The organism is Streptomyces sp. NPDC104367 (assembly GCF_055583825.1).
The window spans coordinates 316,408-372,775 of sequence record NZ_JBVJND010000004.1 but is presented as its reverse complement, the minus strand read 5'-3'; the positions used below and the strand labels follow the sequence as shown (position 1 = coordinate 372,775).

The window sequence follows — 56,368 nt, the reverse complement described above, 5'->3', positions numbered from 1 at the left end:
GGTCGACGGGCCGCCCGGTGAACCAGTAGGTGGCCATGAGCGGCTTCTTCATCCAGATCTGCGTGTAGTACGAGTCCGCGGCGGCCGTCTTCACCCTGATCCGGATGCCGGCCCGCTTGGCGGAGTCCTGGTAGGCGAGCGCCATCGGCGTGAACAGGGGGTCGTACGACGAGGTGTAGAGGTCGACGCTCAGTCCCTCGTGCCCGGCCTGCTTGAGGAGGTGGCGGGCCTGGTCGGGATCGTGCGCGGGGTGGGCGGAGATGCGGGCGGGGTCGCTCGGCGGTACCGGGTTGTCCCAGCCGGCGGTGCCCGCGCCCTGGAGCGCCACCTTCACGACGTGCTCGGGGTCGTAGGCGAGCTTCATGGCCTGCCGGACGCGGACGTCGGTGAAGGGCTTCTCGGTGGTGAGCATCGGCAGCACGTACCACTGCGCGTCCTTCACCCGGGCGACGGTGGCGCGGTCGGAGGCGGCGACCACCCGGGCGGTGGCGAAGTCGAGGTTGGTCTGGGAGAGCAGGTCCACCTGGCCGGCGAGCAGGGCGTTGGACCGGGCGGACATGTCGGCGACCGAGTAGAAGGCGACGGCGTCCAGGACCGGGCGGCCGGCCCAGTGGTCCTTGTTCGCGGTGACCCGGCCGGGGCCCGCCGGGGCGAAGGACTCCAGCCGGAAGGGGCCGGTGCCGATGCCGGTGCGGCCGATGCCCTTCGCGCTGCCGTCGGGGATGACGTAGCAGTTGTAGTGCGTCAGCAGGCTCGGGAACTCGGCGTTCGGGGTCTTGAGCGGGACGACGAGGGTGTGGGCGTCCGGGGTCCGCAGGGTGCCCGGGTCGACGAGCGGGGCGAGGACGGCGGCCTGGGGTGAGGCGGTGGCCTTGTCGAGGATGTGCCGCAGGGTGTAGGCGGCGTCGGCGGCGGTGAAGGCGCGTCCGTCGTGGAAGGTGACGCCCTTGCGGAGCCGGAAGGTCCAGGTGCGGGCCTTGGCGTCGGACTCCCAGGACTCGGCGAGGTCGGGCGCGAGTTCGCCGTCCGTGCCGACGCGGACCAGCCGGTTGTAGAGGGCGCCGAGGTACTCGTAGGCCGACAGGGAGCTCGCCGGGTCGAGGGTCTCGGCGTCGGAGGCCGGGGGCCGGGCGATGCGCAGGGTGCCGCCGGGGTCGGGCTCCCCCTTGAGGGCGGCTGCGGTCAGGTCGGGGGCGGCGGCTGCCCCCGTACAGCCGGTGAGCAGCCAGGACGCGCCGAGGGAGGCCGCGCCGGCCGCGCCCAGGGCGAGCACCGAGCGGCGCCCTGGGAGGTGGATGTCGGGCATGGACCGACCGTCTCTCTCGCTATTCGTTCAGCGGAACGATTGAGTGAAGTGCGTGAACGATAACCAGGGGACGACTTCCCGCCAACCCTTCGGACGCGGAAATTAACCTCGCGAAACGGATCGGTAACGGCATGCGGCCCGTCGGCGCGCGGCACGCCGGGGCACGCCGGGGCACGGCAGCACGACGGCCGGGCGCCCGTTCCCGGGCGCCCGGCCGTTGCTCGTCGGTGTTCAGGCCGCGCGGCGCGCGGTCTCACTGCCGCGCGGCGGCCTCCTGGCAGCCCGAGCACAGGCCCCACCAGGTGATCTCGGCCTCGTCGACGGCGAAGCCCCTGTCCTCGCCGGGGGTGAGGCACGGCGCCGCGCCGACGCTGCAGTCGACGTCCTCGATGAGGCCGCAGCGGCGGCAGACGAGGTGGTGGTGGTTGTCGCCGACCCGCAGTTCGTAGCGGGCGGGGGAACCGGCGGGCTCGATGCAGCGGACGAGACCCGCCTCGGCCAGGTCGTCCAGCACGTTGTAGAGGCCCTGCCGGGAGAGTCCGCCCGCCGTGGCCCCGCCCGCGCCGATGCGCGTCTCGAGATCCGCCGCGGTGGAGTGCGGGTGGCCCTGGAGGGCGGCCAGTACCGCCCGGCGCTGGGCCGTGCTGCGCAGACCCTTGCGCTTGAGCAGGTCGCCCGTGAACTGCTCGGTGGTCATGTCGTTCTCCTACGGAACACGGACTGCCCGCTCCCGGTCACGATACAACCCGGAGTCGACCGAGTCGGTCTAGGAGGCCTCCGCCGTGGTGCAGGAGCCGCAGACCAGCCGCCGCGCCGGCACGGGACTGGTCATGGGGATCACACCGATCGGCCGCTGGACGGCCGCCCGGACGATCCGCGAGTGATCCGCGCAGGTGAAGAGGCCGCAGCGCGTGCAGGCGCCGATCCCGGTGGTGTCGGTCCGCCCGTCCTGGGCGCAGTCGTAACAGTGCATGGCGCTTCCTGGTGAGTACGTGTGCCGACGGGGACCTTCCCCTCGGCGCACCTCGAACATAACCTCCCAGTTTTGACAGAGTCAACTCTAGGAGGCGGGCTCCAGCGCCTCGACGGCGGCCGCGGCCGCGGAGGAGTCCTGGCCGTAGAAGATGTCGATGTCGACCTCCTCGCCGCCCATCGTCAGGGTGTCCCAGGCGCCGCTGAGGACGAGCATCCGCAGGGTGGCGGGCTCCAGCGTGCCGAGCCGCTCCAGGATCGCCCCGTCGTCCGGCATGCCGGGCAGCCGGCGGGCGAGGCGGGCACGGATGGCCCCCATGCGCTCCAGCAGGGTGCGGGTGTCCGCCGCGCGGTCGGGCTCCTCGGGGATGCCGTCGATGCCGTGGCCGATGATGTCCTTGATGGCCCAGGTGACGCCCCGGTCGTCGGTGGTGACCATCGCCTTCCACGCCCGGCTCTTGTGCCGGTACTGGAGCATCGACATGGCCGCCTCGTGCCGCAGGAAGTCCGCGTCACGGAACGGCCTGCCGTTCCAGACGCTGTTGAGCGAGCGGGCCAGCGAGATCGCGGACGCCAGACCGCTGTTGAGACCGCGGCCCGGCCAGAAGTGGATCGCGTTGGCGGCGTCGCCGAGCAGGAAGCCGTAGGTGCCCGGCGAGTTCGCGGTGGGCGGCAGCAACTCGGCTGAGAAACGGGGCCGTTGCACCATGTCGAGGCGGAAACTGGTCACCGCCGTCAGGTCGTCGGACTCGACGCCGAACAGGAGCAGCCCCTCGCGCACCCGCCGCCACAGCGGCGACCCCTTCACCAGCGCGGGCAGGAAGAGCGTGCCGTGCGTCGAGCACTGGAAGTCGCCGTACTGGTCGCGGTCCATCAGGCACGGCCGGGAGGCGATGCACTCCTCGAAGACGCGGCGGACCGGGTCGAGGCCGATGACCTCGGCGGCCTCCGCGTCGGTCAGCCGCATGTTGAGGAACCCCTCGCCGCGCAGCGAGTTGAGGAGGAAGCGGTTCTGGGCGACCGTCAGCAGCACCGCCATGGGGTCGCTCAGGCCGGACTTCACCCGCAGGCCGAGGACGACGTCCTGGAGATGGCGGCCGTCCAGGGAGTAGATCGACTCGTCGGCCTTGCCGAACCGGGCGGCGAAGTGCTCCCGGGTGCGCGAGCGGCCGCCGTCGCAGATCGCCAGTACGTGCCGGCCGGCGAGCCCGTCCTGCTGCTGCGCCGCGTCGAACCTGGCCGGTACGAGCCGGATGCGGTCCCGCTTCTCGTTGGCGAGTTCCAGGAGCCGGTCCTCGATGTAGGCGATGCGCATGTTGCGCGGGTGGTGGTCGCCGACCGAGTCCGGACCGGAGGGCCACATCTCCGTGAAGTGCTCCGGGTCGAAGAGGCGGGCCCGGACCTCCTCCGGCCAGGCGAGGTACTGGCGGCTCTGCACGGTCACCACCTGCTGGCGCCGTACGTTGCCCTCGGCCTGGCTCTTCCACACGACGGTGCGGCCCTGCTTGCGCCACCTGCCGTCGTAGACGGCGATCTGCGCCTGGCGGCCGAGGAAGTGCTCCAGCAGCAGGGCGAGGGACAGTCCGACCGGGCCGCCGCCGGCGACGGTGACCCGCAGGACGGGCCCCTGTTCGCCCTCGTCCGGGCCGTGGGTCACGGACCGGGGCAGGGAGAGCGCCATCAGCGTCTCCATGGCGTCCGCCACCTCGAAGCGGAACAGCTGGTCGCCGAGGGTGAGCGCGTCACCGGGCCGCAGCAGCCGGGACTCCACCTCCTCGCCGTTGACCAGCGTGCCGTTGCTGCTGTCCAGGTCCCGCAGCACATAGCCCTTGTCCTCGTCGAAGACGATCTCCGCGTGGAAGCGGGAGACGCTCAGGCTGGAGATGACGACCGTGTTCTCCGAGTTGCGTCCGAAGGTGACGCGGGTGTCCAGGACCGGAATGCGCTCCCCCGCCAGCAGACCTTCGAGCCCGACCAGCACCGGTGCCACGGCACTTCCTTCCAGGAGTGGATGACATCGCACAGCCCCCGAGCGGGAGCATCAAGTCGCTCAGCCAAGTATCCCCGGAAGGCGGGCCGGTGCAATCCCGCGTGAACCGGCGGAACTTGACCGGCATCCGGCACCCGGCACCCGCCCGCCGGCCACCACCGCCCGACCCGTGACCGGCCGCCGGTGTGCCGGATCAGGCGGTGCCAGGATCAGGCGGTAAGCCGGATCAGGCGGTGCGGCCGTCGGAGCGCTGGCGGTGCAGGGTGAAGTTCTCGAAGACCGTCAGTTCGCCGTGCGGCTTGTTCACGTTGTAGTACGTCACGTGCATCCGCGTGGTGTCACCGGCGTGCCGGCCCGGGTCCACGGTGAACGCGGCGAAGCCGTAAGGGTGTTCCACGTCCCGGACGCCCGTCCACACCGCCTGCTCCTTCACGTAGGTGGAGGTGCGCTTGCCGTTCGGGCCGGCGGTCGCCGACACGGCGGTGATCACCTTGGCCGTGCCGTCGGTGAAGAACTTCTGGTTCGTGGTGCCCGAGACGCCCCCGCCGCCGAGGACCATGTGCACGGTGCCGAGGCCGCTGTCGATGTCGTCGGTGACCGGTGAGGCCGGGTTCGGCGTCAGCGTCTCGCTGCTCGCCACGACCCCGCGCACGGCCAGCGAGCGTTCGTAGTTGTGCTCGTGGCCGCACAGCACCAGGTCGACGCCGTAGCGGTCGAAGAGGGGGCCGTACTTCTCGCGCAGGCCCAGGTCCGCGCCGTTGGCGTCCGAGGAGCTGATCATGACCTGGTGCATGGCGACCACCACCCAGTCGATGTCGCGCGAGGACCGCGCCGCTTTCAGCTCCCTCTCCAGGAAGGCGAGTTGCCGGCCGCCCGAGTAGCCGCTGATGTAGACGTCACCGCCGTCCTGGAGGCAGTTGTCGTCGTTCTGGAGCACGATCACCCGGACCGACCCGGCCGTGAACGCGTACCAGAGACCGGCGAGTTCGGCGTCCGTCTCGGTGGAGGGAAGGGCGAAGTAGGCCTGGTAGGCGCCGAGGCCGAGCGGGCCGTTGGCCTTCTCGATCTCGTGGTTGCCGGCCGCCGGCATCCAGGGGCGGAAGCGCGCGGAACGGGTGTTGTTGGTGAAGAAGTTGTTCCAGGTGCGCACCCGGTCGACGTCCAGGTTGGCGTAGCAGAGGTCGCCGTTGAGCAGGTGGAAGAGCGGGGCGACCTGCTCGATGCCGGTGACGATGTCCTTCGTCGCGGGCGTGGAGTTCGCGTCCAGGGCGACCGTGCCGTCGGCCGCCCAGGTGACCTGGGGTGCCGACTGGTCGCCGAAGCTGGTGAAGGTGAGGGGCGTCCGGCCGCGCGGGGCGGTGCGGAAGGTGCCGCTGTCCGGGGTCGCGCCCTCGTGGGCGGCGAGGTAGAGGTACTCGGTGCCCGGGGTGAGCCGGTTCAGCCGGGCGTGGTGGACGTGGACGGTGCGGTTCGAGGTGCCGTCGACGTAGGTGACGGTCCGCGCGGCCGCGCTGGAGCCGAGGCCGTGCTCCAGGGTGCCGTAGCGCACGACGGGCTTGGCGACGGGACCGTCGGTGATCCACGAGACCGTCATCTGGGTCCGCGGGTCCGCGCCGAAGGTGAGGTGCAGGCCCTGGACGGGGGGTGCCCCTGAGGAGTCCGCGGTGAGGTGGAAGGCCGGTGCGGACAGCGGCGCGGCCTGCGCCGTCCCCGCCCCCAGCAGTCCGGTGGCGGCCGCGCCCGCCCCCGCGGTCCCCAGCAGACCCAGCGCGTGCCGACGGCTGAGCCCCTGCGGGTCCCCCGCCGATCCGTCCTGTGATGACTCTGCCTGTGTGGTCATGACGTCCTTTCGACGAGCGGCTGAGCTGACAACGACCGCACCCTGGCCCAGCCCAACTGCGGTCACATGAACACCACATGGCCACCCGGCCAGCACCCGCCGGGCAGCGGCCCGCCATGACCGCCCCTTGCCCGCGCCTTTGCCCTCACCCGTCCTGCGCTTGACCGGCCCGGGAGCCGCGGGGCCCACCGGCGTGCGCACGCCGTGGCGTGTCGGCATGACCTTCTACGAGTGGCGCACGCTCCTGCGCGTCCAGCACGCGCTCCTGCTCCTCGCCGACGGCCACGACACCACCCACACCGCCCACGCCTGCGGCTGGTCCGACCCCAGCGGCTTCATCGCAGCCTTCACCCAGATCCTCGGAACCACCCCGGGCCGCTACGGGACCGGCCACCGATCCGGCCCCCGAACCGGCTGACCCGGCACCGCCCGGCCGCCGCAGGACATGGGCGGTTCCCCGGTTAGGACGCGCTCGCCAGGATCGTGGTGACGCACAGGACCATGGCGACGGTGATGAGGGTCATCGCGATCAGTGTGCCGCGCAGCCAGCGGCCGAAGCGGGCGTGATGGCGTTGTTCCACCACGCTGACGCGGGCGGCGATGTGCTCGGTCACCATGCGGGCCACGTAGGTCTGCTCGTCCAGGTACCAGCGCTCGATGTCCGTCCGCTGCTGCGGGGTCAGGCCCGGCGCCCGTGCGGTGAAGTCGGCGACACGCCGCCGCGCCGCCCTCAGGTGGGCCTGCTGGTAGAGGAAGTCCTGGATGTCGGTCAGGCCGCGGGCGGCCTCCTCGCTCGTGTCCATGGTGTGCTCCACAGGTGAGGCGGCGGCTGTCCGGCCGGTGCTGTGGTGCGTGGACGCGGCGTACGCGCCTCAGCGCCGAGAGGGAGAGCAGCGCGCACGAACGTATCGAGCCGGGGCTGATCGGGCCGGCGATCTCACGAACGCCGCGCAGTGGGCTGAGGCGGACGGTCGGACAGACAAGCGTGACAAGTTCCGCGGAAGGCCGCAAGAGCAGCGGCAGCGTTCCGTCGCGCAGCCGGCCGACCGCTGCATCGCGCAGTGGACGGCCGCGGACGCCGTCGAACGCCTTACGGCCATCGAGGGGTTGTGGGCCGAGGACGGCACGCACATGCTCCAGCCGCCCGTGGAGATCCGGGAGGCCGCCGTGGAACTCGGCTTCGCACACGCGACGTTGGAGGCCCAGGGGTACGACGCGTCAGAACGCCGGGGGCGCGGAGCCACGAACGCTTCGTCGGGAAGCAGGCGATCACCTTCCGGGCCCGCCCCGGCGCTGTGCGGCTGAACGGTGTGGTGAAGTCCGCCTGGGACGCGGTGTCCGCGCGCAGGGCCGGGTCGAGCCGGCTCAGGCGCAGGCGGCGCTGCGTTCGCGCAGGATGCGGGGGAGGTCCACGGGGCTGCTAGCGGGCCTGCCACAGGTCACGGAGGAGGGCTGTCTCGGCCATGTGGTGGATGAATTCGAGGTTGGTGCCCCACAGCACGTCGACGAAGGGTTCGTCGGGGTCGGAGCCGTACGGGTACCGGGAGAAGCCGACGGTGTCGAGCTGTTCGTCGGTGACGGTGGCGACGCTGTCGCGCCAGCGGTCCACCTCCGTCCAGAACCGGTCGAGGGCCAGGGCTGCGCTGGGGGTGAAGTCCACCAGTTGCTTCGGATCCCGGCTCCGCGGCCCGAAGGTCCACTCCCAGCGGCCCGCGAAACCCGAGTGCAGATGCCCCAGCCGCCACGCGACGGTGGTCACCGCGGTCCGGTCGGGCTCCGGCGGGCCGGTGCGGTGGAGGATCTCCTCGACCCGTTCGACGCCGACGCTCCAGTCCTCGGCGATCCTGGCGACGGGCATGCCTGCGGCGGCCTGCCGGGCGACCTCCGCGTACTCGCCGGCCGGGATGTCCGGGGCGCCCAGGTCCAGCACCCAGTCTCCGGGACCGTAGGCCCGGGGTGTCCTCGCCTCGGCCCGGCGGCGGAGCGACCAGCAGCCCGGTACCGGTTCCCACAGGTACTCCTCGTCGCCGAGGCCCGTCAGCCGCGCCTGCGCCCGTTCCCTGGCGCAGTCGAACTGGTCGAGCAGCAGTCCCAGTCGGCCGGTCCCCATGTCTGGCTCCCCTCGCGGTCACCCGTCCCGCCTCGCTCAGGCGGAGGGTAACGACTCCCCCGCGGGACGCGCGACGGAATTCCGGGGCCACGGCGGCGGGGACGGGCCGTCAGCTGTCGTAGTCGACGGTCAGTTTCTCGGAGACCGGGTAGGACTGGCAGGTCAGAACGTAGCCGGCCGCCACCTCGGCGGGTTCCAGCGCGTAGTTGCGGCGCATGTCGGCCTCGCCGTCGACGACGCGCGCGCGGCACGTGCCGCACACCCCTCCCTTGCAGGCGAAGGGGAGGTCCGGGCGGATGCGGGCGGCGGAGTCGAGGAGGGTGGCGCCGCGCGGGAGGCGCGCGGTGGTGGAGCGGCCGTCGAGGGTGACGGTGACCTCGCTGGCGGGGCCGGCCGCCGGGGCCTCCTCGTGGCGGACGGGTTCGACCGGCTCGCCGCCCTCGTCGGCGTAGAAGAGTTCCTGGTGGACCCGGTGGCCGGGGACGCCCAGCCCGGCGAGGACCTGCCGCGCGTCGCGGACCATGCCGTGCGGGCCGCAGAGCCACCAGTGGTCGGCGGACGGGACGTCGACCAGTCCTCCGACGAGGGCGGCGAGCCGGTCGGCGTCGATGCGGCCGGAGAGCAGTTCGGCCTCGCGGGGTTCGCGCGACAGGACGTGGGCGAGCTGGAAGCGGGTGCGGTACTCGTCCTTCAGGTCGGCGAGTTCGTCGGCGAACATCACGGTGTCGGTGCGGCGGTTGCCGTAGAACAGCGTGACCTCGGAGCGGTCGTCGGCGGCCAGGACGGACTCGGCGATGGACATCATGGGGGTGATGCCGGAGCCGGCCGCGATCAGCACATGCCGGCCGGGCTCGGTGAGGTCGGGGGTGAAGGCGCCGGTGGGGGCCATCACCTCGACGGTGTCGCCCGGCCGGACCTCGTGGACCAGCCAGGCGGAGAAGAGTCCGCCGGGCACCTCGCGGACACCGATGCGGGGCGGCCGGCCGGCCGGTGAGCAGATCGAGTAGGAGCGCCGTTCGTCGCACCCGCCGGTCTCCCGGCGCAGGGTGAGGGCCTGGCCGGGGGCGAAGGCGTACTCCTCGGCCAGCGCGGCGGGGACGTCGAAGGTGACCGCCACGGCGTCCTCGCACAGCCGCTGGACCGCCGCGACGCGCAGCAGGTGGAAGGCGGGCCGGCGCCGGCGCGCTGTCGTCGCGGGGGCACCTGCGGCCGGTGCCGTCAGCTCTGCCATCAGATCTCCTTGACGTACTCGAACGGCTCGCGGCAGGCGAGGCACCGCCACAGGGCCTTGCAGGAGGTGGCCGCGAACCGGGAGGTCTCCTCGGTGTCGGCGGATCCGCAGCGCGGACACGCCACGCGGCGCCGGGTCGGCGACAGGTCCAGCGGGACGGGGCCCGCGGCGGGCGCCGGCGCGGTCAGGGGCGGTGCGATGCCGTGCGCGGCGAGTTTGCGGCGGCCCTCGGGGGTGATCCAGTCGCTGGTCCACGGCGGGTCGAGGACGGTGCGGATCTCGACGCGGTCGAAGCCGGCGTCCCGCAGGCGGACGGCGACCCCGGCGCGCATCTCGGCCATGGCGGGGCAGCCCGAGTAGGTCGGGGTGAGGCTCGCGACCACCGTGCCGTCGGCGGTGACCGTCACCTCGCGGAGCACCCCGAGGTCGGCCAGGGTGAGCATGGGCAGTTCGGGGTCGGGCACCTGTCCGGCGAGGTGCCGGGCCCGCCGCAGGCCGGACAGGGCGGTCACCATGTCGCCTCCGGGTGGGCGCGGGCCACGCTCTGGAGTTCCGCCAGCAGCGGGGCCAGGTGCTCGGTGTGGTCGCCGTCCCGGCCGTGCCCGGGTGCGGGCGCGGTGCCCGGCAGCGGGAGGCCGGCGGCGTCGAGGACCTGCCGGAGATCGGCGAGCACCGCGCCGCGCGCGTCGTGGGCGGCGAACAGCTCCTCCCAGTACGGGGACTGCGTCTCCAGGGCCGTCCGCATGCGCGCGTGGGACTCCTCGGTGCCGTCGCCCAGGCGTACGACCCACTCGGCGGCGTACTGGCGGTGGTAGGTGAGTTCCTTGACGCCCTTGGCGGCGACGGCCGCGAGCACCGGGTCGGCCGCGGACGCCAGTTCCGTGAAGTGGGCGAGGCGCCAGCTGGCGAACACCAGCAGCCGCAGGACGGAGAAGGCGAAGTCGCCGTTGGGCAGTTCGGCCAGGCGCACGTTGCGGAAGGCGTCGGCGTCGCGGAAGTAGGCGTAGGCGTCCTCGGTCCGGCCGGTGCCGTCCGCCTGGCCGCAGCGGGCGTACAGCAGGCGGGCCTGGCCGAGGAGGTCGAGCCCGATGTTGGCGAGCGCCACCTCCTCCTCCAGCTCGGGGGCGCGGGTGATCCACTCGGCGAACCGCTGGGCCAGGACCAGCGCGTCGTCGCCGAGCGCGAGGCAGCAGGCCGCGAGCCCGGCGGCGTCGACGGTGCCGGGTACGGCGGTGTCGACGCCGTGCAGGGGATCCTCGAAGCCGGTGCCGAACGCCCAGCGGGCGTCGCCCTCGTCGTGGCCCTCGGCCAGGCTCAGGTAGACGTGGTCGTCGCTCATCACCGGCTCCTAGATGTGCGGGACGTCGTCGGGGATGTCGTAGAAGGTGGGGTGCCGGTAGACCTTGTCGGCGCTGGGGGCGAAGAAGGGGTCCTTCTCGTCCCGGGTGGAGGCGGCGATGTGCTCAGAGCGGACGACCCAGATGCTGACACCCTCGTTGCGCCGGGTGTACAGGTCACGGGCGTGGGTGAGAGCCATCCGGTCGTCGGCGGCGTGCAGCGAGCCGACGTGCACGTGGTTGAGGCCGCGCTTGCCGCGCACGAACACCTCGTACAGGGGCCAGTTGCCGGTGTCGCTCATGCCACGTCCTCCGCTCGTGTCCGGGCGGCCTGCTTGGCGGCGTGGGCGCCGGCGGCCGCCCGCACCCACGCGCCCTCCTCGTGGGCGGTGCGCCTGCGCTCCAGCCGCTGGGCGTTGCAGGGGCCGTTGCCGCTGATGACCTCCCTGAGCTCGGCGAAGTCGGGGGTGCCGAAGTCGTGGTGGCCGCGCTCCTCGTTCCAGCGCAGTTCGGGGTCGGGGAGGGTGACGCCGAGCCGGGCGGCCTGGGGCACGGTCATGTCGACGAAGCGCCGGCGCAGTTCGTCGTTGCTGTGCCGCTTGATCTTCCAGGCCATCGACTGCGCGGAGTTGGGCGAGTCGTCGTCGGGCGGGCCGAACATCATCAGGGACGGCCACCACCAGCGGTCGACCGCGTCCTGCACCATCTCCCGCTGGGCCTCGGTGCCGCGCATCATCGTGAGCAGCAGTTCGTAGCCCTGCCGCTGGTGGAAGGACTCCTCCTTGCAGATCCGGACCATGGCGCGCGCGTAGGGGCCGTACGAGCTGCGGCACAGGGGCACCTGGTTGCAGATGGCCGCGCCGTCCACGAACCAGCCGATGACGCCGACGTCGGCGAAGCTGAGCGTCGGGTAGTTGAAGATCGAGGAGTACTTCTGGCGGCCTTCGAGGAGGCGCTGGTTGAGGTCGGCCCGGTCGGTGCCGAGGGTCTCGGCGGCCGAGTACAGGTACAGGCCGTGGCCGGCCTCGTCCTGGACCTTGGCGAACAGGATCGCCTTGCGGCGCAGCGACGGCGCCCTGGTGATCCACTCGCCCTCCGGCTGCATGCCGATGATCTCCGAGTGCGCGTGCTGGGCGATCTGCCGGACCAGCGTCCTGCGGTAGCCCTCCGGCATCCAGTCGCGCGGCTCGATCCGCCGGTCGTGCGCGATCGTCGCCTCGAAGTGGGACTCCAGGTCGTGCTCGGCGTCCCTGCCGGGCCCTTCGGTCATCTCCACCACTCCCTACCGACCATTCGTTCGGTTCATCATAGGCCGCCACCGCCCCGGTCTGGCAAGAGGCGGGCCGCCGCGCGCCCCGTCCCCACCCGCGGCCACTGCCTTGACATGCGGGGAACCGGCTGGATTACTTGACCTGGCCGCATGCTAACCGAATGTTCGGTCGGTCCACGAGGTGGTGGAGATGACGATCCAGGTACCGGGCACCACGCCTGGCCCCGTCGAGACGATGTTCGCCGCGGACGAGGCGTCCCGAGCACTGGGCATCGAGCTGCTCGAGCACGGCGAAGGGACCGCCGTGCTCCGGATGACCGTGACGTCCTCGCAGGTCAACGGGCATCGGATCGCCCACGGCGGCCATCTGTTCCTCCTCGCCGACTCGGCGTTCGCCTGCGCCTGCAACAGCCACGGCCCCGTGACCGTCGCCGCCGGCGCCGACATCGACTTCGTCGCGCCCGCCTACGAGGGCGACGTCCTGGTGGCCACCGCCCGGGAGCGCGTCCGGTTCGGCCGCAGCGGCGTCTACGACGTGAGCGTCGTACGCGGCGACGAGGTGATCGCGGAGTTCCGCGGCCGCAGCCGCACTCTCCGCACAGCGACCGAGGAGCCGCGATGAGCAGCGAAACGACCACGTCCCGGCCCGGTGCCGTCCGCCGGGGAGAACCGCTCCCCGAAGCCCTCCTGGACGACGCCGAGCGGCTGTCCCGCGAGGAACTGGAGGCGCTCCAGCTCACCAGGCTCCGCACCACCCTGCGGCACGCCTACGACAACGTCGAGCTGTACCGCCGGAAGTTCGACGCGGCCGACGTGACCCCCGACGACTGCCGCACCCTGGCGGACCTCGCCCGCTTCCCCTTCACCACCAAGGCCGACCTGCGCGACACCTACCCCTTCGGCATGTTCGCCGTGGCGATGTCCGAGGTACGGCGCGTGCACGCGTCGAGCGGCACCACCGGCCGCCCCACCGTGGTCGGCTACACCGACGCCGACCTGTCCATGTGGGCGGACGTCGTGGCCCGCTCGATCCGGGCCGCGGGCGGCCGCCCCGGGCACAAGGTGCACATCTCCTACGGCTACGGCCTGTTCACCGGCGGCCTGGGCGCCCACTACGGCGCCGAACGCGCCGGCTGCACGGTGATCCCCGCCTCCGGCGGCATGACCGCGCGCCAGGTGCAGATCATCCAGGACTTCCGCCCCGAGATCATCATGGTCACGCCCTCCTACATGCTGACCCTGCTCGACGAGTTCGAGCGGCAGGGCGTCGATCCGCGCTCCACCTCCCTGCGGGTCGGCATCTTCGGCGCCGAGCCCTGGACGGAGGAGATGCGCCGCGAGATCGAGGAGCGGCTCGACATCCACGCGGTCGACATATACGGCCTGTCCGAGGTCATCGGCCCCGGTGTCGCACAGGAGTGCGTGGAGACCAAGGACGGGCTCCACGTCTGGGAGGACCACTTCTGCCCGGAGGTCGTGGACCCGCTCACCGACGAGGTGGCGGCCGAGGGCGGGAGCGGCGAACTGGTCCTCACCACGCTCACGAAGGAGGCGCTGCCCGTCGTCCGGTACCGCACCAGAGACCTGACCCGGCTGCTGCCCGGCACCGCGCGCCCCGCGTTCCGCCGTATCGAGAAAATCACCGGGCGCTGCGACGACATGATCATCCTGCGCGGGGTCAACGTCTTCCCGAGCCAGGTCGAGGAGATCGTGCTGCGGACGCCCGGGGTGGCACCGCACTTCCAGATCCGGATCAGCCGGCGCGGGCGGATGGACCACATGACCGTGCACGTGGAGGCCCGGCCCGACAGCGGGCCCGCCGACCGGGAGGCCGCCACGAGGGCGATCGCCCAGGGCGTCAAGGACGGCATCGGGATCACCGTGGAGGTCGCCGTCGTCGACCCGGAGACCCTGGAGCGCTCGGTCGGCAAGCTCCGCCGGGTCAAGGACCTGCGCGAGTCCTGATCGGCCGACGGACGCGGGGCCGGGTGCGTAGTGTCCTGTCCATGCCCGAACTGGAGTTGCTGCGCCCCGACCACGCGCCCGCGCTGCTCGCCTTCGAGCGGGAGAACCGCGCCTACTTCGCGGCGTCCATCCCCGACCGCGGGGACGACTACTTCGCCCGCTTCGACGAGCGGCACCGCGCACTGCTCGCCGAACAGGAGGCCGGCGTCTGCCGCTTCCACGTGATCGTCGACGCCGGGGGCGAGGTGCTGGGGCGGGTCAACCTGGTGGACATCGCGGGCGGCCGGGCCGACCTGGGGTACCGGATCGCGCGGCGGGCGGCGGGGCGGGGGCTGGCGACCTCGGCCGTGCTGAAGGTCTTCGAACTCGCCGCCGGACGGTACGGACTGACCGCCCTGAGCGCCGCCACCACCCTCGACAACGCGGCGTCCCGGGCCGTGCTGGCCCGGGTGGGATTCGTCGTCACCGGCGAGACCCTCCTCTCCGGCCGCCCCGGGCTGACGTTCCTGCGCGACCTGACGGACGTCACCACGCCCCCCGGACCGGACGGACCGTAGCCCCGGGCGGCCGCGGTGCCCGTCGGCGCCGCGGCCGCCCCGGCCCGGTCAGCCCGCCACGGGCCTGCCGCGGCCCCAGGCCCAGGCGAGCCGGTCGGCGCCGGACTGGTTGGTGGTGGCAAGCCACGGCCGGGCCGCGTCGCCGATCAGCTTCTGGATCGAGTAGGTGTCGTCGGTACGCAGGCCGGGCCAGTAGACCGAGCCCATGCCGAGCTTGCGGAAGGTGTCGGTGTCGGCCTGGATGAAGTTGACCGAGTTGTCGTCGGGAGCGGGCCGGTTGTAGTCGAGGCCGGTGGTCATCGGCGCGCCGAACTCGTCGGCGACGGTACGGCCCGCGCAGTCGCCGAGACGCTCCTTCAGGTCGGCGGCCCACTGGTCGTAGGTCGCGTAGCTCTTCCAGAAGCCGTAGTGGTGCAGGGAGAGGTAGGTGCCCTTCAGGCGCGGGTCGGCGCAGACCGTGGTGACGTGGTCGTTGTAGCCGGCGCCGCTGACGAACACCCGGTCGTGCGGGACGGAGGGGTAGGTGGCCAGCCACTTGGCGGCGAGGTCGGCCCACTCGGCGTCGGTGTAGCCGTGCGGCTCGTTCATCGGCTCGAAGTAGACGTGCGGGTCGTGCCGGTAGGCCTTGACCACGGTGTCCCACATGGGCCAGTAGGTGGCCTCGTCGTCGATGAAGCCGTCCTTGCGGTCTCCGGTGCCCTCCCAGTAGGAGATGATCACCTTGAAGCCCTGGGCGGAGGCCGCGTCGACGACAGCGCGGTACGACTTCCAGTACGAGCCGTTGACGGTGTACGGGTTGATGGGCAGCCGTACGGTGTTGGCGCCGAGGTTGGCGCGGAAGGCCGCGATGACCCGGGTGGCCTTGGCGTAGGTCTGGGCGTAGGTGTCGGAGAGCGACAGGCCGGACAGGACCACGGGGTCGTCGGCGAAGTTGTCGCGCGGGTCGGCCCAGTTGACGCCCTTGAACTGGCTGGTGCCGTGGCCCGGTTCGGCGGCGGAGGCCGGACTGCCGGTGAGGGTCGTGGCGCCCACCGCGGCGATCGCGACCGCCGCGAGGGCGGCCCGGGTGCGGGGGGTGACGCGGGTTCTGGTGGGGGTCTTGCGCATCGACGTGCCCTTTCGGAAGACGGCGGCTCGGCGCGGCGGGGCCCGGGACCCAGGCCGCGTGTTCACGTGAACATCGTCCGGACATGTTCACGTGAACATCATCTGCGCGACGATCGGACGGGATCTCCGTCCGGGCTGGTCACGCGGCGATGTTTACGTAAACTCGAAAGCGACGGAATCGTGACATCCGCTCCAGCGGCCGTCAAGGTTTCCCGCTCCGTAGGATCCGTAGTGCGAAGGGGACTTGAGGGGTGAGGCGATGGACCTGAACGGCTCCGGGCAGGGGGGCGCGGCGGGCGCGGGCGGTGCGCGGCGGGGTGGTTCCGGGGTGCCCGGCGGGCGCCGCAAGCAGCGGGTCTCGATGGCGGACGTGGCCCGGCTCGCCGGTGTCTCGTCGCAGACGGTCTCACGGGTCTCCAACGGCCGTCCCGGGGTGATCGGTTCCACCCGGGAACAGGTGCTGGCCGCGATGCGCGAACTCGGCTACCGGCCCAACAGCGCGGCGCGGGCGCTGCGTTACGGCCGGTTCAACACCATCGGCGTGATCCTGTTCAGCCTCTCCTCCACGGGCAACAGCCGCACCGTGGAGGCGATCGCCACGCACGCGGCGGCCGAGGGCTTCGCGATCACCCTCATCCCCCTGGACGCGGCCACGCAGGACAACGTGCTGGGCGCCTTCACGCGGATGGGCGAGCTGGCGGTGGACGCGGTCATCGTCATCATGGAGGTGCATCTGCTCGACACCGGCACGGTGCAACTGCCGCCCGGTGTCCATGTCGTGGTCGTCGACTCGGACGCCGGGGACCGCTACAGCGTGGTCGACACCGACCAGGCCGACGGCGCGCGCAGGGCCGTACGGCATCTGCTGGAGCTGGGGCACCGGACCGTGTGGCACGTCACCGGTCCGCAGTCCTCGTACGCCGGTCAGCGCCGTACCCAGGCCTGGCGGGCCGTGCTGGCGGAGGCCGGGCGGGCGGTGCCGGAGCCGCTGCGGGGCGACTGGTCGGCCGAGTCGGGGTACGCGGCCGGGCTCGCGCTCGCCGGACAGCCGGACTGCACGGCCGTGTTCGCCGCGAACGACCAGATGGCCCTGGGCCTGCTGCGGGCCTTCCACGAACGGGGGCTGTCCGTCCCGGCGGACATCAGCGTGGTCGGCTTCGACGACACCCCCGACGCGGCCTTCTTCATCCCGCCCCTCACCACCGTCCACCAGGACTTCGCCGAGGTCGGCCGCCGTTGCGTGCGGGGTGTCCTGCGCCAGATCCGCACGGGCGACGAGTCCCGTCCCGGCACCGAACTCGTCCCGACCCGCCTGGTGATCAGATCCAGCACGGCCCCGCCACGCGGCTGACCGGGCCGGGAAGCAGTGGACGGCCAGTGCCTCCGCCGCGTTGCCCGTGCCCAGTACCCCGATGCGCATCGCACGCTCCCTCGTCCGCGGCCGCCTCGGCCTTTCGGACCGACGCTACGGAGCCGGTGGGGCACCATCCGGTAAGTGACGACCGACGCCTTCCTCGCCGGCTGCCGTGCCCGGCCGGCCTTCGACCTGCTCTCGAACACCGGGAACGCCGTGGTGCTGTGGGCGCTGCGGGACGGGCCGAGGCGTCCCGTCCAGCTGCGGGAGCACATCGGCGGCATCAGCGCCAAGGTGCTCACCGAGACGCGGCGGCGCCTCCGGTCCGGCGGACTGGTGTCCCGGCGCGCACTGCCCGGGGCCCCGGCGCACGTCGAGTACGAACTCACCGGACTGGGGCGGTCGTTGCTCGGGCCCATCGACACCCTCGGGGCGTGGGCGTTCGCGTACGGTGACGAGGTCATGGCAGCGCGGGAAGCCGGGTGCGCCGGCGCGGAGTGAACGGCCGGCCGGAACGGGCGTGGCGCCACGGCCCCGGCGGAGAGGAACCCCATGACCGACCCCTGCTTCGCACACCCACGCCTGGCCGCGATCCACGACGCCCTCGACCCGCACCGGGGCGGCCTCGGCGCGTATCCAAGGCTGGCGATGGCGGGGCCCTGGCTCCCGCCCCACGGAGGAGCTGGGGCGAGGCCGGTAGCGGCCGCCGCGCGTGACAGCGAGGGCGGGGCGGGTGTTGGCCGGGGGTGGTGGGGCGGTGGGGGTGGGTGGGGGCTCGTAGTCTGGGTGGTGTGGATCACGCTCGGCTGCATCGTGTCGCCGTCCTTGTGCTGGAGGGGGCGAAACCCCTCGACGTCGGTATCCCGGCGCAGGTGTTCACGACCCGGGCGAGCATGCCGTACGAGGTGCGGGTGTGCGGCGCGGCGCCCGGACTGGTGACCGGCGGGGACGGGCTGTCGTACCACGTCGCGCACGGTCTCGACGCGCTGGAGTGGGCGGAGATCGTGTTCGTGCCGGGCTACCGGTTCCCGGACCGGGAGGACCCGCCGCGGGCGGTCGTCGAGGCGCTGCTCGCCGCGCACGCGCGGGGTGCCCGGCTGGCCGCCATCTCCACGGGGGCCTTCGCGCTCGCCGCGACCGGGCTGCTCGACGGCAGGCGCGCCACCACGCACTGGCACTACACCCGGGCCCTGGCGGAGAAGCACCCGCTCGTCCACGTCGACGAGAACGTGCTCTTCGTCGACGAGGGCAGTGTGCTGACGTCGGCCGGGGCCGCCTCGGGCATCGACCTGTGCCTGCACGTCCTCCGCGGTGACCTGGGGGTCGCCGCGTCGAACCACGCGGCCCGGCGGCTGGTCGCCGCCCCCTACCGCAGCGGCGGCCAGGCGCAGTACGTGCCGCGCAGCGTGCCCGAGCCGCTCGGCGAACGGTTCGCGGCGACCCGGGAGTGGGCGCTGCACCGGCTCGGCCGACCGCTCACCCTGGACGCGCTCGCCCGGCACGCGGGGGTCTCGGCGCGCACGTTCTCGCGGCGGTTCGTCGAGGACACCGGGTACACGCCGATGCAGTGGGTGATGCGGGCCCGGATCGACCTGGCCCGCGAGCTGCTGGAGCGCTCGGAGCGGAGCGTCGAGCAGATCGCCGACGACGTCGGTCTCGGCACGGGGGCCAATCTGCGGCTGCACTTCCAGCGCATCCTCGGGACGACGCCCTCCGACTACCGGCGCACCTTCACCAAGGGCGAGTAGCCGCCACCCGGCCGCCCCGGACAGCCGGGTGGCCGGGTGGCCGGGTGGCCGGGTGGCCGGGTGGCCGGGTGGCGGGATCCTTTCGAACCGTGGCGTTCTCGCCGCTGTCGACGGCGGCCGGGGGCGACGAGTCTGGTCGCGTAGCGAAGGGACGCCACTCATGACTCGCATTGCCATCAACGGATTCGGCCGCATCGGACGCAACGTGCTGCGCGCGCTGCTGGAACGGAACACCGAGCTGGAGGTCGTCGCCGTCAACGACCTCACCGAGCCGGCCGCGCTCGCCCGGCTGCTCGCCTTCGACTCGACGTCGGGCCGCCTCGGGCGCCCGGTGAGCGTGGACGGGGACGTCCTCGTCGTCGACGGCCGGCGGATCAAGGTGCTCGCCGAGCGCGAGCCCGCCCAGCTGCCCTGGGCCGAGCTCGGCGTGGACATCGTGCTGGAGTCGACCGGCCGCTTCACCTCGGCGAAGGCGGCCCGCGCCCACCTCGACGCGGGTGCCCGGAAGGTGCTGGTGAGCGCGCCGGCGGACGGCGCCGACGTCACCCTCGCGTACGGCGTGAACACCGACGCCTACGACCCCGAGCTGCACACGGTCGTGTCCAACGCCTCGTGCACGACGAACGCGCTCGCGCCGCTGGCCGCGGTGCTGGACGAACTCGCCGGTATCGAGCACGGGTTCATGACGACCGTGCACGCGTACACGCAGGAGCAGAACCTCCAGGACGGACCGCACCGCGACCCGCGCCGGGCCCGGGCCGCGGGGGTCAACATCGTGCCGACGACGACGGGTGCCGCCAAGGCGATCGGCCTGGTGCTGCCGAACCTCGACGGCAAGCTGTCCGGCGACTCGATCCGGGTGCCGGTGCCGGTGGGTTCGATCGTCGAGCTGAACACGACGGTGTCCCGTGACGTGACGCGGGACGAGGTGCTGGCGGCCTACCGCGCCGCGGCACAGGGTCCGCTGGCGGGCGTCCTGGAGTACTCCGAGGACGCGCTGGTCTCCTCCGACATCACGGGCAACCCGGCCTCGTCGATCTTCGACTCGGCGCTCACCCGGGTCGACGGCCGCCACATCAAGGTGGTCGCCTGGTACGACAACGAGTGGGGCTTCTCGAACCGGGTGATCGACACGCTCGAACTGCTCGCGCGCTAGCGGGCGCGGTGGCCGGCCGCCGCACCGGTGGCCGGCCACCGGTGCGGCTCAGCCCGCGGCGCCGGCCGGGTGCGTGACCGCTTCCGCGGCCGGCCGCGCGGCCCGCGCCGGGCGGATCCCGATGAGCAGGGCGGCGACCACCGCGGCCGCCAGCATCCCGATGCCGCCGACGAGGGCGCAGGTGTGCAGGGCGTCGGTGAAGCTCGCGCCGTAGGCGCCCAGCGCCTGCCCGGTGCTCTCGGGCGTGTTCAGGTGCAGGAAGGCGCCGGCCTGGATGCCGACGCCGGACACCATGCCGTTCACCTGGCCCTGGTCGGCGGGGCTCAGCCCGGACGCGGCGAGGTGTCCGGGCAGGGTGGCCAGGGTGCGCTGGGTGAGGACGACGCCGAAGACGGCGGGGCCGAGGGCGCTGCCGATCTGGCGGAGCGCGCTGTTGGCCGCGGCCGCGGTGCCGCCCTGCTGGTGCGGCAGGGCGTTCATGGCGATGGTGGTGATCGGCGCCATGGCGAGCGCGATGCCGATGCCGAGGACTCCGATGACCAGGGCGGCCTCACCGGTGCCGGTGTCGGCGTGGAAGAGGTTCACCAGGAGGGCTCCGATCCCGCCGGTCACCAGACCGGTGACCAGCAGCAGCCCGGGCGTGACGCGGTTCATCAGACGGCCGACCAGCGGGCCGAGCACCACCGTGAAGCCGTTGACGGCGATCAGGCGGATGCCGATGTCCAGCGTCGAGGCGTGGTGGACGAGGCCGAAGTACTCGCTGAGCGCGAAGACCAGGCCGACCTGGGCGAACAGGGTGACGGCCATGACCAGGGCGGCGCCGGAGAACGCCGGGGACCTGAACAGGCGCATGTCCAGCATCGGGCAGGCGGAGCGCAGTTCGACGAGGACGAAGCCGGCGGCGCCGAGTGCGGCGGCCACGAAGGCGATCACGGCCTGGGCCGACGACCAGCCCTCGCTGCCGCCCTCGATGACGCCGTAGACCAGTCCGGTGATGGCGACGACGGCCAGAAGCTGGCCGGGGACGTCCAGATGACGTTCGCGTTCCGCGCGGGAGTCGGTGAGCAGCCCGGCGCCGATCACGGCCGTCGCGACGCCGAGGACCAGCGAGGGCAGGAAGATCCACCGCCAGCTCGCGTGCTCCACGATCAGGCCGTTGACCACCGGCCCCAGGGTCAGACCGAGGCCGAGGGCGGCCGTCCACAGGGCTATCGCCCGGGCGCGCTTGCGGGGGTCCGGGCAGACGTGGCCGATCAGGGCCAGCGTGGAGGGCAGCAGCGCGGCGGTGCCGACGCCGGTGAGCGCCTGGCCCACGCAGACCTGGACGACGCTGCCGGCCGTCAGACAGACCAGGCAGCCGAGGGCGAACAGCGCCAGACCGGCCAGGTAGGTCTTCTTGCGGCCGTACAGGTCGCCCACCATGCCGAAGGTCAGCAGCAGGGCGGCGGTCGGCAGGATGAAGGCGTCGGTGATCCACTGGAGTCCGACGGTGGAGGCGTCGAGGGCCTGTTGCATGACCGGAAGCGCGACGGAGACCCCGACGACCGGCAGGTAGGAGACGAACACGCCCAGGCAGGCCAGCACGATGGTGGCCGAGATGTGCCGGGTGCCGGTGTCGGGCGGCGCGGACGGGGACGAGGCAGAGGAAGGCATGGCCACAGGGCACCTCGGAGCAGTGGAGTGACAGGGCGACGTACGGGGCGGTGACCGGCGCCGCGTCGACTCCCGATCGACGCGCGCACCGCGGCTGCACCGCCGTGCCGACAGCGGGGACTCCGTCAAGCCACTTCTGTCGGGGCGAGCGATTCGGACCGTATACCGACGGGCCACCTGCGGAGATGCCCTTGGACCTGCAACCTAAGCTGAACGCCGCTGACACCTGGCCCCGGTCCGGTGCCCGCCCGTCACCCGTCGTACGGCATCACATCGGTGATCCGGCCCTTGGTGTCGGCCTGGAGGTAGCCGGACTGGCTGTACTTGTTGGTGATGTAGACGGACATGCCGGCGGGGTCGTCGAAGGTGGTGTCCGGGAAGTCCACGAGCAGGTAACGGGTGTCCGGATCGGGCACCTTGAGCCTCTTCTCCGCCTGGGCCAGCAGGTACGGCACCTTGTCCCAGGCGTAGCCGTCCAGGGTCGTCGGGGTGGTCCCGCTGGGCAGCGAACCGCTGATGATGCCCTTCTCGACTCCGCTCCCGGGGCGGTAGGTGTACGAGTCGTAGGCGCTGTCGCTCCCCTTCACCATGATGCGGGCGCTGACGAAGTCCGGGTACACGGTGACGTCGCCGAACCGGTCCCGGCCGGTCTCCTTCTCGAAGGCCGCGATCGCGGTGCGGATGCCCTGCGGGGTCAGCAGGTCGTCCGTGCCGGAGGTCTCCTCCGCGGCCGTCGGGGAGGCGTCGGAGCCGGTCTCGGGCGACGACGTGACGGCCGTGCCGCCGGAGCTCTTCGTGCCGCCGGTGCCCTTCGTGCCGCCGCCGTCCGGCAGGAGCGTCCAGAGGAGGACGCCCGCGAGGGCGACTCCGGCGGTGGGCAGGACCAGCAGCGGCCAGCGGCGGCGGCCGACGGAAGTCGGCGTGGTGGGCGCCTGGTGGCCCGCCGCCGGGGCGTGCGCCGGGGCCTGCGGCGGAACCGCGGGGGGCTGGAGGTGGAAGGACGTGGGCGGTTCCCCGGCCGGCCCGGTCCCTCCGGTTCGTCCGGTCCCCCCGGTTCCTATGGTCCCCCCGGTTCCTATGGCTCCCGTAGTTCCTATGGCTCCCGCGGTTCCTATGGCTCCCGCGGCGACGGCCGCCAGCATCCGCTCCAGCTGCCGGGAGTCGGGACGGGCGTGCGGGTCCCGGACCAGGACGCGGGAGAGGACGTCCGTCAGGGGGCCCGCCTGGACCGGCGGCGGGACGTCCTCGGCGAGGACCGCGGCGAGGGTGGCCAGGGTCGTGGCGCGGCGCAGCGGGTGGTGGCCCTCGACGGCGACGTACAGCATCATCGCGAGCGACCACAGGTCCGCCGCCGGGCCGCCGTCCTTGCCGGAGACGCGCTCGGGCGCCATGTAGTCGGGGGTGCCGATGACCGAGCCGGTGGCGGTGAGGGCGGTGGCCTCGCGGACCGCGGCGATGCCGAAGTCGGTGAGCACCGGGCGGCCGTCGGGGCGCAGCAGGACGTTGGCCGGCTTCACGTCGCGGTGCTCGATGCCGGCCGCGTGGGCGGCGTTCAGCGCGGCCAGCACCTCGCCGCCGAGGCGGGCGGCCTCGACCGGGCTCATCGGGCCGCGGGCCAGCCGGTCGGCCAGGGAACCGCCGGTGACGAGTTCCATGACGATCCAGGGATAGGTGCCCGGTCCGCCGTCGACGATGTGATGGATCGTCACCACGTTGGGATGGTCGATGCGGGCGAGCGCGCGGGCCTCCCGCAGGACCCGCTCCCGCAGCTGCCGCGCGGCCTCCGGGTCGTACTCGGCGAGGCCCGGGTCGACCGGCCGGACCTCCTTGACGGCCACACTGCGGTGCAGCACCAGGTCGGTGGCGCGCCAGACCATGCCCATGCCGCCGCCACCGAGCCGGGCCGCCAGCTCGAACCGTCCGTCGACAACCCGTCTCGCGGGGTTGTCCCTGCCCTCGTCGTTCATGCGCGGGAGCTTAGTTGGCCGCGCCGACAGCGCCGTATCCCGCTCAATAACCGGACCCCAGGGACTGCGTCGTGTAGGCGCACTCGGTGTAGACGTAGCCGTAGCGGAGCTTGGCGGTGTCGGAGCCCGGGGTGGCGGTGCTGTCGTTCTTCGGCTTGTGCACGAAGTACGTGGTGCCGGGCGGCAGGCTGATGGTGCGCTGGGGGTACTTCCTGGCGCTGTCGCTGCACGGCTCCCAGCCGGGGGTGATCGAGCTGGCGAAGGAGTACGCCTCGCAGCCGCCGCACGCCTTCAGGGTGAAGCTGCCGGTGACAGGGCCGGTGTAGAGGACGGTGATGTCGTCGGGGCTGTCGTTCTTGACGGTCACGGAGATACCGCCGCCGGAGGAGGTGGTGGGCAGCTTCTTGCCGGCGGCCGGGAGGGTCTGGGCGACCTCGGCGCCGATGGCGATCTTCCGGGCGCGGTCGCGCTTGCCGTGGTGCGGGTTGTCGGTGAGGAACTGCTCCATGGTCTGCCGGGCCTGCTCGTAGTCGCCGTCCTTGTACTGCCTGACCCCGCAGTCGTACTCCCCCGCGTCACCGCTGCCGTCGGCGCGCGCGGCGACCTCGGCGAGGTCGTCGGTGCTCGCGCCGGCGGAGCCGTTGGACAGCTGGAGGATCTGGGTGTCGAGGGTGTGCAGCCGGGTCACGGCGGTGCAGGGGTCGCTCCCGGAGACGGCCTTCGCCGCCTTCTTCTCGGCCGCGTCGACGGCGGGGACGACCTTGGCGGCCTGGCCGGAGTCGGGGAAGGTGCCCAGCAGGTCGGCGAAGCGGGTGACCCAGTCGGTGCCGCCGTCGGCCAGGGCGTCCGCTCCGCACGCGTAGAGCGAGGTGGCCAGCCGGTCGTCCGGCCAGCCGGCGAGCGTGCCGAGCTGGTCCTTCGGCATGGAGTCGGGGACGGTGCGCAGGTACTTGAGCGGTTCGATCGCGGTGCAGTAGTCGTCGTGGCCGTAGGCCGCCGCGACCGTCGTGTAGTAGGTCCTCAGCCGGTCGGGGACCTGGGCAGCGGCGCGGGAGCCGGAGTGGTGGACGGCGATGTCGCGGTAGACGGCGAGGGCCTCGCGGTAGTCGGACCTGGCACTGGCGAAGGCGTCCCGGCCGGCCGCGTCGACCTGTCGGTCGGCGCGGTCGAGGCGGGCGAGGAGGGCCTGTTCGACGGCTTCCTGCCGCGCGTCGTCGTACCAGAGGGCGCCGCCGGCCGGGACGGCGAGCAGGACGACGCCGAGGGCGAGCGCGAGGGGCTGCCGCGCGGGCCGCACCAGCCGGGTGCGCAGGCCGACGAAGGCGCCGTGGACGGCCGCGAGCAGCAGGATCAGGGCGTAGGCGACGAGTGCGGCGCCGGGTACGCCGTCGGCGTCCGCGGGCAGGGCGACGAACAGGAGGACGGCGGTCGCGGCCAGGCAGCCGGCCATCGCGAGCCGTCTGCGCACGAGGAGGTAACCGAGGCCGAGGCCGCTCAGGTTGAGCAGGGCGACGGCGGCGGCGCGCAGGGGGTCCGGCGGGGCCGGCGGCAGACCCGGCGGCATGGGCGGCACCGGGAATCCCTGGTTCGGGTACCCGTACCCGTGGTTCGGGTGCGGACCGTACGCGTCCCCGGACATGGCGGCTCCCCCGATTGCGCCCGAATCCCTAGGAATTGACAGTGTACGGCCATAAGTGCGAATTCGACAGGCCGAAAGCCGCCGGTCGGGCACCCGTGCCGTCGACAACGTTGTCCGAACCTGGTCCGGACGCACGACTCCCGCCGGCCGGTGGGACTGCTCGACGGCATCCGCGAGAACTCCATGCCGGCCGGCGGGCTGTCGGCCTCCGGCTACACCCAGGTCACCGACGTCGAGAACGAGACCAACGGCCTGCTGGCGTACGACCGTCAGGCCGTCACGGCCGACGAGGCCCGGGTGCGGGCCGCCAACCTGGCGCTCGTCGACACCTCCCGCGATCCCGCCGCCCCGGTGCGGCTCCCGGCCGGCCGGTACGTCTCGCTCCGTGTCACCACGCCCTGCTACACGGACCGCTGCATCCGGCACTCCGACGGGCTCGGCCGCACGGAGGTGGTCGACGCCGGCAGCGACGACCTGCTGAAGCAGGACGCCACCTGGAAGATGGTGCCGGGGCTCGCCAACGGCCTGTGCTGCTCGCTGGAGTCCCGCAACCACCCGGGCCAGTACCTCCACATCGACGCCGAGCTGTGGCCGGCCCGGCCGGACGGCACCCACCCCTGGGACAACCCGGCCTCCTTCACCGAGGACACCACCTGGGCGGTGACCGCGCCCTGGTCCCCCTGACCGACGGCCACCGCGCTCCCACGGCCCACCGTCGGCCCCGGTGGGCCAGGCGCACCCCGAGCGAGGGCTCCTAGGACCGCGGGAGTTCCTGTTCGGCCCAGATGACCTTGCCTTCGCCGGTGTAGCGGGCGCCCCAGCGGTGGGTGAGCTGGGCGACGAGGAAGAGGCCGCGGCCGCCCTCGTCCATGCTGCGGGCGTGCCGCAGCCGGGGGGCGGTGCTGCTGGCGTCGGCGACCTCGCAGGTCAGCCGGGAGTCGCGCAACAGCCTCAGCCGGATGGGGGGTTCGGCGTAGCGCAGGGCGTTGGTGACCAGTTCGCTGACGATGAGCTCGGTGGTCGTCACCAGCTCGTCGTAGCCCCAGGCCGCCACCTGGCGGGCCGCGCGGGAGCGGAGGTCGGCGACGGCGGCCGGGTCGGCCGGCACGTCCCAGGAGACGACGTCGTCGGCGCCCAGGGCGTGGGTGCGGGCCAGCAGGAGGGCGATGTCGTCGGGCTGGGGAACGGGGACGAGCCGCTGGACGGTGGCCGTGCACAGCGCGTCGAGGTCGGTGTCGCGCCGGGACAGCGCGGTGCGCAGGCGGGCCATGCCCAGCTCGACGTCCTGGTCGCCGCCTTCGATGAGCCCGTCGGTGTAGAGCCCGAAGAGGCTGTTCTCGGCGAGTTCGATCTCGACGGCCTCGAACCCCATCCCGCCGAGCCCGAGCGGCGGCCCGGCGGGCATCTCGGGGTAGTGGGCGTGCCCGTCGGGCGCGACGACGACCGGTGGCGGGTGGCCGGCGCGGGCCATCGCGCACCGCCGGGTCACCGGGTCGTAGACGGCGTACAGACAGGTCGCGCCGACGAATCCGGCGGTGCTGTCCGCGGCGCCCGCGCCCTCCTCCGCGCCGAGCCGCAGCACGAGGTCGTCGAGGTGGGCGAGGAGTTCGTCGGGCGGCATCTCCATGTCGGCGAGGGTCTGCACGGCGGTGCGCAGCCGCCCCATGCTCGCCGCCGCGGCGAGCCCGTGGCCCACGACGTCGCCGACGACCAGGCCGACCCGGGCCCCGGACAGCGGGATGACGTCGAACCAGTCGCCGCCGACGCCGTCCGTCGCGTCCGCCGGCCGGTAGGAGGAGGCCAGCTCAAGGGCCGTGCCGCCGGTCAGTGCCTGGGGCAGCAGGCTGCGCTGGAGGGTGACCGCCGCGGTGTGCTCCCGGGTGTAGCGGCGGGCGTTGTCGACGCAGACGGCTGCGCGCGCGACCAGTTCCTGGGCGAGCAGGACGTCGTCGGGCCGGAAGGAGACCGGGTTGAGCGAGCGGGCGAACGTGGTCAGGCCGAGGACGGTGTCGCGGGCCCGCATCGGGACGGAGATCAGCGAGTGCAGTCCGAACTCCCGGATCCGGGCCGTGCGCGCGGGCTGGTGGGTGGCCCACAGGTGGTCGTCCGGGTCGAGCACCGGGACGAGGACGGGTTCGCCGCTGACGAGCAGGTCCACGCCGTGCGGCGGGGGCAGGAAGTCGACCCGGTCGCCGATCCGCGCCACGGCCTCGGGGCTGCCCTCGCGCACGGTCCGCAGCGCGGCCCGGCGCATCACCGGCCGGGTCGGCACGGGTCCGGCGTCGGCCAGCCAGGTGCCGTTCCCCTCGCTGCCGAGGACGGTGTCCAGCAGGTCGACGATGACGAAGTCGGCGAAGCGGGGTACGGCGAAGTCGGCGAGTTCCTGGGCGGTGCGCAGCACGTCGAGGGTGGTGCCGACCCGGGTGCCGGCCTCGTTGACCAGGGACAGCAGTCGGCGGGCGCTCCAGCGCTCGGTGACGTCGGTGACCATGTAGCAGACCCCGGTGAGACGGTTGCCGGGGTCGACGAGCGGAAAGAACGAGGTGGAGTAGGCGCGTTGGCGGTGCGGGTCGGCCCAGCTCCAGCCGAGGTACTCGTAGTCGGTGACCGGCTCCCGGGTGGCGAGGACCTTGCGCATCAGGCTCTCGATGGCGCTCGCCTGGAGTCCGGGCAGCAGCTCGCTCAGCCTGCGGCCCAGGCGCTGTTCGCGGGGAACCCCGCCGAAGCTCTCCAGGGTGTCGTTGAGCCAGACGTAGCGCAGCTCCAGGTCCATCACGGCCATGCCGATCGGCGAGCGGGTGAGGAACCCGTCGAGGACGGACTGGCCCATCGTCCACTGGGGCCGGCGCTCGCGGGCGGAGACCAGGAAGCACTCCCCGCCGTCCATCCGGAAGGACGCGGAGACCCGCAGGTCGACCTCGATGCCGCGGCCGTCGCGGTGGCGCAGCGGGACGACTCCGCTCCAGCCCATTCCGGACCGGCAGCGCTCGGCGACGCCGGCGGCGCGGGCCGGGTCGGCGCGCAGGGCGAGCAGCGGGGCCGCGGGGTGCCCGACGACCTCGGCGGCCGGGCGGCCGAGCAGGACCTCGGCGGCGCGGGTCCAGCCGGTCACGACGCCGTCCGCGGACAGCACCGCCGCCGCGTCGCTGGAGGCGTCGAGGAGATCGTGCGGGCCCGTGGAGGCCGGCACGTCGAAGTCTTCTCGCGGAGAATCCATTGGCTACATCCTGTACGTACCCTTATGTTCCTGCTTGTCCGGCCGATGCGCACGGCCCCGCGGGCAAGGGGTCGGTGAGAACGGGAGCGCCGCGCGGTACGGGGTACCCGTCCTGTGCGGTTGGGGCGGCGGGCCGGCCGGGGGCAGCATGGAAGGGCCGTGTCAGCGGCGCCGGCAGCGGCCCGGCGGCCGGTGGAGGTGGTTGAGGGATGGGTGCGGGTGCCCTGCGGTCCGACGGCTCCGGTGCCGAGTACGGCTCCGAGAGGCCCCGTCCGACCGGTCTGCTGGACGTGCTGAGCGTGGCCGCGGTGGCCCTGGACGTGCACGGCCGGATCGTGTTCTGGACCCCGCAGGCCGAGGATCTCTTCGGCTACACGGCCGAGGAGGCGCTGGGCAGGTTCGCGGCGCGGCTGTTCATCCACCCGGAGCATCTGCAGGCCGCGGTGAGCCTCTTCGCGGAGGTGCTGGACACCGGCCGGTCCTGGGCCGGCGCCTTCCCGGTCCGGCACAAGGACGGCGGCAGCCGGCTGATGGAGTTCCGCTCCATGCGGCTGCTGGACGATCTGGGCGACGTCTACGCCCTGGGCATCGTCGCCGACCACACCCTGCTCCAGCGGGTGGAGACCGACCTGGCGCTGTGCGAGCGGCTGATCAACCAGTCCCCCATCGGCCTGGCGCTCCTCGACCCGGACCTGCGCTATCTGCTGGTGAACCCGGCGCTGGAGCGGATCGACGGGGTGCCGGCCGAGGAGCACATCGGCCGGCACCTGCGGGAGACGCTGCCGCTGCCCGACATCGACACGGTGGAGTCGGCGCTGCGCCAGGTGCTGACCACCGGTACGCCGCTGCTCGACCAGTACCACGTGGGCCGGCCGCCGGCGGATCCCGAGCACGAGCACGCCTGGTCGCTGTCGTTCTACCGGCTGGAGGACCCCGGCGGCCGGACACTGGGCGCGGCCGCCTCGGTCGTGGACGTCACCGAGCGGCACCGGGCGGCCGCCGAGGCGGACCGGGCCCGGCGCCGGCTCGCCCTCATCGCGGACGCCTCGGTCCGGGTGGGCACCTCGCTGGAGGTGGAGCGCACCGCGCACGAGCTGGCCGAGATCGCCACCCCGGTCCTGGCGGACGTGGTCGCGGTGGACGTACTGGACTCGGCGCTGGCCCTGCGCCGCTCACGCCGGCCGGACAACGGCCCGGAGCTGTTCCGCGCCCTCGCCCTCAAGGCGGCCCATCCCACGGTCGCGCTGCGCGCCGCCGACCCGCCCGGTGACCTCGCCGCCTACGACGGCGACCGGCTGGTCACGCTGTGCGTGCACACCGCCCGTCCGGTGCTGGTCCCGCGCGTCGGCAAGCACGACCTGCCGCGGATCGCCCGCGACCCCGAGGCCGGCGCGCTGCTGGCGCAGGCCGGGGTGCACTCCTACCTCGCGGTGCCGCTGATCGCGCACGGCGAGGTGCTGGGCGCCCTGGACCTCAAGCGGACCCGCAACCCGCTCCCCTTCGACGAGGACGACGTGGTGCTGGCCACCGAGCTGGCCGGGCGGGCCGCGGTGGCGATCGACAACGCCCGCTGGTTCCAGAGCGTCCGCAACACCGCCCTGACCCTCCAGCGCAGCCTGCTCCCCGACCATCCGCCGCACCACACGGGCCTGGAGCTGGCCTCCCGCTACCAGCCCGCGCTGGCGACCAGCGAGGTGGGCGGCGACTGGTACGACGTGATCCCGCTGTCGGGCGACCGGACGGCGCTGGTGGTCGGGGACGTGATGGGCAACGGCATCGACGCGGCCGCCACCATGGGCCGGCTGCGCACCGCCACCTGCGCCTACGCGGACCTGGAGCTGCCGCCGTCGGCGGTGCTGCGGCATCTCGACAAGATCACCTGCGATCTGGAGCACTACATCGTGACCTGCCTGTACGCGGTGTACGACCCGCACACCAGGCGCTGCGACATCGCCAACGCGGGCCATATGCCGCCGGCGCTGGTGCACTCCGGTCACGCCCCCGCGCTGCTGGAGCTGCCGCCCGCCGCCCCGCTCGGCGTCGGCGGCATCCCCTTCGAGACGGTGGGCGTCGAGCTGGGCGCCGGTGACCTGCTGGTGCTGTACACGGACGGTCTGGTCGAGACCCGCCGGCACGCCATCGACGACCGGCTGAACGTGCTCCTCGGCTTCCTGGACGAGCCGGGGCGGCCGCTGGAGGAGACCTGCGACCTGCTGCTGCACGGGCTGCGTCACCCGGACGACCACGACGACGTGGCGCTGCTGGTGGCGCGGGCGCTCTGATCCTCGCCGCAGCACTCGGTGCGGCAGAAGCAGGAGGCCCGGACGGGCACGTCCGCGGTCGCGGTGGCGAGCTTGAGCTGCTGGGCCACGATCCGCGCCTCGCCGTCCCTGCCGAGCCGCTGGAGGCATTCGTGGAAGCCGTGCAGGGCCCAGACGTTGCCCGGGTGCTGGCGGGGGCGGGGCAGGGTGTCGTCCAGGCCCAGGTCGGCGCGGTAGACCGCCTCGGCCTCCTCGACCCGTCCGCGTTCGAGGAGCAGCGCGCCGTAGGCGTGCCGGGTGGGCTGCATCCAGCCCCAGGGTTCGTCGTACGGGAGGTTGTCGTCCAGTTCGACCGAGCGTCGCAGGGCGGCGAAGGCGGTGTCGAAGTCACCCTGGCGGTAGGCGAGTTCGCCGTCGAGCAGGGCGGCGGCGACGGCCAGGACGTCGACGCAGGTGTTGTTGAAGAGCATGCGGGTGTCCGGGACGGCGGCGGTCGCCTCCCGGAAGCGGGCGCGTTCCGTCACGGCCTCGGCGGTCCGGCCGGTGGCCGCGTGGGCGACGCCGCGGGCGTAGTGCAGCATCGCGGTGGTGACGCAGTACAGGCGGGGGTCGGCGGGCGGCGGCAGGCGCAGGATGTCGTCCCAGCGGCCGAAGCGGACCAGGACGTGCACCCGCATCGCGAGGAAGCCCTCCAGCCAGTCGGCCATGGGCGGGCTCTCGACGCGCAGCAGTTCCTCGGGCACGGCGGCCTCCAGGCGGTCGGCCGCGGCGAGGGCGTCCTGGAGGCGGCCGAGGAACATCGCGCCGTAGATCCCGAAGTGGAGGTTGTGGCAGCGGTAGAGGGTGTAGAAGTTCATCGCGCCGGCGCGGGCGAGGTACTTCTCGTCGGCCGCGTGGGCGACGGCGTTGTCGGAGACCACGCGCCGGTAGTCGCCGCACAGGACCTCCAGGTGGGAGGGCATGTGCTGGAGGTGCCCGGCGTCGGGCACCAGGCCGCGCAGCCGGTCGGCGACCGCGAGGGCCGCCTCGGGCGTCGGTGACATCTCCATCAGATGGACGTAGAGGTGGATCAGCCCGGGGTGCCGGGCGCCCGGCCCGGTGGCCAGGGCCCGCTCCAGCACCTCCCGGGCCGCCACGGTGCGGGCGCCCTCGGCGGGCCGGCCGCTGCGGATGTCCCAGAGCTGCCAGGGGGTGAGGTTCATCAGGGCGTCGGCGTACAGGGTCGCGACGTCGAGGTCGTCGGGGGCGAGTTCATGGACGGCGCGCATGCCGTCGGCGTAGGCGGTGTTCCAGACGGAGCAGGCCGTGGCGTCCTCGGCGGCGGCCCGCGGGTAGCGGGCGCGCAGTGCCTCGATCAGGGCGCGTTCGACGGGGGTGGCGTGCGCGGCCGCCTTGGTGTGGGCGCGCTCCACGGCGGTGTGGGTGCGTTCGACGGTGCGCGCCAGGTCCCGCTCGTCGAAGAACTCCCAGGGTTTGTTGTAGTTGGGGCCGAGGGCGTAGGCCACGCCCCAGTCGGCCATCGCGCAGTGGGGGTCCGCGGCGCCGGCCGCCTCGAAACAGCGGACGGCCTCCTCGTGGTTGAAGGCGTAGGTCCAGATCAGCCCGCGGTCGAACCAGGTCTGTGCCTCGGGGGACGTCGTCGTCACGCGCCGGCTGTGACCGCCCAGGTCGTAGTAGTCCACGGCGACGAACCTATCCGCGCGAGGCGGGCGGAAGATCCCGTTTCATCCGAAGTCATGAGGGTGGCGCGGCGGTTGACGGACCGTCGCGCCACCCGTGTCACGTGCGTCCCTTCGGCCGCGGCCCGTTCAGGGAGCGACCGCGCGGCCGGTCTGCGGGGAGATCCGGCCGGCGCACAGCCCCTTGGCGGCGAGCGTCTGGGCGATGCGCCCGATCGCGGCCAGGGTGTTGGCCGGCCATTCGTGCATGAGGACGATCTGGCCGCTGGTGAGCCGTGCGACGGCCTGCACGATGGCGTCGGTGCTCGCGCCGTTCCAGTCCTGCGAGTCGACGTCCCAGATGATCTCGGTCAGCCCGTACTTGGCCTCGACCGCGCGCACGGTGGCGTCGCTCTCGCCGTACGGCGGCCGGAACAGGACCGGAGTCCCGCCGCCGGCGCCCGCCACGGCCGACTGGGTGCGGGAGATCTCCGAGTCGATCTGCGCCTGGGTCTGCTGGGTGAGGTGCGGATGGGTGTAGCTGTGGTTGCCGACCCACATCCCGGCGTTCACCTCGGCCCGCACCTGGGCCGGGTAGGCGGCGGCGTACTGGCCCTCGTTGAACATGGTGGCCCGCAGTCCGTTCGCCCCGAGCGCGCTCAGCAGGCCCGGTGTGTGGGCGGTGGAGGGCCCGTCGTCGAAGGTGAGTCCGACGTACCCGGCGCAGGTGGCGGAGTGGGCCGGGGCGGCGCCGGCGGCGAGCGTGCCGGCGGCGGCCAGGGTGACGGCGACGGCCGCCGCCGTGAGGGGACGCGACGGGAGCCGCGCTGCGGTACCCATCACGCCACCGTGATGTTCGAGCTGCCGCTGCTCTGGTAGCCCTCGGTCGCGAGGATCTGGTAGTAGCTGAAGCTGCCGAGGGACATGCCGGCCCCGGCCCAGGCGTCGAAGTGGTTGGCGGTGGTGATGGTGCCGCCGGTGCGCTTGGACTGGCGGACGCTCCAGTACTGGTTGAAGGTCTTGGTGCCCTCGACGGACGGGGCGTTGTACCGCGTCGTCAGGTAGATGTCGTACGTGCCGCCGTCGCTGGTGACGCTGCCCTTGTAGGTGCCGGTGGGCCGGTAGGTGCCCCAGTTGTCGACGATGTAGTACTCGACGAGCGGGTTCGAGGTCCAGCCGTAGAGGGCCAGGTAGCCGTTGCCGGACGGGCTGAAGCTGCCGGAGTAGGTCACGTTCCTGCGGGCGCCGGTGCTCCAGCCCTTGCCGCAGACGAAGTTGCCGGTGTTGCTCCAGCTGGTGGAGTAGTTGCCGCCGGAGCCCAGGGTCATGGAGACGGTGCCCTGCGCGTCGGTCCAGAACGAGTAGTAGTAGCCGTTGTCGGTGCCGGTCTGGTTCGTGGTGAGGACCGTGGCGGCGCGGGCGGTGCCGGGCAGGGCGAGCCCGGCGGCGGCGCCCAGCAGCAGGGTGCCGGCGCCCCGGCGGCTCAGTGCATGGTCGAGCGGGTTCATGCGGTGCCTCCTCGTATGGCCTGTGCGGGTGTGTGTGGCTTGCTGGGGAGTGTTGGTCTGCCCATGCCACCTGTCAACAGTTTCGGTGATTATTTCGAAACCTTCGATTTCGGCATGCACGCAAATGCCCAGCTCAGATACTCAGATGGCGAATTATCGATCCCATGCGCCGATATCCACCCCACGCGAGATCAAATACGGAGCTTGAAATCTCCGAATGTTGCGTAACAGAATTCGAATGCTGTCGACCGCCGGAACATGCCGCTGAGTGGAGCAATCACCGGCGCGGCGGGAGGCGGGCCGGGAGGCTGGGCGTCTTGTCGAGATTCGTATGCCAGGAGTTCCGGGTGAGGCACGACGGTCGCAACCCAGCACTGCCCACGCCTCCCGCTCCCCCCGCGTGGCTGCGCTGGCTTCCCGTGATGTACGTCGTGGCCGTGCTGGTGGTCGAGCCGGTCACCCCCGTGAACTGGCCGGTGAGTTTCGCGCTGATCGCGCTGCCCCTGGTGACCGCCTTCGCCCATCCGGCGCTCGTCGTCGCCGGTACCACCGTCTTCGCCGTCGGCTTCGAGATGGTGCTGGCCGGCACCCTGTGCTGCGCGGGCCGCCCGGTCGGCTACGTCTGGGAACGGCACTACGTCGCCGTCTACGCGTGCACGGCCCTGGTCGGCGCCCTGGGCACGATCCTGGCCGCGCACCGCACCCGGCGCGAACGCACGCTGGCCGACGTGCGGTTCGTGGCCGAGATCGCGCAACGCGTCCTGCTCCGGCCGGTGCCGCACCGGATCGGGAACCTGCTGCTGGAGAGCTTCTACCTGTCGGCCGCCGCGGAGGCGCGCATCGGCGGCGACCTCTTCGAGGCCGTGCCGACGGCGTACGGGGTCCGGCTGCTGATCGGGGACGTGCGCGGCAAGGGCCTGCCCGCGGTGGAGACCGCGGCGGCCATGCTGGGCGCCTTCCGTGAGGCCGCGCACGACGAACCCGACCTCATGGCGCTGGTGGAGCGGGTGGACACCAGCATGACGCGCCGGGCCGACCAGCTGGGCGGGACCGAGACGGGCGAGCGGTTCGTCACGGCGGTCTTCGCCGAGATCCCCGAGGACGCACGCGTCGTCCGCGTCCTCAACTGCGGCCATCCGCCGCCGCTGCTCGTCCGTCCCGGCGAGGTGCGCGAGCTGGACCGGGGGCGGCCGGGTCCGCCGCTGAACCTCGGGATGCTCGCCGGGGACCCCTACCACGTCGACACCTACGCGTTCGGCCCCGGCGACCAGCTGCTGCTGTACACGGACGGCGTCACGGAGACCCGGGATCCCGACGGGGTCTTCTACCCCCTGCTCCAGCGGCTGCGTTCATGGGGCCCGGTGCCGCCGCCGGAGCTGCTGGCACGGCTCCACGAGGACCTGCTGGCCTACAGCCACGACCAGTTGCGGGACGACACGGCCGCGCTGACCGCGTTCCTGCTCCCCGAGGCGGGCTCCGGCCCGCCGCCGTGAGCCCCGGGCCGCCGGACACCGGCCCGCTCAGAGGAAGCTGACGCCCTGGGCGAGGGTGAGTCCGCCGGAGTAGTTGACGGTGCTGGTGGCGGAGCGCATGTACGCCTTCCACGCGTCGGAGCCGGACTCACGGCCGCCGCCGGTGTCCTTCTCGCCCCCGAAGGCACCCCCGATCTCGGCCCCGGAGGTGCCGATGTTGACGTTGGCGATGCCGCAGTCGGACCCGGCGGCGGACAGGAAGACCTCCGCCTCCCGCTGGTCGCGGGTGAAGATGCTGGACGACAGGCCCTGCGGGACGTCGTTGTGCAGCGCGATCGCCTCGTCGAGGGTGTCGTACGGGAGGACGTACAGGATCGGCGCGAAGGTCTCCTCCCTGACCACTCCGGTCTGTTCGGGAACCCGGACGAGGACGGGCTCGGTGTAGGCGGCGGCCGGTGCCGCCTCGGCCAGCCGCCGGCCGCCGCCGGCCAGGACCTCGCCGCCCCGGGCCCGGGCACGGTCCAGGGCGTGCCCCATGGCGTCGAGCGCGGCGGTGGAGATCAGCGGGCCGACCAGGGTCGTCCCGTCGAACGGGTCGCCGACGGGGAGCTTGCCGTACACGGTGGTGAGGCGCTCGGCGAGAGGGCCGGCGATGTCCCGGTGGACGATGAGGCGGCGCAGGGTGGTGCAGCGCTGGCCCGCCGTGCCGGCCGCGGCGAAGACGATGCTCGGCACGGCCAGGTCCAGGTCGGCGGAGGGGGTGACGATCGCGGCGTTGTTGCCGCCGAGTTCGAGCAGGCTGCGCCCGAAGCGGGCGGCGACGCGCGGGCCGACCTCCCGGCCCATCCGGGTGGAGCCGGTCGCGCTGACCAGGGCCGTACGGGCGTCGTCGACCAGCGCCCCGCCGACGGCGCGGTCCCCGAGCAGCAGCCGGTGCACGTCACGGGGCGCGCCGCTCTCCTCGGCGGCGCGGACGAGCAGGTGGTGGCAGGCCAGCGAGGTCAGCGGGGTCAGCTCCGAGGGCTTCCAGACCACGGTGTCGCCGCAGACGAGGGCGATCGCGGTGTTCCAGGACCACACGGCGGCCGGGAAGTTGAAGGCGGAGATCACACCGACCACGCCGAGCGGGTGCCAGGTCTCGGCCAGCCGGTGACCGGGCCGCTCGGAGGCGATCGTACGGCCGTACAGCTGGCGGGAGAGGCCGACCGCGAACTCGCAGATGTCGATCATCTCCTGGATCTCGCCGAGCGCCTCGGAGCGGATCTTGCCCGCCTCGATGGTGACGAGGTCGGCCAGATCACCCTGGTGGGCACGGAGCAACTCGCCGAGCCTGCGCACGAGTTCACCGCGGCGCGGGGCGGGTGTGGTGCGCCAGGACAGGAAGGCGGCGCGGGCCGCGGTGAGGGCCTCCTCGACGTCGGCGCCGGTGGCCGCGCGCAGCCCGAACAGGTGCTCGCCGGTGACGGGGGTGCGGGCGGACAGGCCGGTGCCCTCGGGCACCTGCGCGCCGACGGACCGCAGGCAGGCCAGGGCGCGGTCGCGCAGGTCGTCCGTGGTGGGCAGCGCGGGACTGGTCATCGTGGCCTCCAGGGGTGGGGGGTCAGCGCGGGGGGTCGGTGAGGTCGAGCGCGCGGGCGAGGTGTGCGAGGGAGCGGTTCTGCTGCCGCTCGTACAGGTCGAAGGGGTCCAGGACCTCGCGGCCGATGGCGCCGGAGAGCCGGTCCGCGTCGTAGACGGTGCCCTCGCGGCCGTTGTCGCGGGTGCCCGCGTCGCCGAGGTTGGACTGGAAGATGCCGGCGGCGGAGCGCGGCAGGAAGTCCTCGTAGACGACGGGCTCGGCCACCGCCCAGCCCTGCCGCACGAGTTCGCCGAGGCCGGTGGGCGGCCTGCCGCCGGCGCGCGGCCGGTCGTCGGCGGGCCGGTAGGTGAAGTACGCCAGTCCGCGGGCCGCGAGTTCCTGCTCGCTGTCCGGCAGATGGCGTTCCCACACGGCGCGGGCGATGTCGCCGCGGGCCTCGGCGGGCTGTCCCGAGGCCTGTTCGTCGACGCGGCCGAGGAGTTCGTCGTAGAGGGCGCGGCCCTCGCGGGTGAGGGCGATGCCGCGGGCCTCGACCTCGCCGAAGCGGACCCGCAGGGCTCCCTCGGTGACGGCGCCGTCCTCGGTGCGCATCGCGCGGGGTTCGGCGAGGGCCCGGAAGGAGGTCTGCCGCAGCAGGACGTCGGGGCCGTGCCAGGCCGGCGGGCCCTGGATGGTGTCGATCATCTCCACGCCGCGGTCGGTCATCCGGCGGTAGAGGTCGTCGATGTCCAGGACGCGCGGGGTGAGGTGGTTGATGTGGGTGCTGCGGACCCCGCCGATGTCGGCGGCGACGGCGGAGACCCGCTCCAGGGTCCGGTACCAGGCCCGGTCCACCGGCTCGGCCGACAGTTCGAAGGCCGACACGGCCAGCCGCAGGAAGCGTTCGGCGTCGTCCGCCGGCAGTTCCCGCTCGGCGGCGGCGCGGTCGGCGAGGGCGAGCAGCTCCGGCGGGAAGAGTTCGCGGGCGGCGAGGAAGGTCTCCAGGCGGGCGCGCAGGCCGGCGTCGAAGAAACGGGGGTCGGCCGGGGTGAGCATGGAGGTGAACACCCGGAAGGGGTTGCGGGCGAGTTCCTCGCCGTCGACGGGGCGGAAGGCGGTGGAGACGACGGGCACGGCGCTGGTGGCGGCCTCCCGCAGGTCGTAGAAGCCGACCGGGTGCATGCCGAGGGCGCCGAAGATCCTGGCGACCTGTTCCAGTTCGCGCGGGGTGCCGACCCGGATGGCTCCGTGCCGCTCGGCGGTCACCCGGCCGATGGAGCCGAGGCGTTCGGCACCGGCTCCCCGGGCGCGCAGGACGTCCTCGTTGACCTCGCGCGACACGTCCACCAGCGTCGTGTAGGCGGGCACCTCCCGCCCGTACATCGCCGACAGCCGCACCGCGAACGCGGCCCGCAGCCGCCACTGACCGATCGTCGACATGGTGCGGCCTTCCGGTCGGGGCTCACACGGCCCGGGCTTCGGCGTACCGCCGCCCGGCACCGGCCGGGGGCACGGTGCCGGGCGGCGGTACGGCGATCATGTCCTCGATGGTCGCCCACCGGGCCCCCGCCGTACAGACGGCGGCGCCGGGCGCGGGAACCGGTGCCGGCCGGTGCGCGCACCCGTGACCCGGTCCCCGGGCGGCGCCGGTGCCGTACGAGCGCCTACGCTGCACCGGGAGAACAGTCGTCACCAGGGCGTCGGCGGAGCGCCGGCGGAGAGGGGTCATCGGCGTGGCAAGCGACCGACCGGGCACGGCCGAGGCGTCCCCGCGGATCCCTCCCGGCCAGCGCCATGTGCACGGGTGGCCGGTCTCGCACTACGGTCCGGTCCCCCGGTTCCGCCCGGAGCGCTGGAACCTGCGGGTCTTCGGCGCCACCGCCGCCGGCACCGAGCACTCCTGGGTCTTCGACGAGCTGACGGGCCTGCCGCGCACCACGGTCGTCGCCGACCTGCACTGCGCGAGCGGCCCCACCTCCACCGGCCACGAGTGGTACGGCATCCCGGCCGGCGCCGTCCTGGAGCTGGTCCCGCCGGCCCCCGAGGTCACCCATGTGATGGCCTGGGCCGAGTACGGCTACTCGGCCAACCTCCGGCTGGCCGACTTCACCGCGCCGTCGACCCTGCTGGCCACCCACCACGACGGCGAGCCGCTCACCGCCGAACACGGCTTCCCGCTGCGCCTGGTCGTGCCGCACCTGTACGGCTACAAGAGCCCGAAGTGGCTGCGGGCCGTCGAGTACCTCACCGCGGACCGCCGGGGCTTCTGGGAGGAGCGCGGCTACCACAACATCGGGGACCCGTGGCGGGAACAGCGCTACTCCCACCAGGAGGAGCCGGGCGAGGGCCCCGGGCGCTGAGGGCCGCGCCGGCCCGCCGCGCGCGGGCCGAAACCCGGTTGACCGGCCTTCACGGGTGATCCCTGGCAGGTGTGCCCGAGACAACATGCGACCGGCCCGTCCGACGCGTGCCGGTCGGGGTCGCCGATGCCAGGGACCGCTCCCCGGGCTGCGGTGATCTTCCTGCCAGGGAGGACCTTCCGCATGTTCCGCGCACGCGGACGCGCCCGAGGGCACCCGGGCCCTGGCCGGCGGCATGTCCTCGATCCACAAGGACATCGACTCCGCGGTCGACCACGACTACCGGACGGTGTTCCCGGTGGCCGCGCTCCTGATCATGGTGATCCTGGGGCTGCTGCTGCGCAGCGTGGTCGCGCCCTGGTACCTGATCGCCTCGGTGGGTCCCGGCTTCGGCTCCACGCCGGGCGCCACGGTCTGGATCTTCCAGGACGCGCAGGGCAGGCCCGGGCTGATGTTCATGCTCCCGGTGATCATGTACCTGTTCGTGGTCGCCATCGGCACCGACTACAACATCCTCATGATCGCCCGGCTCCGTGAGGAGGCCCGCGAGGGCCGGGAGCCGCGGGATGGCCGGGAGCCGCGGGATGGCCGGGAGCCGCGGGATGGCCGGGAGCCGCGGGATGGCCGGGAGCCGCGGGATGGCCGGGAGCCGCGGGAGGCGGCCGGGATGGCCCTGCGGCACGCGGGGCCGACGGTGGCCGAGGCGGGCTTCATCCTGGCGGCGACCTTCGCCACGATGATGTCGGCGGGCAACTCGCTGCTCACCGAGATGGGCTTCGCGGTCTCCTTCGGCATCGCGGTCGCCGCGTTCGTCATGGCGATGTTCTTCACGCCCAGTCCGACGGCCCTCGTCGGGCACGCGGCCTGGTGGCCGGGCCACGCCGACCGGGCGGAGCCGGGCACCGGCCCGTCCCCGGCCGCGGACGACTACGAGGCCGCGGGCCGGCACGGCTGACACCGGAGGCCGGCCGGGTCCGACGGCCCGGCCGGCCTCCTCGCACCGCGGACGGGTCCCGCTACGCCGCGAGGGCGTGCGCGGGATGCAGGACGACCTTGGTGTAGCCCTCTATCCGCTGGTCGAACTTCTCGTACGCGCCCGGTGCCTCCTCCAGGGAGAGCTCGTGGGAGACCACGAAGCCGGGCTCGGCCCGCCCCGCGATGATCATGTCGCGCAGCTGGCGGTTGTACTGCTTGACGTTGCACTGGCCGGTGCCCATCCGCTGGCCCTTCTCGAACATCCTGCCGATGGAGACCAGCAACTGGCCGTGCTTGGCGTGCTCGTCGGGGCCGCCCGGGTCGGACGGGACGTACAGGCCGGGCACACCGAGCATGCCCGTCGGCCGTACCGTCTCGACGAGCGTGTTGAGGACGACGGCGGGTTCCTCGTGGCTCGCGTCGTGCGCCTGGGCCTGGTAGCCGACGGCGTCGACGCCCTTGTCCGTCCCCTCGCCCCCGGTCTGTTCCTTGATCTGGGCCGCCGGGTCGCCCTGGGTGAAGTCGATCGGGATCGCGCCGATCTGCTCGGCCTTGGCGAGCCGCTCGGGCACCCGGTCGACCGAGAACACCTTGGACGCACCGCGCAGCAGCGCGGAGTACGCGGCCATCAGGCCGACCGGTCCGGCCCCGAAGACGGCCACGCTCTCCCCGGGGGCCACCTGGGCGAGTTCACAGCCGTGGTAGCCGGTCGGGAAGATGTCGGCGAGCAGCACGAAGTCGGTCTCGAACTCCTCGCCCGGCGGCAGCTTCAGACAGTTGAAGTCGGCGAACGGCACCCGCAGCAGCTCCGCCTGACCGCCCTTGTAGGGGCCCATGGCCACATAGCCGTAGGCCCCGCCGGCGAAGCCCGGGTTCACCGTGAGGCAGAACCCGGTCTTTCCGGCCAGGCAGTTCTTGCAGAAGCCGCAGGCGACGTTGAACGGCATCACCACGCGGTCGCCCTCGGCCAGCGAGGTCACCCCGCTGCCGACCTCCGTGACGATGCCGAGGTTCTCGTGGCCGAAGACGATGCCGGACTCGGCGGCCGTGCGGCCCTCGTACATGTGCAGGTCGGATCCGCAGATGGCGGTCGACGTCACCTTCACCAGCACGTCGTTCGGGTGCTGGATGCGCGGATCGTCCACGTCTTTGACCGCGACGCTGAACGGCTTCTCGTAGACAACGGCTCTCACCTGGCTCACCTCCGCGTCGAACGCCGGGCGACGACGACGGACCGCGTGGACCGAGGCTCCGACCGGCGCTCTGTTCGCACCATCGGACATCTCCAGAAAACTCCGGTACGGCACGCGCTGCAACCCCGTCGAGGCCGCGCGGCCCTGTCTGCGGCCGCGGACGCCCCGGTCAGGGCTCTGCGTCGAACGGGGCGAACGGAGTGTCGTCGTCCGGTGCCCGTGGGGGCAGCCGCTCCAGCGCTTCGGCGATGCGCGCCCGGCCCGCGACGTCGATGAGCGCCTGTCCGATCACGGAGACGGGTTCCCGGGCGGGGAGCACCAGCCCGATGCGTTCGGTGCGGACCGGGCGGACCAGCGGCACGGCGCGCATGCCCGCGGGCACCCCGAAGACGTGCAGCCAGGCGTGCGGCACGACGCTCGCCCACTGGCCGGCTCTGACCTGCGCGAACAGCGAGGCGATGGAGTCGGTCTCGACCCGTGGTGTCACCGTCGCCCCGACCGTCTCGAAGACCGCGTCGAGCACCTGGCGGCCCTGCATCATGGGGTGCAGCAGGCACAGCGGGTGCCGGGCCGCCTCCTCCCAGGAGATCTCGGCGGGCCCGGGGCCGGACGCGGTCCGCTGGGTCAGCAGCACATAGCGTTCCCGGTAGAGCGGTACGTACTTGAAGCCGTCCGCGGCGACGGAGCTCTGGTAGGTGACGGCGGCGTCGAGTTCGTAGGACCGCAGCCGGTTCACGATGTCCTCGGCCCGCAGGTCGGCGAAGACCTGGACGGTCGCCAGCGGGTTGGCGGCGCAGAACGGCTGCGTCAGCAGCGCGACCGCGGTGGACGCGGTCGGGACGGTGCCGATGCGCAGCCGGCCGCTCAGCCCGGCCCGCAGCGCCTGGATCTCGCCGCGCATCGCGTCCCGGTCGGCGAGGATCCGCTGGGCCCACAGGACGACCCGCTCGCCCTCCGGGGTCAGGCCGTCGAACCGGCGCCCGCGCCGGACCAGCGGGATGCCCAGCTCGTCCTCCAGCTTCCGGATGCCCTCGGACAGGGTCGGCTGGGAGACGTAGCAGACCTGGGCCGCCTTCGCGAAGTGGCGGGCCCGGGCGAGGGCGACGAGGTACTCGAGTTGACGCAGCAGCACGCCTCCATGATCCCTCGCGCCCGGCGCCGTCGCGGCGCGGTCCCCCCGCTCTGATCGGCGCCGCCTGTCAGACGATCGGAACTACCGCTTTGACCCGCCCAGGCACCCTGGCGAAGAGTGTGCGGGCGGAAAGGGCGTGGTGTGCGATGCGGGAAGTCGGCGAACCGGACGAGGCCGAACTGTCGGTGACGGCTCCCAGGACATGGGCCACCGGCGCGCCAGCGGTCGTGCACGCGCTGGAGTACGCGCTGGGGCAGACCTCGCCCGCGCGGACCGCGCTGACGCTGCTCAACATCAACCAGACCAAGGGCTTCGACTGCCCGGGCTGCGCCTGGCCGGATCCCTCCGGTCACCGGTCCCGCAACGAGTACTGCGAGAACGGCGCCAAGCACATCAGCGACGAGGCCACCTCCCGGCGGGTGACCGCGGACTTCTTCCGCGAGCACTCGGTGGAGGAGCTGAGCCGGAGGTCGGACTACTGGCTCAACCAGCAGGGCCGCCTCACCGAGCCGATGGTGCTGCGCGAGGGCGCCACCCACTACGAGCCGGTCGGCTGGGACGAGGCCCTGGACCTGCTCGCCGACGAGCTGCGCGCCCTGGACGACCCGGACGAGGCCCTGTTCTACACCTCGGGGCGGCTGGCCAACGAGCCCGCCTTCCTGCTCCAGCTGTTCGCCCGGGCCTTCGGCACCAACAACCTGCCGGACTGCTCCAACATGTGCCACGAGTCCAGCGGTTCGGCGCTGAACGAGACCCTGGGCATCGGCAAGGGCAGCGTCAGCCTCGACGACCTCTACGACTCGGACCTGGTCCTCGTCGTGGGGCAGAACCCGGGCACCAACCACCCGCGGATGCTGTCCGCGCTGGAGGAGACCAAGCGCCGCGGCGGCCGGGTGGTCGCCGTCAACCCGCTGCCCGAGGCGGGCCTGCTCCGCTTCAAACACCCGCAGAAGGCCCGCGGGATCATCGGCCGCGGCACGGAGATCGCCGACCAGTTCCTGCAGATACGGCCGGGCGGCGACCTCGCCCTGTTCCAGGCGCTGAACCTGCTGCTCCTGGAGGCCGAGGACAAGGAGCCCGGCACCGTCCTGGACCGGGAGTTCATCGAGGCGCACACCACGGGCTACGACGCCTTCGCCGCGCACATCCGGCAGACGTCCTGGGAAGCCGTCCTGGAGGCCACCGGCCTGACCCGGGACGAGATCGAGCAGGTGCACGAGCGGGTGCTGGCCAGCCGCAGCGTCATCGTCTGCTGGGCGATGGGCCTGACCCAACACAAGCACGGCGTGCCCACGATCCGCGAGGTCGTCAACTTCCTGCTGCTGCGCGGCAACATCGGCCGCCCGGGCGCGGGGGTCTGCCCGGTGCGCGGGCACAGCAACGTGCAGGGCGACCGGACGATGGGCATCTGGGAGCGCATGCCCCAGCCGTTCCTCGACCGCCTGGGCCGGGAGTTCCGCTTCACCGCGCCGACGAAGCACGGCCTGGACTCCGTCGACTCCGTACGGGCCATGCTCGACGGCCGCGCCAAGCTGTTCGTCGGGGTCGCCGGCAACTTCGTCCGCGCCATGTCCGACAGCGACGCCACCGAGCGCGCCCTGCGCACCTGCCGGCTGACCGCGCACATCTCGACGAAGCTCAACCGCTCCCACACGGTCTGCGGACGCACCGCCCTGATCCTGCCCACGCTCGGCCGCAGCGACCGCGACGTGCAGGCGGGCGGCGAGCAGTTCATGACGGTCGAGGACTCGATGAGCGAGGTGCACGCGACCCGCGGCCGGCTCGCCCCCGCCTCCGGGCACCTGCTCAGCGAGGTCTCCATCATCAGCCGCCTCGCCGGCCGGGTCCTGGACGGCCGCGGACCGGACATCCCCTGGGCGGACTTCGAGGCCGACTACGACCTCGTCCGCGACCGGATCTCCCGGGTCGTCGAGGGCTTCGGGGACTTCAACGAGCGGGTGCGGCGCCCGGGCGGCTTCCGGCTGCCGAACCCGGTCAACGAGAAGGTGTTCCGCACACCCGCCGGGAAGGCCGTGCTCACCGTCAACGACTTCACGATGCTCCAGGCGCCGCCCGGCCACCTGGTCCTGCAGACGCTGCGCTCGCACGACCAGTGGAACACCGTCCCGTACGCGATGGACGACCGCTACCGGGGCATCAAGGGCGGCCGGCGCGTGGTCCTGGTCAACAGCGGCGACCTCACGGACCTCGGCCTCGACGACGGCGCCCTCGTCGACCTCGTCAGCGTCTGGACCGACGGCTCCGAGCGCCGCGCCGACGCCTTCCGGGTCGTCGCCTATCCGACCCCCCGGGGTTCGGCGGCCGCCTACTACCCGGAGACCAACGTCCTGATCCCGCTCGACAGCGTCGCGGACATCAGCAACACCCCCACCTCGAAGAGCGTGATCGTCCGGCTGGAGCGCGCGCAGGACCGGCCGCCCGTCGCACCGCAGGTCACACGCCGGGAGCCAGTCCGCGCCCGTCGCGGGTGATGGTCCGGGCGAGCCGGTCGGCGTGCCGACGCACGCCCGCGACGAGGTCCAGGGTGCCCCGGCTGAGCACCCACTGGAGCTGGAGTCCGTCGCAGACCGCGATGCACTCGCGGGCCGTGGCCTCGCAGTCGAGGCCGGGCAGCAGCTCCCCGGAGCCGACGCCGTGCCGGAAGCGCTCGGCGATGGCCGCCACCACCGACGTGTACTGACCGGCGTACAGGGTGTGCGCGGCGCTCGTGGGGTCGGCGGCCTCCGAGGCCATGATCACGAAGAGTTCGATGAGGCCCGGCTGGGCGAGGTAGCGCCCGGTGGCCTCGACCATCTTCTCCAGCATGGCCACCCCGCCCGCGTCGGCGGGCACCCGTTCCCACCAGGCGTCGGCCGAGGCCATGCGGTACTCCACCACGGCCAGCAGCAGGTGGTGCTTGCTCGGGAAGTGGTGCAGCAGCCCGCTGTCGGTGATGCCGGCGTCCTCGGCGATCCGCGCCATGGAGGTGCGGTGGTAACCGGTGTCGGCGAACCGCTGCGCCGCGCGTTCCACGATGTGCGTCCGCCGCGCGAGACCGACTCGGTAGGTGCCCCTGGGCCCTCTGCTGACCATGGGGATCACGGTAGCCCGGCGGCCCGGGGTGACGCTCCGGCAGGCCGCGGGGGGCGCTCCGGCAGGCCGGGGGCGGCCGGGCAGCGCCCGGGTCCCGCCGCGCGCCGGGTCGGCGTCGATCCGTCCAAGGGCCGCCGGGCTCTGTCCATGGACTCGGCCGCCCCCGGAGCCGAGGGTCGTGCCATGGGCGATCAGGGGGTCGAGGAGCGGCGGGCGGCGGCGCGGACACGGGGGCGGTCCGGTGCACGGGGGCGGCTGCCGGGCGGGCTGGTCGCGCTGGCGCTCGGCGGCTTCGGCATCGGGCTGACCGAGTTCCTGATCGCCGGGCTGCTGCCCCAGGTGGCGAGGGGGTTCGCGGTGTCGGAGGCGACGGCGGGCCGGCTGATCTCCGGGTACGCGCTGAGCGTCGCGATCGGCGCCGTCGTGCTGACCGCGGCGACGGCCCGGCTGCCGCGCAAGCAGGTCCTGGTCGGCCTCATGGCGCTGTTCGTCATCGGCAACCTGCTGTCCGCGACCGCGCCCGGCTATCCGGTGATGCTGGTGGGGCGGATCGTCGCCGCCCTGTGCCACGGCTCGTTCTTCGGCATCGGCTCGCTCGTCGCCCGGAGCCTGGTCGCGCCGGAGCGCGGGTCCCGCGCGGTGGCCGTCATGTTCGCCGGGCTGACGTTCGCGAACGTGCTGGGTGTGCCGTTCGGCGCGCTGGTGGGCGAGCGGTGGGGGTGGCGCTCGGCCTTCTGGGCGGTCACCGTGATCGGCGTGCTGGCGCTGGCCGCCGTCGTCGCCCTGGTCCCGGGCCGGGTGGAAACGGCCGCGCCGCCGGGCGCCCTGCGGGACCAGCTGCGCGCGTTCCGCTCCGCCCAGGTCTGGCTGACCCTGGCGGCCACCGCCCTCGGCTACGGCGGGATGTTCGGCGCCTTCAGCTACCTCGCGTACACCTTCACCGAGGTCAGCGGCTTCGCCCCGGGGGACGTCGGCTGGCTGCTGATGGTGTACGGCGTCGGTCTGGTCGTCGGCGACCTCGCGGGCGGGCGGGCGGCCGACCGGGGCCGGGACCGCGCGCTGGTCCTCGCGCTCCTCGGGCTGACCGTCACCCTGACGGCGTTCGGACTGCTGGCGGGCAGCGCCACGGCGTCGGTCGTGCTGGTGTTCCTGCTGGGGGTGACCGGGTTCGCGGCCGTGCCGGGGATGATCACCCGGGTGACCGACGCCGCCCGCGGGGCGCCGCTGGCCGCGAGCGCGAACGTGTCCGCGTCCAACGTCGGCAACGCCCTCGGCGCCTGGCTCGGCGGCCTCGCCGTCACCGCGGGCCTCGGCTACACGGCGCCGCTGTACACCGGCGCCGCGCTCGCCCTGGCCTCGGTGGCCGTCATGCTCGTCGCCGCGCGGCGGGCCGGGCCGAGCGGCTGAGCGGCTGAGTGGCTGAGCGGCTGAGCGGCTGAGCGGAACGGGGTGTCACGGCGGCAGGTGGCGGGTGAACCAGTCGGCGGCGAGACGGGCGACGCGTTCCAGGGCGCCGGGTTCCTCGAACAGGTGGGTGGCGCCGGGGACGACCTCCAGCCGGGCGGGGCCGGGGATCTCGCGCAGCGCGGCGCGGTTCAGGCGCAGCACCTCCCGGTCCCGGCCGCCGACGAGGAGCAGGGTCGGCCGCCGGACCGATGCCTGCGCGGCCCCGGCGAGATCCGGCCGGCCGCCCCGGCAGACGACCGCGCGCACGATGTCCGGGCGTTCGGCCGCGGCGACCAGGGCGGCCGCGGCGCCCGTGCTCGCGCCGAAGAGCCCGCACCCGAGGCCCGCGGCGGGCTCGTACTCCCGAAGCCGGTCGACGAGGCCGACCAGCCGGGCGGACAGGAGGCCGATGTCGAAGCGGAACCCGCCCGTGACCGCGTCGGCGTCCTCCTCCTCGCGGGTGAGCAGGTCGGCGAGGACGGTGCCGAACCCGGCCCGCTCCAGTTCGGCGGCGACGAACCGGTTGCGGGGACTGCGCCGGCCGCTGCCGCTGCCGTGGGCGAAGAGCACCACGCCCCGGGCCGCCCCGGGGACGACCACGTCGGCTTCGAGCGGGACGCCCGCGGCGGACAGCCGCACGCTCTCCCTCACTGCGTCCACGGTGTCCTCCTCGTCCCGAGCGCTCCACCGGACAGGACAAGTCTCACCGCCCATGAGCGCTTGTGCACTTGTGCGCCTGTGCGGCGCGGCGGATCATCGGCCGGATCCCGCCCCTGCCTGGCCCCGTTCCCGCGGGCCGGCGGCAGCCGCGCCCGCCGGCTCGCGGCGAAGATCGTCGCGCGTACGCTCGTGCACATGGTCCAGCATCGAATGATCGACGTGAACGGGATCCGGGTGCACATCGCCGAGGAGGGTTCGGGCCCGCTGGTCGTGCTGCTGCACGGCTTCCCCGAGTCCTGGCACTCCTGGCAGCACCAGTTCGCCCCGCTGGCCGCGGCCGGCTACCACGTGGTCGCCCCCGACCAGCGCGGCTACGGCAGCAGCGACCACCCCGAGGACGTCTCGGCGTACAGCATCTTCCACCTGGTCGGCGATGTCGTCGGGCTGATCCGGGCGCTGGGCGAGGAGCGGGCGTTCGTCGTCGGTCACGACTGGGGCGCGCCGGTGGCCTGGCACACCGCGCTGCTCCGGCCCGACCTGGTGCGCGGGGTGGCCGGGCTGAGCGTGCCGCCGCCGTTCCGGGGGACGCGGCCGCCGCTGGAGGCGATGGACGAGATGTTCGGCGGCCGGTTCTACTGGAACTACTTCAACCTGCCGGGCGTCGCGGACGCCGAGTTCTCCCGGGACCCGCGCACCACGCTGCGCAAGTTCTTCACCATGGCGGCCGGCGACGGCACCGGCGCGGTCCGGCAGCCGCTGGTCGACCCCGGGCGCGGCTGGCTCGCGGACCTGCCCGACCCCGAGGTGCTGCCCCCGTGGTTCACCGAGTCGGACCTCGACGCCCTCACCGAGAGCTTCTCCCGGGGCTTCACCGGGGCGCTCAACTGGTACCGCAACCTCGATCGCAACTGGGAACTGACCGCTCCCTGGCAGGACGCCGTGGTCACCCCGCCCGCGCTTTACGTGTACGGCGACCGGGACGTGGTCCCGGCCTTTCCCGGCACGCCCGAACTCATCGCGCGGCTGCCCGAACTGATGCCCAGCCTGGTGCGCGAGCCGGTCGAGCTGGCGGGCTGCGGCCACTGGACCCAGCAGGAGCGGCCGGACGAGGTGAACACGGCGCTCGTCGACTTCCTCACCTCGCTCTCCTGAGCCCCTGCCCGCGTGCCCCACCCGGCGGGTCCGGCCGGGCCGGCGGCGGCGACCGTACACTTTGAGTCCGAACGACCGTGGGGCCGACAGCGGTCGCGTGGTCTCGACGAAGCTGTGCGAAGGAGTGTTCCGTGCCCGGTCAGCGGTCCATCACCGAAGCCGAGAAGCTCGCCTCGGCGAAGCTGGGGGGCTTCCCTGTCCGCCGGGAGCAGATGGCGGCCGTGGCGAACATCTACCGGGCGGCCTCCGCGGTGCGCCAGCACCTGGAGAACTCGGTGCTGCGGGGCTCGGACCTCACCTGGACGGCGTTCGTGGTGCTGTGGGTGGTGTGGGTGTGGGGCGAGTCGGAGACCCGGCACGTGGCGGAGGAGGCCGGGATCTCCAAGGGCACGCTCACCGGGGTGGCGCGCACCCTGGAGTCACGCGGTCTGCTGAGCCGGTCCGGGCATCCGAGCGACGGCCGGCTGGTGCTGCTCAGCCTCACCGACAAGGGCGAGGAGCTGATGCGGCGGGTGTTCCCCGCGTTCAACGAGGAGGAGGCGTTCGTGACGGCCGGCCTCAGCGACGCCGAGTGCCGTGGCCTCGCGGAGGGGCTGCGGCAGGTGGTGCTCCAGGTGGAGGAGCACGGCGAGGAGCGCCGGCGCGAGCTGCTCGGCGGGGCCGAGCCCGCGCCGCGTCGCAGCGGCCGGCGTTCGAAGGCCTGATCAGCGGGCCGCGGCCCGGACCAGGGCGTCGAACAGGCCCTGCTGTGCCGGGTCCTGGTGCGCGGTGTCCTCGGGATGCCACTGGACGGCGGTGAACCAGCCCCGGGCGGCGGCCGCTTCGAGGCCCTCCACCGTGCCGTCCTCGGCCGTCGCGGTGACGCTGAGACCGCTGCCCAGGCGGTCCACGCGCTGGTGGTGGTAGCAGGAGGCGTCCGGCTTCTCCGTGCCGAGGGCCTGTCCGAGCCTGCTGCCGGGGCGGACCCGCACGGGGTGGACGAGGTGGCGGTGGCCGGGGTCCATGTCCTGCTCCAGGGTGCCGCCCAGCGCCACGTTGACGACCTGGAGCCCGCGGCAGACCGCCAGCAGCGGCAGCCCCGACTCCAGTGCGTGCCGGGCGACCCCGAGGTCGAAGGCGTCCTGGAGGTCGTCGACGTCGTAGACGCTCTCGTGGGCGCCGGCGGCGCCGTAGCGGTACGGCGCGAGGTCGCCGCCGCCGGGCAGCAGCACCCCGTCGAAGCGGGCGAGCCGGCCGGGGACGTCGGTGTCGGCGGGGTGGATGCCCGCGGGTTCGCCGCCTGCCCGCCAGACGGCCTCGACCAGGCTCCGGGCGTTGACCTCGGCGGCGAACCGCAGCGCCGAGGTGGTGGCGGAGAACCGGGCGGGCACGGCGATGAGCGGACGGGGCGCGGGACGGGTCACAGCTGGATCCAGGTCGTCTTGAGTTCGGTGTACTTGTCGATCGCGTGCGCGGACTTGTCCCGTCCGTTGCCGGACTGCTTCATCCCGCCGAAGGGCACGCTCAGGTCGCCCTCCTCGTAGCAGTTGACCCAGACCGTGCCGGCCTTCAGGGCGCGGGAGACCCGGTGGGCGGTGGACAGGTCGGAGGTCCACAGGCCGGCCGCGAGCCCGTACGCGGTGGCGTTGGCGAGCCGGACCGCCTCGTCGAGGTCGTCGAAGGCGAGGACGGACAGCACCGGGCCGAAGATCTCCTCCCGGGCGAGGCGCATACCGGGGTCGACGCGGTCGAAGACGGTGGGCCGCAGATAGCTGCCGCCGGTCTCCGTGAGGGTGCGCTCGCCGCCCGTGCGCAGCCGGGCGCCCTGCTCACGGCCGTCGGCGATGTGCTCCCGCACCCGCCCCAGGTGGGCCTCCCCGGCCAGCGCGCCCATCTCGGTCGCGGGGTCGAGCGGGTCGCCGACGCGCAACTGCTCGGCGTGGCGCACGACGGCCTCGGTGACGCGCTCGGCGACCGAGGAGTGGACCAGGAGCCGGGAGGGCGCGGTGCACATCTCGCCCTGGTTGAAGAAGATGCCCCAGGCCGCGGTGGCGGCGGCCGCGTCCAGGTCGGGGGCGTCGGGCAGGACGATGTTGGGCGACTTGCCGCCCAGCTCCAGCCAGACGCGCTTGAGGTTGGAGTCGGCGGAGTAGCGCAGGAAGTGGCGGCCGACGGCGGTGGAGCCGGTGAAGGCCAGCACGTCGACGTCCGGGTGGAGGCCGATGGCCCGGCCGGCCGTGGGCCCGTCGCCGGTGACGACGTTGAGGACGCCGGGCGGGAGTCCGGCCTCGGTGCCGATCCGGCCGAGCAGCAGGGCGGAGAGCGGGGACGACTCGGACGGCTTGAGGACGACCGTGCAGCCGGCCGCGAGCGCCGGGGCCACCTTCCAGCTCGCCAGGGTGAGGGGGAAGTTCCAGGGGACCACCGCGCCGACGACGCCGGTCGGCTCCCGGGTGACCAGGGCGAGGGCGTCGGGGGCGGTGTGCGGCGCCTCGTCGGTCAGCTTGTCGGCGAGCTGGCCGTACCAGCGGAAGGTGCTGACGGCGGCGCGCAGTTCGACGGCGTAGGCCTCGGTGATCGGCTTGCCCATCTCCAGGGTGATGGTGAGGGCGAGCCGTTCCCGGTGTTCTTCGAGGAGTTCGGCCATGCGCAGCAGGATCCGGCCGCGTTCGGCGGGGGCCAGGCGGGGCCAGGGGCCGGAGTCGAAGGCGCGGCGGGCGGCGGCCACGGCGTGGTCGACCTCGGCCCGGCCGGCGTCGGCGGCCCGGGTGAGGAGGCGCCCGTCGCGGGGCGAGACGACGGCGAAGGTGGCGCCGCCGCCGGGCTCGCCGGTGCCGTCGATGTGGTGCTGCGCGGGCAGGTCGAGTGCCTCGGCCCGGCCGAGCAGGTCGTCGTGGGTGAGGTCGAGCATGGGGGTCCCGTCGGGTGGTGGGGGTCCGGCCGTCGTCGCGGCGGCCGGACCCGGCGGAGGTGGGTCAGCGGCGGTGGACGGCCCGCGCGGTGCCCGCCCCGAGCAGCAGCACCGCGGGCACGGCCAGCACCAGCCAGGTGGCGGTGGCGGGGTCGCCGCCGATCAGGGTCGTGAAGTTGGTGAGGACGAGCCAGATGACACCGGCGATGCCGAGGGCGCCGAGGGCGGGGGCGATCAGCGTGTTCCAGAGCCGGCTGTCGAGGCGCTCACGCCGGAAGAAGACGATCACCGAGACCGAGGTCAGGAAGTACAGCAGCATGCAGGCGAGCACGCCGACCCCGCTGAACCAGGAGAAGAGGGTGAGGACCGGGTCCTTGCCGGTGAGGGCGAACGGCGTGACGAGGAGGACGGCGATCACGGTCTGGACGACGCCTGCGGCCCACGGCGAGTGGCGGTGGTTGAGGGTGCGCAGCCGGGCGGGGAGCAGTCCCTCGCGGCTGAGGGAGAACAGGTAGCGGTTGGCGGAGTTGTGGAAGGCGAGGATGCCGGCGAAGAGCGAGGTGGCCAGCAGCACGGGCAGCACGTCGTCGACCCAGCCGCCGAACCGGGCGGCGATCGGTGCGAAGACGAACACCGTGGAGTCGCCGCCGGACAGGGCCTTGCCGGCGGCCGCGGTGACCTTGGAGGGGCCGTAGGAGGAGACCAGCATCCAGGAGACGAAGGCGAAGAAGCCGGTGACCACGGCGACCGACAGATAGGTGGCGCGGGGCACGGTCCGGTGCGGCTCGCGGGCCTCCTCGCCGTAGATGGCGGTGGCCTCGAAGCCGAACATCGAGGCGACGGCGAACATCAGGGCCACGCCGGGCGCGCCCTGGAGCACGGCGCCCGGCGAGAAGGTGCCGCCGAGGTCGAGGCCCTCGGGGCCGCCGCCCTTGGCGAGGGTGACCAGGGCGAAGACGAGCAGGATGCTGAACTCGGCGAGCACGAAGACGGCGAGCACCTTGGCGCCCAGCTCGATCCCGGCGGCGCCCAGCACCTGGACGACGCCCATGGTGACCAGGGCCCACACCCACCAGGCGATGTGCGCGCCCGAGTAGTGCTCCACGAGTCCGCTGACGGTGGCCCCGTACAGGCCGTACATCGCGGCCTGGACCGTGCAGTAGGCGAACAGCGCCACGGCCGCGCTGCCGCTGCCCGTGGTGCGGCCGAGGCCCTTGCCTATGTACGTGTAGAAGGCGCCGGCGTTGACGACGTGCCGGCCCATGGCCACGAAGCCCACCGAGAAGAGCAGGATCACGGCTCCGGCGATGGCGTAGGCGGCCGGGGCCCCGGGGCCGTTGCCGACCGCCACGGCGATGGGGACGGCGCCCGCGATGCCGGTGAGCGGTGCCTGGGCGGACAGGACGAAGAAGAGGATGCCCAGGACACCCAGGGCGTTGCGTTTGAGGGTGGCCGCGGGGCGGGTGCCCTCTCCGGGCTGCGGAGAGGCGTCGACCGTCTGACTGTCCACTCGGATCACCTGCTGAGGGGATAGGGAGGAAGTTTCGTTTCGGGCCAAACGAGTTGCCTCATGGTGGGCCCGAACTATCCATCTGGCAAGGGGGTGGGAAAGGGAATTTACGCCGGGGAAACCGCCGTATCCAGGGCAGGGCGAACCCCCCGGCGCGACCGCGACGGGGGGTTCCTGGCCGGGCACGCTCAGTCGCGGCTGCCCGGCGGCCGCTCACCGAGCGTGCGCAGCAGGGCACGCAGCTCGGTGAGGGCGGCCTCGGTGTCCGCGCGGCCGCCGATGCCGGTGAGCTGGTGCAGCACCAGGCCGTCCAGCGCGGCGAAGACCAGCCGGTTGAGGGCGGGGCTCGCGTCGCCGGGCAGTATCCGGGCCAGCTCGCGCCGGGAGGCGTCGAAGTACTCGTCGTACAGCTCGCGCACCTGCGGCAGCAGTTCCGGCCGGCGGCGGGCCTCCAGCAGCAGCTCGTACTGGTAGGCCTGCCCGTCCGCGTCGTCCTCGACCATGTCCGTCAGACCGGCCACGAAGTCCTCGGGCCTGCCGGTGCCGGGCTCCAGCAGGCTGCTGCTGAGGCTGACCCGCACGGCGTAGGCGAGGGACTCCTCGATCAGCGTGTCCCGGGAGCCGAAGTGGTGGACGACCAGACCGTGGGTGACCCCGGCCTCCTCGGCCACGGCGCGGTAGGTGAGGTGGCGCAGCCCGCGCCGTCCCACGACCCGGACCGCGGCCTTGAGCAGTGCCTCGCGCCCCTCGCCGTACCCGAGCCGCTTGCGCGAACGGGGGTCGGACTGCTGCGGGGGCCCGGCGGGTTCGGTCATGTCCGCGACCCTACCCGGGGGGTGCCGCCGCAGGTCCGGGCGGCTACCGGCGGGGCGCCCGGATGCCACGGAACTCCCAGTCGCCGCCCAGCGCGGTGGACAGCACCTCCTCGGACTCGGTGGGCTGCGCGCCGACGTCGGCGCGGACGGGGGTGGGTCCGGTGACGATGTGGTTGGTGAGCCGGCCGAGGCCCTCCACCTCCACTTCGACCACGTCGCCGGGCTGGACCGGGCGGGAGTTGGCCGGGGTGCCGGAGAGCAGCACGTCGCCGGGGTACAGGGTGATGGTGCGGGCGATGTCGGCGACGAGGTAGTGCATGTCCCACTTCATCTCGTCGGTCGAACCGTCCTGCACCACCTCGCCGTTGACGTACGTCCGCAGCCGCTTGCCGTGGAAGTCCCAGTCGGTGACCAGCCCCGGGCCGAGCGGGCAGAGCGTGTCCGAGCCCTTGACCCGCAGCATGGACCCGGCGTCGGTGTCCCGGAAGTCGTGCAGCCCGTAGTCGTTGGCGACGGTGTAGCCGGCGATGTACTCGCCGGCGTCGGCGGGCGACACGTTCCGCGCGGTCTTCCCGATCACGATGGCCACCTCGCCCTCGTAGTTGAGCCATGTGCAGCCCTCGGGCCGGACGACGGCGCCCTGGTGGGAGTTGAGGGAGGAGGTCGGCTTGTGGAAGTAGGTCGGCGTGTCCGGGAGGTCGATCCGGAACTCGTCGACGCGGCTGCGGTGGTTGAGGTGGACGGCGATCACCTTGGAGGGGACGACCGGCGGCAGGTGCCGCGCGTCCCCAGCCTTGACGCGGCGGCCGTCCCCGGCGACGAGGTCGTCCCCGTCGACGGTGACCTCGACGGCGGCGCCGGCGAGGAGGATGCGGCGGTGTTCGGGCATGTCGGGGCTCCTCAGATACGGCTGTGCGGGGTGCGCGGGGCGGGTGCTGCGGTGCCGGTCCAGCCGTCGGCCGGCCGGTCGAACCAGAGGTGGACCTGGCCGGTGCCGATGGAGTTCTCGTACTCGCCGTACTGGCGGGCCCGTGCGGTGCAGGCCTGTTCGCCGAGGGCGCCGGCCATCATCAGGTAGTGGGAGAACTTCGCCTCGGGCTTGAACTTCCAGAACGCGTCCATGGTGTCGAGGACCCTGTCGTGCCGGCCCTCCCTGAACCAGGCGATGCGCTCGAGGTCCGCCTCGCGGGCCTCGGGCGTACGGATGTGCACTGGGTCGCCGGCCTCGTGGTCGCGCAGTTCCCGCAGCGGCCAGAAGGTGTGCGAGAGCGCGCCGGAGGCGATGAGCAGCACCCGGCGCCCCGGGGTCGCGGCGATCCCGTCGGCGAGCGCCCGCCCGAGCCGCAGGTGGTCCTCCATGTCCCCGGTCTGGCAGACCCCAATGGTGACCCACCGCTTGTCGGGCAGCCCCTCCCCCAGGTACTTCCAGAGGTTGATGGTGGCGTAGTAGATCGGCAGGTACTCGTCCTCGATGGCGGTGATCCAGGTGCCGTGCTTGTCGGCGAACCCCTCGATGTTGCGGGCGAGTTCGGGGTCGCCCGGGAAGTCGTAGGGCATCCGGCACATCCCGCGCGGGAGTTCCTCGGAGGTGAACAGCCCGGCCCGCCGCCGCTGGGCGGCGACGACGAACTCGACGGTGGTCGCCCAGTGGGAGTCGAGCACGACGACCGTGTCGTAGTCGTCCCGTTCGAAGACCTCCCGGCGCAGCTCCCGCAGTCCGGTGACGAGGGTGATCTCCCGGCCCTCGTTGAGCTCCAGCCGGTCGGCCTCCGGCAGCACGATGGTGGGGACGTGGGCGAGGAGGCCCGCCCCGACGATCTCACCCATGGTCCGTCCAGCCCTTCGGTGCGGTGACGGTGTTCTTCAGGTCGCAGTAGAAGTCGAAGCTCCAGGTGCCGCCCTCACGGCCGACCCCGGACAGGCGGGAGCCGCCGAAGGGTGCCTGGAGGTCGCGGACGAAGAAGCAGTTGACCCAGACCGTGCCCGCGACCAGCCGTGCGGTGACGCGCTCGGCGCGCTCGGCGTCGCCGGTGGCGAGGGTGGCGGCGAGCCCGAACCGGGTGTCGTTGGCGAGCCGGACGGCCTCCTCCTCGTCGGCGAAGGTCTGGAGGGTCAGGACCGGTCCGAAGACCTCCTCCTGGACGACCTCGCTGTCCTGCGCGACGTCGGTGAGCAGGGTGGGCGCGTAGAACTGCCCGTCCAGGCGCCGCCCGCCGATGACCGCGCGGGCCCCGGCGGCGAGGGCCCGTCGCACGAACCCGTCGAT

49 protein-coding genes and 2 pseudogenes (2 of these 51 running past the window's edge) are annotated in these 56,368 nt (G+C 73.1%); 17 read left to right on the top strand and 34 right to left on the bottom strand.

From position 1 onward, the window contains the following. The 5 genes from ACZ619_RS08945 to ACZ619_RS08925 all read right to left on the bottom strand — a co-directional run. Window positions 1–1,306, bottom strand: the 5' portion of a protein-coding gene (locus ACZ619_RS08945) for an ABC transporter substrate-binding protein (RefSeq protein ID WP_469595994.1). 278 nt of this gene lie to the left of the window's left edge; only the first 1,306 of its 1,584 coding nucleotides appear in the window; the start codon lies at window positions 1,304–1,306; the stop codon falls past the left edge of the window. 253 nt (window positions 1,307–1,559) lie between these two features. Next, on the bottom strand, window positions 1,560–2,003 hold the full coding sequence (locus ACZ619_RS08940) for a Fur family transcriptional regulator (protein ID WP_469595991.1): 444 nt from the start codon (window positions 2,001–2,003) through the stop codon (window positions 1,560–1,562). Between the two features lie 69 nt (window positions 2,004–2,072). Further along, window positions 2,073–2,279 carry a DUF2180 family protein gene (locus ACZ619_RS08935; protein ID WP_469595989.1) on the bottom strand — a complete coding sequence of 69 codons (207 nt, stop codon included), beginning with the start codon at window positions 2,277–2,279 and terminating at the stop codon, window positions 2,073–2,075. An 87-nt stretch (window positions 2,280–2,366) separates the two neighbouring features. Beyond that, window positions 2,367–4,268: an FHA domain-containing protein gene (locus ACZ619_RS08930; RefSeq protein ID WP_469595986.1), complete on the bottom strand. Its 1,902-nt coding sequence runs from the start codon at window positions 4,266–4,268 to the stop codon at window positions 2,367–2,369. Between the two features lie 226 nt (window positions 4,269–4,494). Continuing rightward, window positions 4,495–6,108, bottom strand: a complete 1,614-nt coding sequence (locus ACZ619_RS08925) for a purple acid phosphatase family protein (protein ID WP_469595983.1) — start codon at window positions 6,106–6,108, stop codon at window positions 4,495–4,497. Window positions 6,109–6,325: 217 nt separating this feature from the next. Here ACZ619_RS08925 and ACZ619_RS08920 point away from each other — a divergent pair, with 217 nt between their 5' ends. Further along, on the top strand, window positions 6,326–6,526 hold the full coding sequence (locus tag ACZ619_RS08920) for a helix-turn-helix domain-containing protein (RefSeq protein ID WP_469595980.1): 201 nt from the start codon (window positions 6,326–6,328) through the stop codon (window positions 6,524–6,526). A gap of 43 nt (window positions 6,527–6,569) precedes the next feature. Here the strand turns inward: ACZ619_RS08920 and ACZ619_RS08915 are convergent, their stop codons facing one another. From ACZ619_RS08915 to paaA, 7 genes are all read right to left on the bottom strand, one after another. Next, entirely contained in the window at window positions 6,570–6,911 is a 342-nt protein-coding gene (locus tag ACZ619_RS08915) for a hypothetical protein (RefSeq protein WP_469595978.1), read from the bottom strand. 617 nt (window positions 6,912–7,528) lie between these two features. Further along, on the bottom strand, window positions 7,529–8,218 hold the full coding sequence (locus tag ACZ619_RS08910) for a DinB family protein (protein ID WP_469595975.1): 690 nt from the start codon (window positions 8,216–8,218) through the stop codon (window positions 7,529–7,531). 109 nt (window positions 8,219–8,327) lie between these two features. Further along, window positions 8,328–9,449, bottom strand: coding sequence for a 1,2-phenylacetyl-CoA epoxidase subunit PaaE (paaE, locus tag ACZ619_RS08905; RefSeq protein WP_469595973.1), 1,122 nt, complete (start codon window positions 9,447–9,449; stop codon window positions 8,328–8,330). Then, window positions 9,449–9,964: a 1,2-phenylacetyl-CoA epoxidase subunit PaaD gene (paaD, locus tag ACZ619_RS08900; RefSeq protein ID WP_469595971.1), complete on the bottom strand. Its 516-nt coding sequence runs from the start codon at window positions 9,962–9,964 to the stop codon at window positions 9,449–9,451. The genes paaE and paaD overlap by 1 nt, the downstream gene beginning before the upstream one ends. After that, a complete protein-coding gene (paaC, locus tag ACZ619_RS08895; protein WP_469595968.1) occupies window positions 9,958–10,788 on the bottom strand; it encodes a 1,2-phenylacetyl-CoA epoxidase subunit PaaC in 831 nt (276 codons plus the stop codon). The genes paaD and paaC overlap by 7 nt, the downstream gene beginning before the upstream one ends. A gap of 9 nt (window positions 10,789–10,797) precedes the next feature. Beyond that, window positions 10,798–11,088 carry a 1,2-phenylacetyl-CoA epoxidase subunit PaaB gene (paaB, locus tag ACZ619_RS08890; RefSeq protein ID WP_469595966.1) on the bottom strand — a complete coding sequence of 97 codons (291 nt, stop codon included), beginning with the start codon at window positions 11,086–11,088 and terminating at the stop codon, window positions 10,798–10,800. Then, complete coding sequence (gene paaA, locus ACZ619_RS08885) at window positions 11,085–12,056, bottom strand: 1,2-phenylacetyl-CoA epoxidase subunit PaaA (protein WP_469595964.1); 972 nt, start codon at window positions 12,054–12,056, stop codon at window positions 11,085–11,087. Before paaA ends, paaB begins: the two co-directional genes overlap by 4 nt. 190 nt (window positions 12,057–12,246) lie before the next feature. On the opposite strand from paaA, the gene paaI reads away from it, so the two are divergent. Genes paaI through ACZ619_RS08870 form a run of 3 tightly spaced genes read left to right on the top strand, consistent with a single transcriptional unit; the run spans window position 12,247 to window position 14,578 of the window. Beyond that, window positions 12,247–12,678: a hydroxyphenylacetyl-CoA thioesterase PaaI gene (paaI, locus tag ACZ619_RS08880; protein WP_469595961.1), complete on the top strand. Its 432-nt coding sequence runs from the start codon at window positions 12,247–12,249 to the stop codon at window positions 12,676–12,678. Then, window positions 12,675–14,021, top strand: a complete 1,347-nt coding sequence (paaK, locus tag ACZ619_RS08875; protein WP_469595959.1) for a phenylacetate--CoA ligase PaaK — start codon at window positions 12,675–12,677, stop codon at window positions 14,019–14,021. Before paaI ends, paaK begins: the two co-directional genes overlap by 4 nt. Window positions 14,022–14,062: 41 nt before the next feature. Beyond that, a complete protein-coding gene (locus ACZ619_RS08870) occupies window positions 14,063–14,578 on the top strand; it encodes a GNAT family N-acetyltransferase (RefSeq protein ID WP_469595956.1) in 516 nt (171 codons plus the stop codon). Window positions 14,579–14,626: 48 nt separating this feature from the next. On the opposite strand, the gene ACZ619_RS08865 is transcribed toward ACZ619_RS08870, so the two are convergent. After that, on the bottom strand, window positions 14,627–15,685 hold the full coding sequence (locus ACZ619_RS08865) for a glycoside hydrolase family 5 protein (RefSeq protein ID WP_469595953.1): 1,059 nt from the start codon (window positions 15,683–15,685) through the stop codon (window positions 14,627–14,629). A gap of 259 nt (window positions 15,686–15,944) precedes the next feature. On the opposite strand from ACZ619_RS08865, the gene ACZ619_RS08860 reads away from it, so the two are divergent. The 4 genes from ACZ619_RS08860 (at window position 15,945) to gap (ending at window position 19,943) form a co-directional block, all read left to right on the top strand. Then, window positions 15,945–17,036, top strand: coding sequence for a LacI family DNA-binding transcriptional regulator (locus tag ACZ619_RS08860; protein ID WP_469595950.1), 1,092 nt, complete (start codon window positions 15,945–15,947; stop codon window positions 17,034–17,036). A 144-nt stretch (window positions 17,037–17,180) separates the two neighbouring features. Further along, window positions 17,181–17,540, top strand: a complete 360-nt coding sequence (locus ACZ619_RS08855; RefSeq protein ID WP_469595947.1) for a winged helix-turn-helix transcriptional regulator — start codon at window positions 17,181–17,183, stop codon at window positions 17,538–17,540. A 290-nt stretch (window positions 17,541–17,830) separates the two neighbouring features. Continuing rightward, complete coding sequence (locus ACZ619_RS08850) at window positions 17,831–18,787, top strand: GlxA family transcriptional regulator (protein ID WP_469595945.1); 957 nt, start codon at window positions 17,831–17,833, stop codon at window positions 18,785–18,787. A gap of 160 nt (window positions 18,788–18,947) precedes the next feature. Beyond that, on the top strand, window positions 18,948–19,943 hold the full coding sequence (gene gap / locus ACZ619_RS08845) for a type I glyceraldehyde-3-phosphate dehydrogenase (RefSeq protein ID WP_469595942.1): 996 nt from the start codon (window positions 18,948–18,950) through the stop codon (window positions 19,941–19,943). Between the two features lie 48 nt (window positions 19,944–19,991). Here the strand turns inward: gap and ACZ619_RS08840 are convergent, their stop codons facing one another. The 3 genes from ACZ619_RS08840 to ACZ619_RS08830 form a co-directional block, all read right to left on the bottom strand. Next, window positions 19,992–21,596 carry an MFS transporter gene (locus ACZ619_RS08840; RefSeq protein WP_469595939.1) on the bottom strand — a complete coding sequence of 535 codons (1,605 nt, stop codon included), beginning with the start codon at window positions 21,594–21,596 and terminating at the stop codon, window positions 19,992–19,994. A 251-nt stretch (window positions 21,597–21,847) separates the two neighbouring features. After that, window positions 21,848–23,563 carry a serine/threonine-protein kinase gene (locus tag ACZ619_RS08835; RefSeq protein WP_469595936.1) on the bottom strand — a complete coding sequence of 572 codons (1,716 nt, stop codon included), beginning with the start codon at window positions 23,561–23,563 and terminating at the stop codon, window positions 21,848–21,850. 43 nt (window positions 23,564–23,606) lie between these two features. After that, entirely contained in the window at window positions 23,607–25,202 is a 1,596-nt protein-coding gene (locus ACZ619_RS08830) for a hypothetical protein (RefSeq protein WP_469595933.1), read from the bottom strand. A 138-nt stretch (window positions 25,203–25,340) separates the two neighbouring features. Here ACZ619_RS08830 and ACZ619_RS08825 point away from each other — a divergent pair. Further along, window positions 25,341–25,886 (top strand): annotated as a pseudogene (locus ACZ619_RS08825) (AbfB domain-containing protein); the annotation flags it as partial. Window positions 25,887–25,956: 70 nt separating this feature from the next. On the opposite strand, the gene ACZ619_RS08820 reads toward ACZ619_RS08825, so the two are convergent. Then, on the bottom strand, window positions 25,957–28,419 hold the full coding sequence (locus ACZ619_RS08820; protein ID WP_469595931.1) for a SpoIIE family protein phosphatase: 2,463 nt from the start codon (window positions 28,417–28,419) through the stop codon (window positions 25,957–25,959). A gap of 209 nt (window positions 28,420–28,628) precedes the next feature. On the opposite strand from ACZ619_RS08820, the gene ACZ619_RS08815 reads away from it, so the two are divergent. Continuing rightward, on the top strand, window positions 28,629–30,701 hold the full coding sequence (locus ACZ619_RS08815; RefSeq protein WP_469595929.1) for a SpoIIE family protein phosphatase: 2,073 nt from the start codon (window positions 28,629–28,631) through the stop codon (window positions 30,699–30,701). Here ACZ619_RS08815 and ACZ619_RS08810 read toward each other — a convergent pair. The 3 genes and pseudogenes from ACZ619_RS08810 to ACZ619_RS08800 all read right to left on the bottom strand — a co-directional run bounded on the left by ACZ619_RS08810 (window position 30,650) and on the right by ACZ619_RS08800 (window position 33,846). Further along, window positions 30,650–32,362, bottom strand: a complete 1,713-nt coding sequence (locus ACZ619_RS08810) for a hypothetical protein (protein ID WP_469595927.1) — start codon at window positions 32,360–32,362, stop codon at window positions 30,650–30,652. The two genes, ACZ619_RS08815 and ACZ619_RS08810, sit on opposite strands and share 52 nt — an antisense overlap. A gap of 129 nt (window positions 32,363–32,491) precedes the next feature. Beyond that, window positions 32,492–33,178: pseudogene (locus ACZ619_RS08805) on the bottom strand (polysaccharide deacetylase family protein); the annotation flags it as partial. After that, window positions 33,178–33,846, bottom strand: coding sequence for a glycoside hydrolase family 11 protein (locus tag ACZ619_RS08800; RefSeq protein WP_469595924.1), 669 nt, complete (start codon window positions 33,844–33,846; stop codon window positions 33,178–33,180). The gene ACZ619_RS08800 and the pseudogene ACZ619_RS08805, both read right to left, overlap by 1 nt. A 347-nt stretch (window positions 33,847–34,193) precedes the next feature. On the opposite strand from ACZ619_RS08800, the gene ACZ619_RS08795 reads away from it, so the two are divergent. Then, window positions 34,194–35,339 (top strand): PP2C family protein-serine/threonine phosphatase, encoded by a 1,146-nt coding sequence (locus tag ACZ619_RS08795; protein ID WP_469595922.1) that lies wholly within the window; start codon window positions 34,194–34,196, stop codon window positions 35,337–35,339. 27 nt (window positions 35,340–35,366) lie between these two features. On the opposite strand, the gene amaB is transcribed toward ACZ619_RS08795, so the two are convergent. Genes amaB through ACZ619_RS08780 form a run of 3 tightly spaced genes read right to left on the bottom strand, consistent with a single transcriptional unit; the run spans window position 35,367 to window position 38,551 of the window. Then, complete coding sequence (gene amaB / locus ACZ619_RS08790; protein ID WP_469595920.1) at window positions 35,367–36,896, bottom strand: L-piperidine-6-carboxylate dehydrogenase; 1,530 nt, start codon at window positions 36,894–36,896, stop codon at window positions 35,367–35,369. A 22-nt stretch (window positions 36,897–36,918) separates the two neighbouring features. Next, the gene (hglS, locus tag ACZ619_RS08785) at window positions 36,919–38,316 is read right to left on the bottom strand and encodes a 2-oxoadipate dioxygenase/decarboxylase (RefSeq protein WP_469595917.1); all 1,398 of its coding nucleotides are present in this window, start codon (window positions 38,314–38,316) and stop codon (window positions 36,919–36,921) included. Window positions 38,317–38,338: 22 nt separating this feature from the next. Next, a complete protein-coding gene (locus ACZ619_RS08780) occupies window positions 38,339–38,551 on the bottom strand; it encodes a hypothetical protein (protein WP_469595916.1) in 213 nt (70 codons plus the stop codon). A gap of 58 nt (window positions 38,552–38,609) precedes the next feature. On the opposite strand from ACZ619_RS08780, the gene ACZ619_RS08775 reads away from it, so the two are divergent. Next, window positions 38,610–39,236, top strand: a complete 627-nt coding sequence (locus tag ACZ619_RS08775; RefSeq protein ID WP_469595914.1) for a molybdopterin-dependent oxidoreductase — start codon at window positions 38,610–38,612, stop codon at window positions 39,234–39,236. A 235-nt stretch (window positions 39,237–39,471) separates the two neighbouring features. Further along, the gene (locus tag ACZ619_RS08770) at window positions 39,472–40,191 is read left to right on the top strand and encodes an MMPL family transporter (RefSeq protein ID WP_469595911.1); all 720 of its coding nucleotides are present in this window, start codon (window positions 39,472–39,474) and stop codon (window positions 40,189–40,191) included. Between the two features lie 61 nt (window positions 40,192–40,252). Here the strand turns inward: ACZ619_RS08770 and ACZ619_RS08765 are convergent, their stop codons facing one another. Further along, a complete protein-coding gene (locus tag ACZ619_RS08765; protein ID WP_469595908.1) occupies window positions 40,253–41,404 on the bottom strand; it encodes a glutathione-independent formaldehyde dehydrogenase in 1,152 nt (383 codons plus the stop codon). A gap of 169 nt (window positions 41,405–41,573) precedes the next feature. Beyond that, window positions 41,574–42,536, bottom strand: a complete 963-nt coding sequence (locus ACZ619_RS08760; protein WP_469595906.1) for a LysR family transcriptional regulator — start codon at window positions 42,534–42,536, stop codon at window positions 41,574–41,576. A gap of 146 nt (window positions 42,537–42,682) precedes the next feature. Between ACZ619_RS08760 and ACZ619_RS08755 the strand changes: the two genes are divergently transcribed. Then, on the top strand, window positions 42,683–45,028 hold the full coding sequence (locus ACZ619_RS08755; protein ID WP_469595903.1) for an FdhF/YdeP family oxidoreductase: 2,346 nt from the start codon (window positions 42,683–42,685) through the stop codon (window positions 45,026–45,028). On the opposite strand, the gene ACZ619_RS08750 is transcribed toward ACZ619_RS08755, so the two are convergent. Beyond that, the gene (locus tag ACZ619_RS08750; protein WP_469595900.1) at window positions 44,991–45,629 is read right to left on the bottom strand and encodes a TetR/AcrR family transcriptional regulator; all 639 of its coding nucleotides are present in this window, start codon (window positions 45,627–45,629) and stop codon (window positions 44,991–44,993) included. The genes ACZ619_RS08755 and ACZ619_RS08750 overlap by 38 nt on opposite strands. Window positions 45,630–45,884: 255 nt before the next feature. On the opposite strand from ACZ619_RS08750, the gene ACZ619_RS08745 reads away from it, so the two are divergent. Continuing rightward, the gene (locus ACZ619_RS08745) at window positions 45,885–47,036 is read left to right on the top strand and encodes an MFS transporter (protein ID WP_469596055.1); all 1,152 of its coding nucleotides are present in this window, start codon (window positions 45,885–45,887) and stop codon (window positions 47,034–47,036) included. Between the two features lie 45 nt (window positions 47,037–47,081). On the opposite strand, the gene ACZ619_RS08740 is transcribed toward ACZ619_RS08745, so the two are convergent. Further along, window positions 47,082–47,735 (bottom strand): dienelactone hydrolase family protein, encoded by a 654-nt coding sequence (locus ACZ619_RS08740; RefSeq protein ID WP_469595899.1) that lies wholly within the window; start codon window positions 47,733–47,735, stop codon window positions 47,082–47,084. Between the two features lie 195 nt (window positions 47,736–47,930). Here ACZ619_RS08740 and ACZ619_RS08735 point away from each other — a divergent pair, with 195 nt between their 5' ends. After that, a complete protein-coding gene (locus tag ACZ619_RS08735; RefSeq protein ID WP_469595897.1) occupies window positions 47,931–48,887 on the top strand; it encodes an alpha/beta fold hydrolase in 957 nt (318 codons plus the stop codon). Window positions 48,888–49,018: 131 nt separating this feature from the next. Then, window positions 49,019–49,591, top strand: coding sequence for a MarR family winged helix-turn-helix transcriptional regulator (locus tag ACZ619_RS08730; RefSeq protein ID WP_469595895.1), 573 nt, complete (start codon window positions 49,019–49,021; stop codon window positions 49,589–49,591). Here ACZ619_RS08730 and ACZ619_RS08725 read toward each other — a convergent pair whose 3' ends face one another. The 7 genes from ACZ619_RS08725 to ACZ619_RS08695 form a co-directional block, all read right to left on the bottom strand. Further along, complete coding sequence (locus tag ACZ619_RS08725; protein ID WP_469595893.1) at window positions 49,592–50,290, bottom strand: gamma-glutamyl-gamma-aminobutyrate hydrolase family protein; 699 nt, start codon at window positions 50,288–50,290, stop codon at window positions 49,592–49,594. Then, window positions 50,287–51,777 carry an aldehyde dehydrogenase gene (locus ACZ619_RS08720; RefSeq protein WP_469595892.1) on the bottom strand — a complete coding sequence of 497 codons (1,491 nt, stop codon included), beginning with the start codon at window positions 51,775–51,777 and terminating at the stop codon, window positions 50,287–50,289. The genes ACZ619_RS08725 and ACZ619_RS08720 overlap by 4 nt, the downstream gene beginning before the upstream one ends. Before the next feature lie 64 nt (window positions 51,778–51,841). Beyond that, the gene (locus tag ACZ619_RS08715) at window positions 51,842–53,287 is read right to left on the bottom strand and encodes an APC family permease (RefSeq protein ID WP_469595890.1); all 1,446 of its coding nucleotides are present in this window, start codon (window positions 53,285–53,287) and stop codon (window positions 51,842–51,844) included. A gap of 188 nt (window positions 53,288–53,475) precedes the next feature. After that, window positions 53,476–54,102 carry a TetR/AcrR family transcriptional regulator gene (locus ACZ619_RS08710; protein WP_469595888.1) on the bottom strand — a complete coding sequence of 209 codons (627 nt, stop codon included), beginning with the start codon at window positions 54,100–54,102 and terminating at the stop codon, window positions 53,476–53,478. A 43-nt stretch (window positions 54,103–54,145) separates the two neighbouring features. Beyond that, the gene (locus tag ACZ619_RS08705) at window positions 54,146–54,991 is read right to left on the bottom strand and encodes a fumarylacetoacetate hydrolase family protein (protein ID WP_469595886.1); all 846 of its coding nucleotides are present in this window, start codon (window positions 54,989–54,991) and stop codon (window positions 54,146–54,148) included. A gap of 11 nt (window positions 54,992–55,002) precedes the next feature. Then, a complete protein-coding gene (locus tag ACZ619_RS08700; RefSeq protein ID WP_469595883.1) occupies window positions 55,003–55,929 on the bottom strand; it encodes a 3,4-dihydroxyphenylacetate 2,3-dioxygenase in 927 nt (308 codons plus the stop codon). Next, a protein-coding gene (locus ACZ619_RS08695) for an aldehyde dehydrogenase (RefSeq protein ID WP_469595880.1) crosses the window boundary here: on the bottom strand, window positions 55,922–56,368 show its final stretch. 1,017 nt of this gene lie beyond the right edge of the window; the window shows 447 of its 1,464 coding nt (coding positions 1,018–1,464); its start codon lies off the right edge, out of view; it ends in the stop codon at window positions 55,922–55,924. The genes ACZ619_RS08700 and ACZ619_RS08695 overlap by 8 nt, the downstream gene beginning before the upstream one ends.

Coding starts and splice junctions, on each gene's coding strand:
- ACZ619_RS08910 (WP_469595975.1), bottom strand. CDS start 8,218: ATGGGGACCGGCCGACTGGGACTGCTGCTCGACCAGTTCGACTGCGCC.
- ACZ619_RS08835 (WP_469595936.1), bottom strand. CDS start 23,563: ATGAACGACGAGGGCAGGGACAACCCCGCGAGACGGGTTGTCGACGGA.
- ACZ619_RS08840 (WP_469595939.1), bottom strand. CDS start 21,596: ATGCCTTCCTCTGCCTCGTCCCCGTCCGCGCCGCCCGACACCGGCACC.
- hglS (WP_469595917.1), bottom strand. CDS start 38,316: ATGTCGACGATCGGTCAGTGGCGGCTGCGGGCCGCGTTCGCGGTGCGG.
- ACZ619_RS08820 (WP_469595931.1), bottom strand. CDS start 28,419: ATGGATTCTCCGCGAGAAGACTTCGACGTGCCGGCCTCCACGGGCCCG.
- ACZ619_RS08870 (WP_469595956.1), top strand. CDS start 14,063: ATGCCCGAACTGGAGTTGCTGCGCCCCGACCACGCGCCCGCGCTGCTC.
- paaB (WP_469595966.1), bottom strand. CDS start 11,088: ATGAGCGACACCGGCAACTGGCCCCTGTACGAGGTGTTCGTGCGCGGC.
- ACZ619_RS08770 (WP_469595911.1), top strand. CDS start 39,472: ATGTCCTCGATCCACAAGGACATCGACTCCGCGGTCGACCACGACTAC.
- ACZ619_RS08735 (WP_469595897.1), top strand. CDS start 47,931: ATGGTCCAGCATCGAATGATCGACGTGAACGGGATCCGGGTGCACATC.
- paaE (WP_469595973.1), bottom strand. CDS start 9,449: ATGGCAGAGCTGACGGCACCGGCCGCAGGTGCCCCCGCGACGACAGCG.
- ACZ619_RS08750 (WP_469595900.1), bottom strand. CDS start 45,629: ATGGTCAGCAGAGGGCCCAGGGGCACCTACCGAGTCGGTCTCGCGCGG.
- amaB (WP_469595920.1), bottom strand. CDS start 36,896: ATGACCAGTCCCGCGCTGCCCACCACGGACGACCTGCGCGACCGCGCC.
- ACZ619_RS08915 (WP_469595978.1), bottom strand. CDS start 6,911: ATGGACACGAGCGAGGAGGCCGCCCGCGGCCTGACCGACATCCAGGAC.
- ACZ619_RS08925 (WP_469595983.1), bottom strand. CDS start 6,108: ATGACCACACAGGCAGAGTCATCACAGGACGGATCGGCGGGGGACCCG.
- paaD (WP_469595971.1), bottom strand. CDS start 9,964: ATGGTGACCGCCCTGTCCGGCCTGCGGCGGGCCCGGCACCTCGCCGGA.
- ACZ619_RS08860 (WP_469595950.1), top strand. CDS start 15,945: ATGGACCTGAACGGCTCCGGGCAGGGGGGCGCGGCGGGCGCGGGCGGT.
- gap (WP_469595942.1), top strand. CDS start 18,948: ATGACTCGCATTGCCATCAACGGATTCGGCCGCATCGGACGCAACGTG.
- ACZ619_RS08755 (WP_469595903.1), top strand. CDS start 42,683: ATGCGGGAAGTCGGCGAACCGGACGAGGCCGAACTGTCGGTGACGGCT.
- paaC (WP_469595968.1), bottom strand. CDS start 10,788: ATGAGCGACGACCACGTCTACCTGAGCCTGGCCGAGGGCCACGACGAG.
- paaK (WP_469595959.1), top strand. CDS start 12,675: ATGAGCAGCGAAACGACCACGTCCCGGCCCGGTGCCGTCCGCCGGGGA.
- ACZ619_RS08815 (WP_469595929.1), top strand. CDS start 28,629: ATGGGTGCGGGTGCCCTGCGGTCCGACGGCTCCGGTGCCGAGTACGGC.
- ACZ619_RS08940 (WP_469595991.1), bottom strand. CDS start 2,003: ATGACCACCGAGCAGTTCACGGGCGACCTGCTCAAGCGCAAGGGTCTG.
- ACZ619_RS08865 (WP_469595953.1), bottom strand. CDS start 15,685: ATGCGCAAGACCCCCACCAGAACCCGCGTCACCCCCCGCACCCGGGCC.
- ACZ619_RS08700 (WP_469595883.1), bottom strand. CDS start 55,929: ATGGGTGAGATCGTCGGGGCGGGCCTCCTCGCCCACGTCCCCACCATC.
- ACZ619_RS08920 (WP_469595980.1), top strand. CDS start 6,326: ATGACCTTCTACGAGTGGCGCACGCTCCTGCGCGTCCAGCACGCGCTC.
- ACZ619_RS08830 (WP_469595933.1), bottom strand. CDS start 25,202: ATGTCCGGGGACGCGTACGGTCCGCACCCGAACCACGGGTACGGGTAC.
- ACZ619_RS08720 (WP_469595892.1), bottom strand. CDS start 51,777: ATGCTCGACCTCACCCACGACGACCTGCTCGGCCGGGCCGAGGCACTC.
- ACZ619_RS08935 (WP_469595989.1), bottom strand. CDS start 2,279: ATGCACTGTTACGACTGCGCCCAGGACGGGCGGACCGACACCACCGGG.
- ACZ619_RS08710 (WP_469595888.1), bottom strand. CDS start 54,102: ATGACCGAACCCGCCGGGCCCCCGCAGCAGTCCGACCCCCGTTCGCGC.
- paaI (WP_469595961.1), top strand. CDS start 12,247: ATGACGATCCAGGTACCGGGCACCACGCCTGGCCCCGTCGAGACGATG.
- ACZ619_RS08705 (WP_469595886.1), bottom strand. CDS start 54,991: ATGCCCGAACACCGCCGCATCCTCCTCGCCGGCGCCGCCGTCGAGGTC.
- ACZ619_RS08800 (WP_469595924.1), bottom strand. CDS start 33,846: ATGAACCCGCTCGACCATGCACTGAGCCGCCGGGGCGCCGGCACCCTG.
- paaA (WP_469595964.1), bottom strand. CDS start 12,056: ATGACCGAAGGGCCCGGCAGGGACGCCGAGCACGACCTGGAGTCCCAC.